48 protein-coding genes (1 of these 48 only partly in view) are annotated in these 56319 nt (G+C 73.3%); 27 read left to right on the top strand and 21 right to left on the bottom strand.

Annotated elements, in window-relative coordinates; genetic code table 11:
- Nucleotides 1–94 precede the first annotated feature (94 nt).
- From ACTHMF_RS09890 to ACTHMF_RS09905, 4 genes are all read right to left on the bottom strand, one after another.
- Entirely contained in the window at nucleotides 95–6469 is a 6375-nt protein-coding gene (locus ACTHMF_RS09890) for a DUF5979 domain-containing protein (protein WP_440317284.1), read from the bottom strand.
- A gap of 266 nt (nucleotides 6470–6735) precedes the next feature.
- Nucleotides 6736–7038 carry a DUF427 domain-containing protein gene (locus ACTHMF_RS09895; protein ID WP_314148854.1) on the bottom strand — a complete coding sequence of 101 codons (303 nt, stop codon included), beginning with the start codon at nucleotides 7036–7038 and terminating at the stop codon, nucleotides 6736–6738.
- Between the two features lie 43 nt (nucleotides 7039–7081).
- The gene (locus ACTHMF_RS09900) at nucleotides 7082–7675 is read right to left on the bottom strand and encodes a 2-phosphosulfolactate phosphatase (protein WP_440317285.1); all 594 of its coding nucleotides are present in this window, start codon (nucleotides 7673–7675) and stop codon (nucleotides 7082–7084) included.
- Entirely contained in the window at nucleotides 7672–8169 is a 498-nt protein-coding gene (locus tag ACTHMF_RS09905) for an EVE domain-containing protein (RefSeq protein WP_440317286.1), read from the bottom strand. The genes ACTHMF_RS09900 and ACTHMF_RS09905 overlap by 4 nt, the downstream gene beginning before the upstream one ends.
- 120 nt (nucleotides 8170–8289) lie before the next feature.
- Between ACTHMF_RS09905 and ACTHMF_RS09910 the strand changes: the two genes are divergently transcribed.
- Complete coding sequence (locus ACTHMF_RS09910) at nucleotides 8290–9561, top strand: RNA polymerase sigma factor (protein WP_440317287.1); 1272 nt, start codon at nucleotides 8290–8292, stop codon at nucleotides 9559–9561.
- Between the two features lie 3 nt (nucleotides 9562–9564).
- Here the strand turns inward: ACTHMF_RS09910 and ACTHMF_RS09915 are convergent, their stop codons facing one another.
- Both ACTHMF_RS09915 and ACTHMF_RS09920 read right to left on the bottom strand, forming a co-directional pair.
- A complete protein-coding gene (locus ACTHMF_RS09915) occupies nucleotides 9565–9939 on the bottom strand; it encodes a type II toxin-antitoxin system death-on-curing family toxin (RefSeq protein ID WP_440317288.1) in 375 nt (124 codons plus the stop codon).
- Between the two features lie 11 nt (nucleotides 9940–9950).
- Entirely contained in the window at nucleotides 9951–10178 is a 228-nt protein-coding gene (locus ACTHMF_RS09920; RefSeq protein ID WP_314148859.1) for a hypothetical protein, read from the bottom strand.
- Nucleotides 10179–10273: 95 nt separating this feature from the next.
- Between ACTHMF_RS09920 and ACTHMF_RS09925 the strand changes: the two genes are divergently transcribed.
- Entirely contained in the window at nucleotides 10274–10873 is a 600-nt protein-coding gene (locus ACTHMF_RS09925) for a hypothetical protein (RefSeq protein ID WP_314148860.1), read from the top strand.
- Nucleotides 10870–11529, top strand: coding sequence for a DUF1684 domain-containing protein (locus tag ACTHMF_RS09930; RefSeq protein WP_440317289.1), 660 nt, complete (start codon nucleotides 10870–10872; stop codon nucleotides 11527–11529). Before ACTHMF_RS09925 ends, ACTHMF_RS09930 begins: the two co-directional genes overlap by 4 nt.
- 85 nt (nucleotides 11530–11614) lie before the next feature.
- On the opposite strand, the gene ACTHMF_RS09935 is transcribed toward ACTHMF_RS09930, so the two are convergent.
- Nucleotides 11615–13831 (bottom strand): HelD family protein, encoded by a 2217-nt coding sequence (locus ACTHMF_RS09935; RefSeq protein ID WP_440317290.1) that lies wholly within the window; start codon nucleotides 13829–13831, stop codon nucleotides 11615–11617.
- 205 nt (nucleotides 13832–14036) lie between these two features.
- Between ACTHMF_RS09935 and ACTHMF_RS09940 the strand changes: the two genes are divergently transcribed.
- Nucleotides 14037–15737: a DEAD/DEAH box helicase gene (locus ACTHMF_RS09940; protein ID WP_440317291.1), complete on the top strand. Its 1701-nt coding sequence runs from the start codon at nucleotides 14037–14039 to the stop codon at nucleotides 15735–15737.
- A gap of 87 nt (nucleotides 15738–15824) precedes the next feature.
- Here the strand turns inward: ACTHMF_RS09940 and ACTHMF_RS09945 are convergent, their stop codons facing one another.
- The 3 genes from ACTHMF_RS09945 to ACTHMF_RS09955 form a co-directional block, all read right to left on the bottom strand.
- Nucleotides 15825–16391: a TetR-like C-terminal domain-containing protein gene (locus ACTHMF_RS09945; RefSeq protein ID WP_440317292.1), complete on the bottom strand. Its 567-nt coding sequence runs from the start codon at nucleotides 16389–16391 to the stop codon at nucleotides 15825–15827.
- A 22-nt stretch (nucleotides 16392–16413) separates the two neighbouring features.
- A complete protein-coding gene (locus tag ACTHMF_RS09950; RefSeq protein ID WP_440317293.1) occupies nucleotides 16414–17268 on the bottom strand; it encodes an alpha/beta fold hydrolase in 855 nt (284 codons plus the stop codon).
- 142 nt (nucleotides 17269–17410) lie between these two features.
- Nucleotides 17411–17989 carry an NUDIX hydrolase family protein gene (locus ACTHMF_RS09955; protein ID WP_440317294.1) on the bottom strand — a complete coding sequence of 193 codons (579 nt, stop codon included), beginning with the start codon at nucleotides 17987–17989 and terminating at the stop codon, nucleotides 17411–17413.
- Between the two features lie 112 nt (nucleotides 17990–18101).
- Between ACTHMF_RS09955 and ACTHMF_RS09960 the strand changes: the two genes are divergently transcribed.
- The 3 genes from ACTHMF_RS09960 (at nucleotide 18102) to ACTHMF_RS09970 (ending at nucleotide 24485) form a co-directional block, all read left to right on the top strand.
- On the top strand, nucleotides 18102–18752 hold the full coding sequence (locus ACTHMF_RS09960; protein ID WP_314149302.1) for an alpha/beta hydrolase: 651 nt from the start codon (nucleotides 18102–18104) through the stop codon (nucleotides 18750–18752).
- Nucleotides 18753–18933: 181 nt separating this feature from the next.
- Nucleotides 18934–23661 (top strand): DNA glycosylase AlkZ-like family protein, encoded by a 4728-nt coding sequence (locus ACTHMF_RS09965; protein ID WP_440317295.1) that lies wholly within the window; start codon nucleotides 18934–18936, stop codon nucleotides 23659–23661.
- A gap of 47 nt (nucleotides 23662–23708) precedes the next feature.
- Nucleotides 23709–24485: a DNA-formamidopyrimidine glycosylase family protein gene (locus tag ACTHMF_RS09970; RefSeq protein WP_314149300.1), complete on the top strand. Its 777-nt coding sequence runs from the start codon at nucleotides 23709–23711 to the stop codon at nucleotides 24483–24485.
- A 50-nt stretch (nucleotides 24486–24535) separates the two neighbouring features.
- Here the strand turns inward: ACTHMF_RS09970 and ACTHMF_RS09975 are convergent, their stop codons facing one another.
- A complete protein-coding gene (locus ACTHMF_RS09975) occupies nucleotides 24536–25117 on the bottom strand; it encodes an NADPH-dependent FMN reductase (protein ID WP_314149299.1) in 582 nt (193 codons plus the stop codon).
- 246 nt (nucleotides 25118–25363) lie between these two features.
- On the opposite strand from ACTHMF_RS09975, the gene ACTHMF_RS09980 reads away from it, so the two are divergent.
- The 3 genes from ACTHMF_RS09980 to ACTHMF_RS09990 all read left to right on the top strand — a co-directional run bounded on the left by ACTHMF_RS09980 (nucleotide 25364) and on the right by ACTHMF_RS09990 (nucleotide 28366).
- Complete coding sequence (locus ACTHMF_RS09980; protein ID WP_314149298.1) at nucleotides 25364–25888, top strand: hypothetical protein; 525 nt, start codon at nucleotides 25364–25366, stop codon at nucleotides 25886–25888.
- A gap of 26 nt (nucleotides 25889–25914) precedes the next feature.
- Complete coding sequence (locus tag ACTHMF_RS09985) at nucleotides 25915–26421, top strand: MarR family winged helix-turn-helix transcriptional regulator (protein WP_440317296.1); 507 nt, start codon at nucleotides 25915–25917, stop codon at nucleotides 26419–26421.
- 130 nt (nucleotides 26422–26551) lie between these two features.
- Complete coding sequence (locus ACTHMF_RS09990) at nucleotides 26552–28366, top strand: LCP family glycopolymer transferase (protein ID WP_440317297.1); 1815 nt, start codon at nucleotides 26552–26554, stop codon at nucleotides 28364–28366.
- Between the two features lie 87 nt (nucleotides 28367–28453).
- Here the strand turns inward: ACTHMF_RS09990 and poxB are convergent, their stop codons facing one another.
- Entirely contained in the window at nucleotides 28454–30187 is a 1734-nt protein-coding gene (gene poxB / locus ACTHMF_RS09995; protein ID WP_440317298.1) for a ubiquinone-dependent pyruvate dehydrogenase, read from the bottom strand.
- A 103-nt stretch (nucleotides 30188–30290) separates the two neighbouring features.
- On the opposite strand from poxB, the gene ACTHMF_RS10000 reads away from it, so the two are divergent.
- Together ACTHMF_RS10000 and ACTHMF_RS10005 are read left to right on the top strand one after the other, a co-directional pair.
- The gene (locus tag ACTHMF_RS10000) at nucleotides 30291–30923 is read left to right on the top strand and encodes a ScbR family autoregulator-binding transcription factor (RefSeq protein ID WP_440317299.1); all 633 of its coding nucleotides are present in this window, start codon (nucleotides 30291–30293) and stop codon (nucleotides 30921–30923) included.
- Between the two features lie 242 nt (nucleotides 30924–31165).
- Nucleotides 31166–31543 carry a DUF3566 domain-containing protein gene (locus ACTHMF_RS10005; RefSeq protein ID WP_314149607.1) on the top strand — a complete coding sequence of 126 codons (378 nt, stop codon included), beginning with the start codon at nucleotides 31166–31168 and terminating at the stop codon, nucleotides 31541–31543.
- Here the strand turns inward: ACTHMF_RS10005 and ACTHMF_RS10010 are convergent.
- Nucleotides 31524–32141, bottom strand: a complete 618-nt coding sequence (locus ACTHMF_RS10010; RefSeq protein ID WP_440317300.1) for a TetR/AcrR family transcriptional regulator C-terminal domain-containing protein — start codon at nucleotides 32139–32141, stop codon at nucleotides 31524–31526. The genes ACTHMF_RS10005 and ACTHMF_RS10010 overlap by 20 nt on opposite strands.
- 68 nt (nucleotides 32142–32209) lie before the next feature.
- Between ACTHMF_RS10010 and ACTHMF_RS10015 the strand changes: the two genes are divergently transcribed.
- The 6 genes from ACTHMF_RS10015 to ACTHMF_RS10040 are packed head-to-tail and all read left to right on the top strand — an operon-like array spanning nucleotide 32210 to nucleotide 36733.
- A complete protein-coding gene (locus ACTHMF_RS10015) occupies nucleotides 32210–32851 on the top strand; it encodes a biotin transporter BioY (RefSeq protein ID WP_440317301.1) in 642 nt (213 codons plus the stop codon).
- Complete coding sequence (locus ACTHMF_RS10020) at nucleotides 32848–33960, top strand: AMP-binding protein (RefSeq protein WP_440317302.1); 1113 nt, start codon at nucleotides 32848–32850, stop codon at nucleotides 33958–33960. Before ACTHMF_RS10015 ends, ACTHMF_RS10020 begins: the two co-directional genes overlap by 4 nt.
- Entirely contained in the window at nucleotides 33947–35095 is a 1149-nt protein-coding gene (locus ACTHMF_RS10025; RefSeq protein ID WP_440317303.1) for a thiolase family protein, read from the top strand. The genes ACTHMF_RS10020 and ACTHMF_RS10025 overlap by 14 nt, the downstream gene beginning before the upstream one ends.
- Nucleotides 35092–35793 (top strand): energy-coupling factor ABC transporter ATP-binding protein, encoded by a 702-nt coding sequence (locus tag ACTHMF_RS10030; RefSeq protein WP_440317304.1) that lies wholly within the window; start codon nucleotides 35092–35094, stop codon nucleotides 35791–35793. The genes ACTHMF_RS10025 and ACTHMF_RS10030 overlap by 4 nt, the downstream gene beginning before the upstream one ends.
- Complete coding sequence (locus ACTHMF_RS10035; RefSeq protein WP_440317305.1) at nucleotides 35787–36398, top strand: energy-coupling factor transporter transmembrane component T family protein; 612 nt, start codon at nucleotides 35787–35789, stop codon at nucleotides 36396–36398. The genes ACTHMF_RS10030 and ACTHMF_RS10035 overlap by 7 nt, the downstream gene beginning before the upstream one ends.
- 5 nt (nucleotides 36399–36403) lie before the next feature.
- Nucleotides 36404–36733 (top strand): CHY zinc finger protein, encoded by a 330-nt coding sequence (locus tag ACTHMF_RS10040; RefSeq protein WP_314149265.1) that lies wholly within the window; start codon nucleotides 36404–36406, stop codon nucleotides 36731–36733.
- Between the two features lie 24 nt (nucleotides 36734–36757).
- On the opposite strand, the gene ACTHMF_RS10045 is transcribed toward ACTHMF_RS10040, so the two are convergent.
- The 3 genes from ACTHMF_RS10045 to ACTHMF_RS10055 all read right to left on the bottom strand — a co-directional run bounded on the left by ACTHMF_RS10045 (nucleotide 36758) and on the right by ACTHMF_RS10055 (nucleotide 44049).
- Nucleotides 36758–37219, bottom strand: a complete 462-nt coding sequence (locus ACTHMF_RS10045; RefSeq protein ID WP_314149266.1) for a DUF2087 domain-containing protein — start codon at nucleotides 37217–37219, stop codon at nucleotides 36758–36760.
- Nucleotides 37220–37346: 127 nt separating this feature from the next.
- A complete protein-coding gene (locus ACTHMF_RS10050; protein WP_440317306.1) occupies nucleotides 37347–42137 on the bottom strand; it encodes an ExeM/NucH family extracellular endonuclease in 4791 nt (1596 codons plus the stop codon).
- Between the two features lie 139 nt (nucleotides 42138–42276).
- Nucleotides 42277–44049: a hypothetical protein gene (locus tag ACTHMF_RS10055; RefSeq protein WP_440317307.1), complete on the bottom strand. Its 1773-nt coding sequence runs from the start codon at nucleotides 44047–44049 to the stop codon at nucleotides 42277–42279.
- A gap of 175 nt (nucleotides 44050–44224) precedes the next feature.
- Here ACTHMF_RS10055 and ACTHMF_RS10060 point away from each other — a divergent pair, with 175 nt between their 5' ends.
- A complete protein-coding gene (locus ACTHMF_RS10060; RefSeq protein ID WP_440317308.1) occupies nucleotides 44225–45097 on the top strand; it encodes a LysR family transcriptional regulator in 873 nt (290 codons plus the stop codon).
- A 324-nt stretch (nucleotides 45098–45421) separates the two neighbouring features.
- Nucleotides 45422–45637 (top strand): hypothetical protein, encoded by a 216-nt coding sequence (locus ACTHMF_RS10065; protein ID WP_314149270.1) that lies wholly within the window; start codon nucleotides 45422–45424, stop codon nucleotides 45635–45637.
- 52 nt (nucleotides 45638–45689) lie between these two features.
- Here ACTHMF_RS10065 and ACTHMF_RS10070 read toward each other — a convergent pair whose 3' ends face one another.
- Nucleotides 45690–46277, bottom strand: a complete 588-nt coding sequence (locus tag ACTHMF_RS10070; RefSeq protein ID WP_440317309.1) for a ScbR family autoregulator-binding transcription factor — start codon at nucleotides 46275–46277, stop codon at nucleotides 45690–45692.
- Nucleotides 46278–46470: 193 nt separating this feature from the next.
- On the bottom strand, nucleotides 46471–46944 hold the full coding sequence (locus tag ACTHMF_RS10075; protein WP_440317310.1) for a hypothetical protein: 474 nt from the start codon (nucleotides 46942–46944) through the stop codon (nucleotides 46471–46473).
- Between the two features lie 122 nt (nucleotides 46945–47066).
- Here ACTHMF_RS10075 and ACTHMF_RS10080 point away from each other — a divergent pair, with 122 nt between their 5' ends.
- Complete coding sequence (locus ACTHMF_RS10080) at nucleotides 47067–47429, top strand: hypothetical protein (RefSeq protein ID WP_440317311.1); 363 nt, start codon at nucleotides 47067–47069, stop codon at nucleotides 47427–47429.
- Between the two features lie 125 nt (nucleotides 47430–47554).
- On the opposite strand, the gene ACTHMF_RS10085 is transcribed toward ACTHMF_RS10080, so the two are convergent.
- Nucleotides 47555–47773: a hypothetical protein gene (locus tag ACTHMF_RS10085; RefSeq protein ID WP_440317312.1), complete on the bottom strand. Its 219-nt coding sequence runs from the start codon at nucleotides 47771–47773 to the stop codon at nucleotides 47555–47557.
- Between the two features lie 103 nt (nucleotides 47774–47876).
- On the opposite strand from ACTHMF_RS10085, the gene ACTHMF_RS10090 reads away from it, so the two are divergent.
- From ACTHMF_RS10090 to ACTHMF_RS10110, 5 genes are all read left to right on the top strand, one after another.
- On the top strand, nucleotides 47877–49088 hold the full coding sequence (locus tag ACTHMF_RS10090) for a toxic anion resistance protein (protein WP_314149569.1): 1212 nt from the start codon (nucleotides 47877–47879) through the stop codon (nucleotides 49086–49088).
- A 63-nt stretch (nucleotides 49089–49151) separates the two neighbouring features.
- The gene (locus tag ACTHMF_RS10095; protein ID WP_440317313.1) at nucleotides 49152–49286 is read left to right on the top strand and encodes a hypothetical protein; all 135 of its coding nucleotides are present in this window, start codon (nucleotides 49152–49154) and stop codon (nucleotides 49284–49286) included.
- 66 nt (nucleotides 49287–49352) lie between these two features.
- Nucleotides 49353–50150, top strand: coding sequence for a glucose 1-dehydrogenase (locus ACTHMF_RS10100; RefSeq protein WP_440317314.1), 798 nt, complete (start codon nucleotides 49353–49355; stop codon nucleotides 50148–50150).
- Nucleotides 50151–50176: 26 nt separating this feature from the next.
- A complete protein-coding gene (locus tag ACTHMF_RS10105) occupies nucleotides 50177–51973 on the top strand; it encodes a glycoside hydrolase family 15 protein (protein WP_440317324.1) in 1797 nt (598 codons plus the stop codon).
- 3 nt (nucleotides 51974–51976) lie between these two features.
- The gene (locus ACTHMF_RS10110; protein ID WP_440317315.1) at nucleotides 51977–53311 is read left to right on the top strand and encodes an NAD(P)/FAD-dependent oxidoreductase; all 1335 of its coding nucleotides are present in this window, start codon (nucleotides 51977–51979) and stop codon (nucleotides 53309–53311) included.
- 72 nt (nucleotides 53312–53383) lie between these two features.
- On the opposite strand, the gene ACTHMF_RS10115 is transcribed toward ACTHMF_RS10110, so the two are convergent.
- Complete coding sequence (locus tag ACTHMF_RS10115) at nucleotides 53384–54454, bottom strand: hypothetical protein (protein WP_440317316.1); 1071 nt, start codon at nucleotides 54452–54454, stop codon at nucleotides 53384–53386.
- A 91-nt stretch (nucleotides 54455–54545) separates the two neighbouring features.
- Nucleotides 54546–55106 carry a hypothetical protein gene (locus ACTHMF_RS10120; protein ID WP_440317317.1) on the bottom strand — a complete coding sequence of 187 codons (561 nt, stop codon included), beginning with the start codon at nucleotides 55104–55106 and terminating at the stop codon, nucleotides 54546–54548.
- 190 nt (nucleotides 55107–55296) lie between these two features.
- Here ACTHMF_RS10120 and ACTHMF_RS10125 point away from each other — a divergent pair, with 190 nt between their 5' ends.
- On the top strand, nucleotides 55297–56319 hold the 5' portion of the coding sequence (locus ACTHMF_RS10125) for an NAD-dependent succinate-semialdehyde dehydrogenase (protein WP_440317318.1). It continues 363 nt past the right edge of the window; the window shows 1023 of its 1386 coding nt (coding positions 1–1023); the start codon lies at nucleotides 55297–55299; its stop codon lies off the right edge, out of view.

The raw sequence follows: 56319 nt of genomic DNA on the forward strand, positions 1-56319 counted from the left end.
CACCCCCCCCCCGACCGCCGGCGGGGGGGGGGCTCAGCCGCCCCCCCGCCCCCGCCGTGCGGCTGGGCGCGTGCGCCGGCTCGCGTGCGCCGGGTCAGGCCCGGCGGCGGCGGGCGACGAGCGCGGCGCCGGCGAGGGCGAGCAGGCCAGCCCAGAAGCCGACCAGCAGGATGTCCGCCGTGCTTCCCGTCGAGGCGAGCGCACCGCCTCCGGCGTGCGGGTCGGACCCGTCGCCGTGACCGCCGTGGCCGGAGCCGCCGGTGTTCGGGTCGACGGGCGGGTCGACCACGACCGGGGCGCAGGACGCCGTCGGGTCGTCGGTGCACGCACCGTCGACCTCCGGCGGCTGCCACGGGCCGACGGGCGGCGTCGTGACGGTCGCGCGGTTCACCGGCTGACCCGGCGTGCTGTAGCTGACCACCACGTGCAGCTCGACCGTGGCGTTCTTCGCGAGGCTCGCGATCGGCCAGGTGACGACGCCGTCCTTCTCGGTGCCGCCCTGGTCGGCGGAGACGAACGTCGCCCCGGCGGGGAGCGTGTCGGTCACCTCGAAGCCCGTCGCGTCCAGCGCGCCGATGTTGGACACCGCGATCGTGTACTCCACCGCCTCGTCCATGCCGACGATGGCCTTCGCCGCCGTCTTCGCGATCGCCAGGCGACCGTACTCGTAGCTGTTCGTGATCGTGGCGACCTGCGCGGAGGGCACGACGCCGTCCACGGCACCGCCCGCGATGTGCAGCTCCGGGTTGTCGATGCTGCGCGCGGCCTCGCCGTAGCTTCCGGCGGCGCCCGCCTCGGCGACGGTGCAGTCCGCCCCGACCGGGATGCCGTCGATGCGGGCCGTGAACCCGGCGTTGCGGGAGAGCACGCTGTGCGCGGCAGCGCCCAGGTCGATCGGTGCCCCGGCGACCGTGCACACCACGTCGGCGGTGAACTCGTCCGGCGCCGCGGAGGCCGCGGCTCCGGTCAGCACCTTGTCGATCCGCAGCGGGCCGGTGGCGATCGTCACGCCCGCCTTCACCGGGGCCCGGCGGATGCTGCCGCCTCCGGTGAGGTCGGCGATCGCTCCGAACTGGTTCCACGCGTACGCCTTCGGCGCCGAGGTGGAGACCGGCGCGCCGTCCGTCCTGGTGGCCGTCGCCGGGAGGTCGAGCGTGCGGTACGTGATGGTCGCGCCCTGACCGCCGACGAGCGAGCCGCCGGCGACGCCGCGGAAGTCGAGCGTGACGCGGATGCCGGTCACGGCCGTCCAGTCGCCGGTGAACGCGGTCGATGCGGTCCAGTCGCCCGGGTGCGTGTCGCAGGTCGGGTCGTTCGGCCACTCCGACGCGCTGCCGGTGCCGACGCAGACGTCCGGCGACGTGGTGACCTCCCAGCTCATCTCCGTGCCGTCGGGCGCTCCGGCGACCTTCACGCCGTAGGCCGGGTCGAAGGCCGGGCGGAAGGTGGAGCCGCGCGGGCCGCCGGTGGCGAGCATCCGGTCGCCCGGGGTCGGCAGCGGCTCGACGAAGGTCAGCGCGTCGTAGTTCACCGTCCCGCTGTTCACCGCGTTCAGGCGCCACTCGTCGGTACCGCCGACCACGGTGTTCGCCGCGCACGGCTGCACGTAGTAGCCGTCGGCGTCCGGGCGGCAGACCGCCGTCGGGTCGGACGGGTTGATCGCGCCGGAGACGGTGCGGTCGACCACGTCGCCCTTCACGCCCTTCGTCGTGTAGAGCGAGGGGCCGGAGACCGGCTGCACGTAGTTCGTCGTCCCGCACTGCGTCGCGTCGAGGCCGGGGAGCGTGCCCTGGCCGTTGCCGGAGGCGTTGGTGCAGGCCGTGAGGGTCTGCGCCGTCTCGACGATCATCGTGTTCGTCGCGCGGTCGCTCGCCTTCAGGCCGGGCTTCAGGATGAGCCCGAGCACGATGGAGAAGCGCTCGCCGGGCGACATGCGTGCGCCGCCCTTCGGCCAGTCGAACGCGATGGTGCCTGCGGTCGAGTCGAACGAGACGGCCGGGGACGCGCTCAGCGTTCCGCCCGCCGAGGTCGAGGCGACCGGCGCCTCACCGTCCCAGGCGAGCGAGGCCGGGAGGGTGTCCGTGAGGCCTTCGAGGTCGAGGTAGCCGGTGCCGGTGTTGGCGAACGTCAGAGTCCACGGCACGGTGTCGCCCACGGTCACGGTGTGCATGTTGCCCTGCGGCGACTTGGACACGTCCAGGCTGTGCGTTCCCGGGTTCAGCGCGATCCCCGCGCCGGCGTCGTCGGTCGCGTCGGCGTAGACGACGGGGTCGTCGGTGCGGTGCGAGCCGGTCTGCACGGTGTCCTCGATCGTCGACGGGAACGCGATGGCGGAGCCGTCGCGGGCCGCGTCGAGCAGCTGGACGTGCAGGACCGCCTTCGCGGTGAAGTCCGCCGGGACCGCGGAGCGGCTCAGCAAGCCGCCGTCTGCACGGAGGAACGTGAAGCGGATGCCGGTGATCCGGTCCAGCGCGGTCGTCGGCAGGGCCGCGGTCGCCGCGGCGGTGCCGAGCATCCAGGTGGACGAGCCGTCGGTCTGCACGTCGACGCGGACCCGGTCGGCGCCGTTCGGGAGCGTGACGTCCCCGGCGGAGAGGCCGGTCAGCCGGAAGCTGTTCCAGAATCCGGCGTCGTCGTCGGTGATCGTGACCTGGTGCGTCGCCGCCGTCGCCGCGCCCTGGGTCGCGGTCAGGGTGACGGCGACCGGTGCGGTGCGGTCGCGCTCCAGGAGCGTCCCCGGCGCGATGGACTTGGCGGCGGTGACCCCCAGGACGCCGGTGGTCAGCGTCACGGACGCGGTCTTCGCCGCGAACGGACGCGACTGGTCGCCGGTCGGGAACAGCACGGGGTCGTAGCCCTGCGCGAACGCGCCGTTGTCGATGCGGAACGCGGTCACCGGGTCGCCCGCGCTGCGGGTGGTCGCCCGCACCCGGGTGTCCAGGGTCAGCGTGAGCTTCTGGCCGGAGGCGATCGTGCCACCGGTGGTCTGCGGCGATGTGCCCTGGTAGACCACGCTCACCCCGACGACGTCCGCCAGCGCGGCCTCGCCGAGACCGGCTGCGGCGCTCAGCGAGACGACCGAGGTGGACAGGGTGCCGTCGGCGGCCCGCTGCCACAGGGTGACCCGCGACGCGGCGGCGTCCACCTGGCCGGCGGGCACGGTGTAGCCGATCTTCGTCAGCTGCAGGCGCTCGAACGGGCTGGCCGCGGTGTACTCGGCACCCGCGAACGGGTCGGCCGCCCACCCGTCGGCGGCCGACAGGCACGCGGTGGCGCCTGCCGCGCCGCACGGCGCCGGGTCGGTGACGCGGATGTAGGAGGCGCGCGACGTCGCGGTGTTCTGCGCCGTCAGCGTGAAGCGGTTGGTCGGGTAGCCGGCCGGGTCGACGTCGCCGAGGTGCGGGACGACGATGGTCGACTTCTCGCTGGTCTTGGTCAGGTCCACCGCGGGCGGCTGATCGATCAGGCTCACGGTGTCGCTGTCGGTCACCGGGCCGCGCGGGACGCCGTTCTGGGTGCCGGTGGCGGAGACGGTGTTCGTGATCGAGCCGATCGTGTCCGCGGTCACCCACGGCTGCGCCGGGTCGGCAGGAACGCGCTGCACGTTGCGCAGCGTCCAGACCAGGCCGATCGGGCGGGATGTGCCGTAGGCGACGGTGGCGACGCCCGAGCCGACCGGCGGCGCGGTCGCGACCGTCGCGTTCTGGCGGGCGGCGTCATTCGGCTCGATGACCAGGCGCACGCCGGTCGCGGCCGCTGCCTCCTGCGGGCTGAGCGTGTAACCGGCGAAGCCGGTCGCGTTCATCCAGCCGCCGGCGGGCGCCGTCGCGGAGACCCACGCGCCGCCGATGCGGAGCTGGACGCCCGTCACGGTGTCCCACTTCAGCAGCGGGTCGGCCGTGAAGGAGATCGGGGAGACCTTCGTGAGGTCGAACGACTGGAAGACGCTCGACGCCGGGTCGTCCGGGTCGGTGGCGGGGTCGGTGACGACCACCTGGCTGTAGCCGGTGTCGGTCACGCCCCAGCTGAGAAGCGTCCCCGCCTGCTGGCCGGACTGCGACGGCAGGCTCGAGACGTCGCCGGTGAGGTCCGGGTTGGTCCACTTCTTGGCGATGCCGAGGCTGCCGGAGCCGGTCGTCGACTGGATCTTCGCCGTCGCGTCCGCGGTCACCTGGTCTCCGGTGACGGTCCGGCCCGCCACGCTGCCCGTGGTGCTCGCGACGCCGTGGTTGGTGTAGGTCTTCGCGCCGCCGCCGGGGGTCGAGGTCTGGCCGCTGCCGTCGCGCAGCTCGGCGCGGGCCTTGGCGGTGATGCCCGGCGTCACCGGGGTCCCCTGCGGGAAGCCGGCGGCGTTCTCGAACACGAAGCGCAGACCGTCGGTGCCGGCCGGGAGCGTCGGGGCCCGGTAGATCGTGGCGGCGCTGGTCGCGTCGGAGACGCCGAGGGTCTGCCAGCTGGAGCCGCCGTCCGTCGTGTACTGGACGGTCAGCACCGAGCCCTTCAGCACCTGGGTCGGCGCCACGGCGATCGGGTCGAACGCGTTGAAGAAGTCGTCCGCCTTCGCATCCCGCCAGACGTCCTCGACCACGATCCGGTTCGGGGTGACGAACGCGGAGTCGCTCGACGTCGTCGCGGGCAGCGTCACCGTGACGGTGGAGCCGGGCGAGACGGGAGCGGTCGGCTGGATGGTCTTGCGGAGGCTGAGCGAGATGTCCGGGTAGAAGACCAGCAGCGGGGCGCTGGCCGTCTTCGACGCCGTGCCCGCGGAGTTGGTGCCGCTCACGGTGAGCGTGTTCTTCGCGTCCAGCGGGGTGCCGTCCACGGCGGCGTCGACGGTCGGGGCGATCAGGAACTGCGCGGTGGCGACCGTGCCGGCGGCGATCGCGCCGCCGAAGCCGAGCTCGAAGCCGGTCAGGTGCGCGCCGGCCACGGCAGGCGAGGTGGGCGTCGCACCGTCGGCGAACGGCGTGCTCTGCGTCGATCCGTCCGAGAAGTGCCAGGTGACAGAGCCGGACGTCGCACCCGCCGGGTAGGAGATCCCGGCCGCGAACCCGCCGAAGGCCAGGGTGTCGGTGAAGTAGTCGAGGTCGCTCAGGGTGAGCGTGTCGAGCGTGCCGTTGGAGGAGTTCTTGCCCGAGATCGTGGCGGTGGCCGTCGTTCCGGCCGGGATCCGCGCCGGGGCGATCGTCTTGCCGGCGGTGACGGCGACGGTGAGGCCGCCGATCGCGAACGGCGCGCTCGCGGTCTTCGTCACCGGCTTCTGGTCCGGAGCGGTGACCGTGCCCGCGACCTGGTTGGTGACCTTCGCGCCCGTGACGAGCCCGGCGCCGGTCCCCCGGTCGGTGCTGCGCTGCGCGACGAGGACGCCGACCGATCCGCCGGCCCCGCCCGCGGCGAGCGCCGCGCCGTCCGCGCCGGCGAAGGTGAAGCGGAGGCCGGCGACGTCGGCGGCGGCGACGCCGGAGGGGAGGGCGATGGCGGCGGGGGCGGTCGGCGGGCCGGTGTGCCAGCCCCACACGCCGGTCGAGTCCTTCACGTACGCGTCCACCTGCACGGTGGTCGCGCCCTGCGGGAGGACGACGCCGCCGAAGCCGGCGAAGTCGACGATCGCGAACGGGTTGGCGGCGTCCAGCGTCGTGCTGCCGTCGGCCGCGGCGGCCGGGTCCTGGAGGGTGAGCGAGGTCGCGGGGACGTTGGAGGTGTTCTGCGCGCTCAGCGAGACGGTCGAGGTGTCGCCCGGCCGGAACTGCTGGCTCGCGGGCGCCCACGTCTTGCCGACGGCGACGTCCACCGAGGCCGGGATGTCGACGGTCACGTCCGCGCTGCTGGACACCGGTCCGCCGATGGTGCTGGAGGTGCCGACGGCGGTGTTCGTGACCGCCGTGCCCGCGTACTGCCACGACGGGGTCAGGTTCTGCGGCGCGCGCAGCGTGACGCTGATCGTGTACGCCCGGCCCGCGGCGAGTCCCTTCCCGCCGCCGGCGAGCGCGTCCGTGAACGCGACCCGCAGCTCGCAGTCGGCGCCGACGCCCGCGTCGCACCCGGTGAGGGTCTTCTCGAAGGAGCCGGAGTTCGGGGTGACCGACGTCTCCACGATCGGGAAGCCGGCGAACTCGGCGGGCAGCGTGTCGGTGACCGCGGCATCCACGCAGTCGTTGTCGTCGCAGCCCACGGCGATCGTGTAGGTGAACTCCGACCCGTTGGTGACGGTGACGGCCTTCTTGCCGTCACCGACCGTCTTCGAGATCGAGAGCGAGGCGAGACCGCCGGCGGCGAGGTCCCCCGCCGCGAGCGCCGGCGCCGCGACCAGGCCGCCGCCAACCAGGGCGAGGACCGTGGCGGCGGCGACCGGCCCGAGCCGCCTCAGCCGTGGTGCGACGGCTGGTGCGGCCCGGTGCCGGCCGCTGCCGGCCTGGCGCTGTGTGCTGCGGAACGTGTTGCGGGCATGCTGAAAGACGCGACGAAGCAAGGTCTCGGGTTTCGGGTATGCGGCGGCTCGGGTACGCGCGGGACACCGGCGAATTCGGGTAAGCCGGCGCGCGCGCCTCCCGGTTCGGGTTCCGGGAGCACCAGCGCACTACCTGTATACCGATTCCGACCGTTCGGTCGGAAGTTCATCTGTACCCCGTTTTCGGGGGCCAGTCCTCCAAAGTGAGGACAACTCGCCCCTTTGGGGTACGACGAAGGGCGCCCTCGTCCGGGGACGCCCTTCACGCGGAACGGGGACGGGAGGCGTCAGTCGACGACGCGGACGTCCTTCCAGAACGCGACGTAGTCGCTGTAGTCCTTGCCGACGCGGTCGAAGGAGCTGGGGTACGGCGTCGGGTAGCTCCAGGCCCGGTCCTGCAGCAGGGTGTCGCCGTCCTTCACGGAGAAGTACTGGCACTCGCCCTTCCAGGGACAGGTGTACGGGGTGTCGCTCTCGACGAGGTACTCGGACTTCACGCTCTTCGGCGGGAAGTACCAGTTGCCCTCGATCCTGATCAGCTCCTCCTCGGGAGCCTCGGCGATGACGGTGTCGTTCAGCACAGCTTTCATGGATGCAACCTCCTGTGAGCGGCCAACGCGGCGGCCGGGTCGATCATTCCGGTGTGGAGGGACCTCGCAGGACGGCCACATCCTGGGAGCTGTCGAGCCGTCCCAGCTGCGCGATCCCGTCGGGCGCGGCGCCGGAGGCGACGAGCTCCTGGGCGGAGGCGGAGGCGGTGAGCAGGTGCGCCACGGCGCGGCGGAGGCCGGTGAAGGCCGCGCACGCGGCGGCCGCCTCCGGGGAGCTGTAGTCGATGCCGTGCGCGGCCAGCGCGTCGACGACGGCGCCGGCGGCGAGCAGATCCTCCACGGCGAAGCGGGTGGTCCCGGTCGCCGTGCTGCCGCCCGCGGCGACCACGGCGACCATCGCGCGGCGGCCGAGGCGGACCTGCTCGTCGAGGATCCAGCGGGCCACCGCGGAGGGGTTGGTGAGGCCGGCGCGCAGGACGGCGCCGGTGCCGGGGATGCCGGGGAGGGCTGCGGCCGCCGCTGCGGCGTCGTGCACGCCCGGCTCGTCCAGCGCGTCCACCCAGACCACCACGTCCGCGTCGGCGGCGACGGCCGCCGCTCCCTCGGCTGCCCAGTCGAAGCGGACCTGGTACTTGGTCTGGCGGTGGGCGTCGGGGATGGTCGCGGTCGGGCTCACCGGGCCATCGTAATCCGGCCCGCACGGCCGGATCGCTGTGTTTCGCCGGGTGACGGCCGCATCTGCCTGCGGATGAGCTCGAAGTCGTGGCGGCTGATCTCGATCAGGCCGCGGCGCAGCTGGTAGCCCCAGTCGCGGTTGTCCCTGCTGAAGTCGAGCGCCTGCAGCAGCGGCCGGATCGGCGTCTCGACCGCGTCGTGATCCCAGTCCACCCGACGCCGCCACGGCAGGAAGTCGCCGGCGGGACCGCGCATCTGCGGGCCCTGAGTCGCCTGGAACACGTCGTCGTCGGCGATCCTGCCGACGGCGGTGAACGCCTTCAGCGGCTCCCCGTCGGGGGAGGAGGCGCGCGGCGAGTAGTAGACGAAGCCGTCGGCGACCCCCATCCCGGCCAGCGGCGAGCGCGCGCCGTGGTTCACCTGCGCGTACCCGCCCGCGACACCGCGCAGCACGTGGTCGCGCTGCACGACGCCCAGCCAGTATCGGATCGCCATGGTCCCGTTGTAGCGCATACCCCCGTCACCCGCGGCCGCGACGGTCCCCGTCCGGGACATTCGGCCCGTGCTCGAGCGGGCACGGTCGTCCCGGGAGGGGACGGTCGCCATACTGGAGCGATGGGGCAGGCAGGGGACGACGACGCCCGGCGCACGGTGGAGGCCGTCTGGCGGATCGAATCGGGGCGGCTGGTGGCCGGGCTCGCGCGGTGGACAGGCGACGTCGGCCTCGCCGAGGAGCTCGCGCAGGACGCCCTGGTCGCCGCGCTGGAGCAGTGGCCGGCGGACGGCGTGCCGCGCAACGCCGGTGCGTGGCTGACGGCCGTCGCCAAGCGGCGCGCCATCGACGGCTGGCGGCGCAGGGAGCGGCTGGACGAGCGCTACGCCGCTCTCGCGCGCGACCTCGCAGAGGAGCAGGGCTCCGACGACCCCGCCATCGCCGTCGAGGAGGAGATCGACGACGACCTGCTGCGCCTCGTCTTCGTGGCGTGCCATCCCGTGCTCACCACGTCCGGCCGGGTCGCGCTGACGCTCAAGCTGCTCGGCGGCCTCACCACCGAGGAGATCGCCAGGGCCTTCCTGGTGCCGACGCCGACGATCGCGCAGCGCATCGTGCGCGCCAAGCGCACGCTCAGCGCCGCGCAGGTGCCGTTCGCGGTTCCGGCGCGCTCCGAGTTCCCGGAGCGGCTGTCCTCGGTGCTCGAGGTCGTCTACCTGATCTTCAACGAGGGCTACTCCGCGACCGCCGGCGACGACTGGATGCGGCCCGACCTGTGCCGCGAGGCGCTCCGGCTCGGCCGCGTGCTCGCCGAGCTGACGCCGCGCGAGCCGGAGGTGCACGGGCTGGTCGCGCTGATGGAGTTCCAGGCCTCGCGGATCGGCGCGCGCACGACAGCGGACGGCGAGCCCATCCTGCTGCAGGACCAGGACAGGACCCGCTGGGACCGGCTGCTGATCACCCGCGGCGTCGCGGCCCTGCGGCGCGCGGACCGGCTGGCGGGCGAGGCGGCCCGCGGCCCCTACGCCCTGCAGGCGGCGATCGCCGCGTGCCACGCGACCGCCCCGACCGCCGACGCGACCGACTGGGAGCAGATCGTCGCGCTCTACGGCGCCCTCGCCGAACTGCGCCCGTCCGCCGTCGTCGAGCTGAACCGGGCCGTCGCGCTCTCGATGGCGCGCGGGCCGGAGGCGGCGCTGCCGGTGGTCGACCGCCTGGTCGCCGACGGCGCGCTGTCGTCGTACCACCTTCTGCCCTCGGTGCGTGCCGACCTGCTCTACCGCCTGGACCGGCTGCCGGAGGCGCGCGCCGAGTTCGAGAGGGCGGCCGCGATGACGGGGAACGCGCGCGAGCGCGAGCTGCTGCTGGCGAGGGCGGCGGAGTGCGTGAGGTGAGGGCTAGCTGCGCGTGAACCAGACGGAGAGCTGTTGCGCGAGCAGTCCGATGTCCTCGACTCCGCCTTCGGCGACCTCCAGCACGAAATCGAACATCGCGTCCTCGTCGTAGCGCTCCTCGTACCCGTTGATCTGGAAGAACAGGACGCACAGGATCCAGCCCGTCCGCTTGTTCCCGTCGAGCAGCGCATGGTTCCGCAGGAACGAGTGCAGAAGCGCTGCGGCCTTCGCGTGGACGTCCGGGTATGCGTCGCGCCCGAACAGTGTCGCCGCCGGCCGGTCGATGGCCGATTGCAGAAGCACGGAATCTCGGATGTAGCCGAGCGGATCGCCGCCGTGCACGGCCCTCACGACGAGGAGCGCCTCGTCGACGGTCACATACCGTACCTTCACGCGTCGCGCAGGCGCTCGAGCAGACCGGCGTTCTGCCTGACGATGCGGTCGACCATCTGCTTCGTCGTGTGGTCGTGCGCGGCGATGTACGCGTCGACGGCGTCCAGCACCGTCGCGGTGAAGTTCGAGTGGGTGTCGTCTGCGATCGCCGCCAGTGCCTCCACCTGATCCTCCCGGAAGGCGATGAGCTTCTTCCGTCGCGCGATCGCCCTCGTGTCGGTCATCGCTCCTCCAACCTATATAGGGATACGGAACACCTATATAGGTAGGATCGCACGAACCACACCCCGCATCCACCCGGATGCGCGACACTGGACCGGTGAAGGTCCTGCTGAAGCTGATCCTGGACTGCGACCCGGACGCGGCCTGGCGCGCTCTGCAGAGCCCGACGGCGTTCCGGGAGGTGGCGCTGCCGTGGCTGGACTTCGCGTCGGATGAGCCCGGCGGCTTCCCGACCACGTGGGGCGGGGGCGAGCACCGGGTGGCCGTCCGGGCGCTCGGCGCGTTCACGGTCGGGACGCAGGCGATCCGGCTGGACACGCTGCGCTCCACCGACCCGCGGGAGAGCGCGACGCGCATCCTGCGCGACAGCGGGGGAGGGACCGGCGGCCTGCTCGGCGCGCTCCCCCGGCTCGATCACCGGATGGCGATCGCGCCCGACCCGGCCGGCCCGGACGAGAACGGCCGGCTGCGCACGCTCTACCGGGACCGGCTGATCGTGCGCGCCGGTGTGCTGACGCCCGTCGCCTGGTACGCGCTCTGGGCGTTCTGGCAGTGGCGCGGTGTGCGCCTGCGTGCCCTCGCGCCCACCTGGGCCTACGATCCCGAACGGGACCCGGAGCGCCATCCGGAGGACGAGCAGGAGGGCCGGCCGGAGGGCCGAGCCGCCGCCCCGGCGGCCGAGGAGGAGGAACGATGACCGACGCCACGACCGCGGCGACCGCCGCCGTCACCGCCGTGCAGACCGCGGACTGGCGGCGCCGCGTGTTCGCGATGTACGCCACCGTGCGCCGGATGGCCGCGACCGACCCCGCCGAGGCGCACGCGCACTGGGTCTCCTGCCGCAACGAACTGTTCTCCTCGCATCCCGCCTCTCCCCTGCTGGACGAAGACCGCGCGCAGTTCACCGGGCTTCCTGTGGTCGCCTACGACCCGGACTGGCGGTTCGAGCTGCCGATCGTGCCGGCGGCCGAGGCGAAGCGGATGGACGTGGAGACCGGGACGGACGGCGTCGTGCCGTTCGAGCTGCTCGGCACGGTCCGCGTCCCCCTGGCCGGCAGCCTCGACGTCTGGCGGCTCGCCTCGTACGGAGGCGGCCTGTTCGTCCCGGTGAAGGACGCGCTGGCCGGGCGGCAGGGCGGCACCTACGGCGGCGGGCGCTACCTGATCGACACGATCAAGGGAGCGGACCTGGGAGCGGGCGCCGACGACGGCGAGGCGACCCTCGTCCTCGACTTCAACTTCGCCTACAACCCGTCCTGCGCCTACGACCCGGCCTGGGCGTGCCCGCTCGCGCAGGCGGGCAACACCCTGCCCGTCGAGGTCCCCGTCGGCGAGCGCTACGCGGGCGCCTGAGCGTCATGGATGCGGGCCTACATTTGCGCCAAATCGTGACGTCGAAGCATCCAGAGCCAGCATTTGGGGCAAATGTGTTGCCAGGCTACGCGATCTCGACCAGCGTAAGGCGCTGGGTGGGGCGGGTCATCGCGACGTAGAGCGATGCTGCGCCGCGGCTGCTCTCGGCGGCGAGCGCCGCCGGGTCCGCCAGCACGACGGCGTCGAACTCGAGACCCTTCGCCTCGTAGCCGGTGAGCACCGCGATCGGCCGGGTCAGCCCGGCAGCACCGCGCCCGGCGTCGGCGCCGAAGCGCTCGCGCACCGCCGCCTCCACCACCGCCACGGAGGCCTCCGGGGCGATCACGGCGAGCGTGCCCTCCGCATCCACCGACCGGTCGTGCTCGACGGCGCCCGTCACGGCCGCCGCCAGGTCGCCGTCCGCTGCGACGCGCCGGATCGGCCAGTCGCCCTCGCGCACCGCGCGCGTCGGGGTGATCGGAAGCCCCGCCTCCACGGCGATCCGCTCCGCCTCGCGCGTGATCTGCGCCGGCGTGCGGTAGTTGACGGTCAGCTCCTCCAGCCGCCAGGCGTCCTTGAACGCGGGACGCAGGGCCGCCTCCCAGCTGGTCGCTCCGGCCGCGGAGGCCACCTGGGCGATGTCGCCGACGATGGTGAACGACTTCATCGGGCAGCGGCGCACCAGCACCCGCCACTGCATCGGCGAGAGCTCCTGGGCCTCGTCGACGACGACGTGCCCATACGTCCAGGACCGGTCGGCGGCGGCGCGCTCGGCCGTCGTGCCGCGGTCCACGCGCTCGGCGAAGCCGTCGGCCAGCTGCTCGGCGCTCACCAGCCCCTGCACGCCCATGTTCGCGATCGCGGCGCGGGCGTTCTCCAGGTCGCGCTTGCGCTGCCGCTCGCGCTCCCGGTCCGCCGGGTCCGGCCGGCCGGGGAAGTCGCCGAGCAGTTCCGCCGCCTCGTCGAGCAGCGGCACGTCGGAGACGGTGAACGGCGCGCTGCGGTCCCGCAGCAGGGCCGCGCGCTGCTCCTCCGACCAGCGCGGCGTCAGCTCGGCCAGCCAGGCGGGGCGGGCGTAGAGGTCCTGCAGCAGCTTCTGCGGGGTGAGCGGCAGCCAGGCGGTGTTCAGCAGCACGCGGACGTCGTAGGAGGTGCGCAGGTCCTCGCGCAGCACCTTCAGGTCCGCGTCGTCGATGGTCGAGCCGCCCGCGCGCAGCTGCGCCGCGAGCTGGTCGGTCAGCTCGGCCAGGGCGTGCTTGACGAAGGTGACGCGGGCGACGTTGTGCGGCTTCCCGGAGCGTTGCGCCTTCGCAATCGCGCGCTGCACGAGCTCGGGCTGGACGACCAGCCGCTCGTTGTCGACCACGATCGCCTGCGGCTCCTCCGGCGCCTTCTGGCGGGACTTGACCGCGCGCGAGAGCAGCCGGGCCATCGACACGTCGCCCTTGAGGCGGGCGGCCTCCGCCCCGTCCACCGCCGTCGCCTCGACGCCGGGGAACAGCTCGCCGAGGCTCTGCATCACCACGCCCGTCTCGCCGAGCGACGGCAGCACCGCCTCGATGTAGCGCAGGAACGCGTTGGACGGGCCGACGACCAGGACGCCGGACGAGCTGAGCCGCTGCCGGTTCGCGTACAGCAGGTAGGCGGCGCGGTGCAGCGCGACCGCGGTCTTGCCGGTGCCGGGGCCGCCCTGCACGACGAGCGCGCCGCGGATGTCGGAGCGGATGATCCTGTCCTGCTCGGCCTGGATGGTCGCGACGATGTCGTGCATCCGGCCGGTGCGCTGCGCGGTCAGGGCGGCGAGCAGCGCGCCCTCGCCCTGGACGTGCTCGCCCGCGTCCTCGCCGTCCAGCAGCGCCTCGTCGAACACCTCGTCGTCGATCCGGAGCACCTGGCGGCCGTTCATGGTGAGGTGCCGCCTGGCGCGCACGCCCATCCGCTCGCTGGCCGTCGCCTGGTAGAAGGCGCTGGCCTGCTGCGCACGCCAGTCGATGAGCAGCGAGCGCTGGTCGTCGTCGCGCAGGCCGATCCTGCCGATGTAGCGGTGATCGGTGCCGTCGACGACCTCGTCCAGGAGCAGGCGGCCGAACACCAGCCGCGCATCCACCTCCCGCAGCTGCACCAGCTGGTCCTCGTAGAGCTGGGCGAAGGCGTCCCGCTCGCTGCGGGCCTGGTGGTTTCCGCCGACGCTCTCCCGGCGCACGCGCGTCAGCCGTTCCGCGGTCTCGGCCCGCAGCGCGTCCAGGCGCTCATACAGGCCGGCGACGACGGCGCGCTCCCGATCGAGTTCCGATTCCTGCACGCGCGGACCACCTTCCGATTCCGGGCCGACAGTCTACGACCTCCGGCCGCAAAGAAGCTCCCAGCCAAACCCGATAGGATGGTGTCTTCAGCACTGCTGACCAGCGCGAGCGCCGGGCGGGGCCCCGCCGCGCACCTCATCTCTCCGGCGAACGGCTGCGCGTCACGCGCGGCCGCGCCCCTCTTCGATGCCCGAAAGGCACCCTGTGACTCTCCCTACCTTCGCCGACCTCGGCGTGCCAGCACCTCTCGTCGCCGCGCTAGCGGCCGACGGCAAGACCGAACCGTTCCCCATCCAGGCCGACACCCTCCCCGACACCCTCGCGGGACGCGACGTGCTCGGACGCGGGAAGACCGGCTCCGGCAAGACCATCGCGTTCGCACTGCCGCTCGCGGCCCGCCTCGGCGCCCGGCGCGCCGACGGCTCCCGTCCCCGCCGCGTCGCCCGGCGTCCGCGCGGCCTCGTCCTCGCGCCGACGCGCGAGCTGGCGACCCAGATCGACGCGACCCTGAAGCCGCTCGCCGAGGCCCTCGGCCTGCGCACGACGACCATCTTCGGCGGCGTCTCGCAGAGCCGCCAGGTGACCGCTCTGCAGGGCGGCGTGGACATCGTCGTCGCCTGCCCCGGCCGCCTGGACGACCTCATGAAGCAGGGCTTCGTCTCCCTCGACCAGATCGAGATGACCGTGCTGGACGAGGCCGACCACATGGCCGACCTCGGCTTCCTGCCGACCGTGACCCGCATCCTGGACAAGACCCCCGCCGACGGCCAGCGCCTGCTGTTCTCGGCGACCCTCGACAACGGCGTGGACAAGCTCGTCAAGCGCTTCCTCACGAACGAGGTGCTACACTCCGTCGACGAGGCGACCAGCCACGTCGAGGCGATGACGCACCACGTGTTCGAGGTGGCGGACCAGGACGAGAAGAAGCACCTGGTGCACGCGCTCGCCTCCGGCCGCGGCCGCCGCATCCTGTTCACCCGCACCAAGCACCAGGCCAAGCGCCTCGCGAAGCAGCTGACCTCGGCCGGCATCCCGGCCGTCGACCTGCACGGCAACCTCAGCCAGGGCGCCCGCGACCGCAACCTGGCGGCGTTCGGCGACGGCTCGGTGCGCGTGCTCGTGGCGACCGACGTCGCGGCGCGCGGCGTGCACGTGGACGACGTGGAGCTCGTGGTGCACGTCGACCCGCCCGCGGAGCACAAGGCGTACCTGCACCGCTCCGGCCGCACCGCCCGCGCGGGCAGCGCGGGAGACGTCGCAACCGTCATGCTTCCCGAGCAGCACAGCGACGTGAAGGCGCTGCTGCGCGCAGCCGCGATCGCGGCCGCGCCGCAGAAGGTGACCGCGGCGTCCAGCGCGGTGGTCGATCTCGTCGGCGAGCCGGCGCCGCGGGTCGCTCCGGCGGCCGGGCCGGCCGGTGGGGGCGGCGATGGCGGACGCAACGGCGGCGGCGGCGGCGGTGGCCGACGCAGCGGCGGCGGTGCCGGCGGCGCGCGCAACGGTGGCGGTGCCGGCGGCGCACGCAACGGCGGCGGGCGCGGCGGGGCCGCCTCCACGTCGGGCACGCGCGACGGCCGAACTGAGACGCTCGGCGAGACCGGCTCGAACGGCGGCGGGCGTCGCCGTCGCGGCCGCGGCGGCCAGGGCCAGAACGGCGCCGGCCGCTCCGGCGAGGCGCAGTCCTCGGCTCCCCGCGACGGCCAGCGCCGTTCGGCCCAGGCGTCCCGCGGTGCGGACACCGTGTCCGGCTCCGGCCGGCGCGGGCAGGGCGGCCACAGCGGTCACAGCGGCCAGGGCGGTCAGCACCCGTCCGAGGCGCCGCGCCGCTCCGGCGGCATGCGCGTCGGCGACCTGGTCAACGCCGGAACGAGCCGCGGCCGCGGCACGCGTCGCGCGCGCGGCTGACCGCGCAAGGCTGACCGCGCAAGGCTGACCGCGCACGGCTGCCCGCGCACGGCTGACCGCCCTCGGCCGGGCCGCCGCGCCGCAGCCTCAGGCCGCATCCACCTCCTCGAGCCCAGCGATCCCCACGATGATGCCGTCGATCAGCAGCCGGTAGCTGCGGTCGAGGTCGTCCGGCAGGCCGAAGCCGCCGGTCAGCTCCAGGACGACGAAGCCGTGGACGGCGCTGCGGAGCATCCTGATCGCGTCCACCATCGAATCCTCCGGCAGCCCGAAGCCGCGGAGCGTCGCGGCGAGCACCGCGATCGTCGCGGCGCCGGCTTCGGCGAGTTCCTCGTCCGCGTCGTTCGAGAGATCGGGGGCGATCTGGATGGACGCGTACCTGCCGGGATGCCGTCCGGCGTAGGCGCGGATCGCGTCGGCGGCCGAGCGCAGGGCGTCCGGACCGGAGCGGCCGATGGTCGCCGCGGCGAGGACGCGGGTGAGCTCGTTCACCGACTCCGTCGCGACCAGGCGGCGCAGGTCGTCGAGCGAGGAGACGTGCTTGTAGAGGCTCGGGACGGCGACGCCCGCCCGGGCGGCGACGGCGGCGAGGGTGAGCCTGTCGAACCCGCCGGCACCGCCCTCGTCGATCAGGTCGAGGGCGACGGCGGTCACGGCGGCCCTGGTCAGCCCGGCCCTAGGCACGCGCGGCCCAGCCGTCCTCGCGCCAGCGGCGGAGGAAGTCGAGCGTCGCGGGCACGACGATGTCCGGCCGCTGGGCGTGCGGGTAGTGGCCGGACTCCGGGACGCGGACGACCTCCGCGCCGAGTGACGCGATCCACTCCGCCTCGGCCGCGGGGTCCGTGAAGTCCGGGTCGAGGTCGCCGACGAAGGCGAGGATCGGGGCGGACACCTCGGGCAGCCGCGGCTCGACGACGGAGTGGGTGAGCTGCAGGGTGAGGTGGCGGAACGAGCGCAGCCGTCCCGGCTCGGAGAGGTTGGCGCGCAGGGCGGCGACGTGCTCGCCCAGCCACGGCGCGGTCCGGCCGCGGTTGAGGGCGGAACGGTAGTAGCCCGCCCACGCGGCGGCGCCCCACGGTCCCGCGAACAGCACGCGGTACATCCCGTGCATCGCGGCGACCGTGAGCCGGCTCTGGGCTGGGTCGCGCAGCAGCGGGCCGGTCAGGACGAGGCCGGCGACGGCGTCGGGACGCTCGGCGGCCGCCCAGGCGGCGGACGCCGCGCCCATCGAGTTGCCGAGGACGACGGCGGGGCCGCCGAGCTCGTCGATCAGCGCGATCAGGTCCTGGCCGGTGGCGATGTCGCCGAACACGCGGAAGGTGGTGTCGGACTGGCCGTGCGCCCGCAGGTCGGTGACCGCGACGCGGAAGCCGGCCTCCAGCAGGGGACCGACGAGTTCGCGGTAGCTGGAGCGGAGATCGCCCATCCCGGGGACGGCGACCACGAGAGGGCCGGCGCCCTCGACGGTGTAGCTGATGCGTCCCTCGGGGCGCTGCAGGTACCGGACCTGCTCGGCGATGGAAGTGTTCATAGCCCTAAAGCTAACCTCATTAGCTTCCGCTCGCAACCCCTTCTTTCGTGAGGGGCAGGTTGTTGTCGCTTGTGGCGCGCGAAAACGACAACAACCTGCCCCTCGCGAAAGGAGGGGGCGGGAGGGGGCGGGAGGGGGCGGGCTAGGCGATGCGGCCGACGGAGGCCATGGCGGCCTTGACGAGGGCGCCGCGGCCGCCCTCGAGCTCCTCGCAGACGGTGGGCGAGACGGCCTCGTCGGGGGTCATCCAGGTGATCTCCAGGGCGTCCTGGCGCGGCTCACAGGTGCCGGTGACCGGGACGACGTAGGCGAGCGAGACGGCGTGCTGGCGTTCGTCGGTGAACGGGGAGACGCCGGGCATCGGGAAGTACTCCGCGACCTGGAACGGGACGGGGCTCGCCGGCAGCAGCGGGAAGGCCATCGGGCCGAGGTCCTTCTCGAGGTGCCGGAACAGCGCCTCACGCAGGGTCTCGCCGTACATGACGCGCCCCGAGACCAGCGTGCGGGTGATCTCGCCGACGGCGTTCGCGCGCAGCAGCACGCCGACCTCGGAGACCTGGCCGAGCCCGTCCACCCGCACCGGCACCGCCTCCACGTAGAGGAGGGGCAGTCGCCGTCGCACCTGCTCCAGCTCGATGTCGCTCAGCCACGCGGGGCCGGGTTGGACGCCGTCGCCAGGCAGGTCGGGAGTCGGGTCCGGGTCCGGAGTGCGCACGCTCATGGGTCGATCCTACGGAAGCGTCCGCGCGCGCGACACGGGGGCGGAGATCTGTGCACAAGCGCCACTCGCACGGGGGCTGTGGAGAACAGCCGGGGCGGGCACACAATGGAGGGTGCCGTTCCCCGCCCCCGATCTCCATATCGACCGTGATGCCGTCCTCTGGTCCGCCGGTGAGCGCGACCGCACCGACCGGCCCCGCCTGCTCCTGCTGCACGGCTACGGATCGGACGAGGCCGACCTGTTCGGGATCGCGGCCTACCTTCCTCTCGAGCCGGTGATCGCCTCTCTGCGCGCGCCCATCCCCGAGGGTCCGGGCTTCGCGTGGTTCTCCCGTTTCATCAACGTGCCGGGCGACCCCCTCGCCGGCAACGCCGACGCCGCGGCGCAGGCCGTGCTGGACTGGCTCGACGACCAGCCGCCCGCGCCGACCGGCCTGCTCGGCTTCTCGCAGGGCGGCGCCCTCGCCCTCCAGCTGCTGCGCCTCGCACCCGAGCGCTTCGACTACGCCGTGAACCTGTCCGGCTTCGTCGTGCAGGGCCGCCACGACGGGGATGCGGCCCTCGCCGAGCGGCGCGTCCCGGTGTTCTGGGGCCGAGGCACGGGCGACGACACCATCCCGACGGTCTCGGTCGACCGGACCGCGCAGTGGCTGCCGGAGCACTCCGCGCTGGATGCGCGCATCTACGAGGGCCTCGGCCACGGCATCTCGCCGCTGGAGCTCGGCGACATCTCGTCCTTCATCCGCGCGCACCTGCCCCGCTGACCGCACGGCCGACGCCGCGCCCGTTCCTCCCGCGATTCGTCACGAATGCGTGCCGTTCGTCACGAATCGCGCCGATTCGTGACGAATCGGCGGGGCGCTTCGGGGGTGGGTGGGGAGTGGGCGCGGAGCCGCGCATCGGGGGGCCAACCGCAGGGTCGGCGGGCGGGGGGAGGATAGAGGGATGAGCGACGTGCTCGACCGGTTCTCCCCCGCGACCCGCGACTGGTTCCGCGGGGCGTTCGCCGCGCCCACGCCCGCCCAGGAGGGCGCGTGGGACGCGATCTCGCGGGGCAGGCACGCGCTCGTCATCGCGCCGACCGGCTCCGGCAAGACCCTCGCCTCCTTCCTCTGGGCGATCGATCGGCTCTCGTCGGAGGAGCGAACGACGCCCGGCACGCGCGTCCTCTACATCTCGCCGCTGAAGGCGCTCGGCGTCGACGTCGAGCGCAACCTGCGCGCGCCGCTCGTCGGCGTGACCCAGACCGCGAAGCGGCTCGGCCAGGAGCCCCCGCACGTGAGCGTCGGCGTCCGCTCGGGCGACACTCCGTCCTCGGACCGCCGGGCGCTCGTTGCGAACCCACCCGACATCCTGATCACGACCCCCGAGTCGCTGTTCCTGATGCTCACCTCGCAGGCGCGCGAGACGCTCGCCACGGTCCAGACGGTCATCGTCGACGAGGTGCACGCCGTCGCCTCCACCAAGCGCGGCGCGCACCTCGCGCTGTCGCTGGAGCGCCTGGACGCGCTGCTCGAGAAGCCGGCCCAGCGCATCGGCCTGTCCGCGACCGTCCGCCCGCCCGAAGAGGTGGCGCGCTTCCTCGGCGGCCGCTCGCCCGTCGAGGTCGTCGCACCTCCGGCCGGCAAGCGCTTCGACCTGCGCGTCGTCGTCCCCGTCGAGGACATGAGCGAGCTCGGCACCTCCACGTTCGCCAGCGGGAACGACGACGGCTCCGCCCCGCAGGCCGGCTCGATCTGGCCGCACGTGGAGGAGGCGATCGTCGACCGTGTGCTCGAGCACCGGTCCTCCATCGTGTTCGCCAACTCGCGGCGGCTCGCGGAACGGATGACCGCCCGGCTCAACGAGATCTACGAGGAGCGCGTGCTCGGCGGCGAGGCGGACGCGCCGGACGCCGCAGCCGCCCGCCGCGCTCCCGCCGAGCTGATGGGCGGCTCCGGCCAGACCCGCGGCTCGCAAGCGGTCGCCGACGACGCGGAGTCGCTCGTGCTCGCCCGTGCCCACCACGGCTCGGTCAGCAAGGAGCAGCGCGCCCTGATCGAGGACGACCTCAAGTCGGGACGACTGCGCTGCGTCGTCGCCACCTCCAGCCTGGAACTCGGCATCGACATGGGCGCCGTGGACCTGGTGGTGCAGGTGGAGGCGCCGCCGTCGGTGGCGAGCGGGCTGCAGCGCGTCGGCCGGGCCGGCCACCAGGTCGGCGAGGTGTCCCGCGGCGTCGTCTTCCCCAAGCACCGCGCCGACCTCATCCACTCGGCGGTCGCCACCGAGCGGATGGTCGGCGGGCTGATCGAGACGCTGCGGGTCCCGGCGAACCCGCTGGACATCCTCGCCCAGCAGACCGTCGCCGCCACCGCCCTGGAGCCGATCGACGCGGACGAGTGGTTCGACACCGTGCGCCGCAGCGCGCCCTTCGCGACCCTGCCGCGCAGCGCGTACGACGCCACCCTCGACCTGCTCGCCGGGCGCTATCCGTCCGACGAGTTCGCCGAGCTGCGGCCGCGCATCGTCTGGGACAGGGACGCGGGGACGCTCACCGGGAGACCGGGCGCGCAGCGCCTCGCCGTCACGAGCGGCGGGACGATCCCCGACCGCGGGCTCTTCGGCGTCTACATGGTCGGAGAGAAGGCCAGCAGGGTCGGCGAGCTCGACGAGGAGATGGTCTACGAGTCGCGCGTCGGCGACGTCTTCGCGCTCGGCTCGACGAGCTGGCGCATCCAGGAGATCACGCACGACCGCGTTCTGGTCACGCCGGCGTTCGGGGAGCCGGGCCGGCTGCCGTTCTGGAAGGGCGACGGCATCGGCCGGCCGGCCGAGCTGGGCCGCGCGGTCGGCGCGTTCGTGCGCGAGCTGAGCACCGCATCCCCCGCCGATGCGGAGCTGCGCTGCGTGGAGGCGGGACTCGACGTGAACGCGACCACGAACCTGCTCGCGTTCCTCACCGAGCAGAAGGAGGCGACGGGACACGTCCCGACCGACCGCACGCTCGTGGTGGAGCGGTTCCGCGACGAGCTGGGCGACTGGCGCGTCGTGCTGCATTCCCCGTACGGCATGCAGGTGCACTCGCCGTGGGCGCTGGCCGTGCAGGCGCGTGTGCGCGAGCGCTACGGGATCGACGCGGGCGCGATGGCGGCGGACGACGGCATCATCGTTCGCATTCCCGACACGGAATCCACCCCGCCTGGCGGAGAGCTGTTCGTGTTCGAGCCGGCGGAGCTGGACGAGCTGGTGACGCTCGAGGTCGGCGGGTCCGCGCTGTTCGCGTCCCGGTTCCGCGAGTGCGCGGCGCGGGCGCTGCTGCTCCCGAAGTACAACCCTGGCAAGCGGTCGCCGCTCTGGCAGCAGCGGCAGAAGGCGTCGCAGCTGCTGGACGTCGCCCGCAAGTACCCGAGCTTCCCGATCATCCTGGAGACGGTCCGCGAGTGCCTGCAGGACGTCTACGACCTGCCGGCGCTGGACGCCGTGACGCAGGAGATCGCGCAGCGCCGGATCCGGCTGGTGGAGACGAGCACCGAGTCGGCGTCGCCGTTCGCGCGGTCGCTGCTGTTCGGCTACGTCGCCGCGTTCATGTACGAGGGCGACAGCCCGCTCGCCGAACGCCGTGCCGCCGCGCTGTCGCTCGACGCCGGGCTGCTCGCGGAGCTGCTCGGCCGGGCGGAGCTGCGGGAGCTGCTCGACCCCGCAGTGATCGAGCGGGTGGAGAGGCAGCTGCAGCGCCTCGACCCGGAGCGCCGGGTGCGCGGGCTGGAGGGGGTCGCCGACCTGCTCCGGCTGCTCGGGCCGCTGAGCGCGGAGGAGGTCGCGGAGCGGCTGCAGGGCGAGGGGGATGCGGGCGCGGCCGTTCGGAGCGCGGCGAGTGCTGCCGAGGGTGCGGGGCAGGGCGCCGGCGCCGACGCCGATCCCGACACACCCGCCCCCAGCACCCCCGCCGCCGACGTCGCGACCGCCCGGGCGCATCTCGCCGCGCTGGTCGACAGCAAGCGGGCGCTGCAGGTGACCATCGCGGGCAGCGAGCGCTACGCCGCCATCGAGGACGCCTCCCGGCTGCGCGACGCGCTCGGCGTGCCCCTGCCGATCGGCGTGCCCGTCGCGTTCATCGAGCCCGTCGACGACCCGCTCGGCGACCTCGTCAGCCGCTACGCGCGCACGCACGGTCCCTTCGAGACCGCCGACATCGCCGCCCGCTACGGGCTCGGCCCCGCGATCGTCCACGATGCCCTGCGCAGGCTCGGGCACGACGGCCGCGTGGTCGAGGGCGAGTTCCGCCCGCACGCGCACGGCAGCGAGTGGAGCGACGCCGAGGTGCTGCGGCGGCTGCGGCGGATGTCGCTCGCCGCGCTGCGCCACGAGGTCGAGCCGGTCGACACGCCGACCCTCGCGCGCTTCCTGCCGGACTGGCAGCACGTCGGGTCCACCCTGCGCGGCGTCGACGCGGTCGCGTCCGTGATCGAGCAGCTCGCCGGGGCGCGCATCCCGGCCTCCGCGTGGGAGTCGCTCGTCCTGCCGAGCCGGGTCGCCGACTACAGCCCCGCGATGCTCGACGAGCTGACCGCGACCGGCGAGGTGATCTGGGCGGGCGACGGCACCCTCCCGGGCAACGACGGCTGGATCAGCCTGCACCTTGCGGACGCCGCGCCGCTCACCCTCGCTCCCCCGGCCGAGCACGAGCCGGACGAGCTGCAGCGCGGCATCCTGTCCGCACTCTCCCGCGGGGGCGGCTACTTCTTCCGGCAGCTGTCGGACGCGCTCGGCGCCGAGGCCGGCCAGGCCATCGACGACGACGTGCTGGTCACCGCGCTGTGGGACCTGGTCTGGGCGGGGCTCGTGACCAACGACACGCTCGCCCCGCTGCGCACGCTCACCGGCAGCGGGTCCGCCGCGCATAAGCGCCCGCGCCAGCCGACGCGGTCGCGCATGTACCGCGGACGCGTCGCGACGCGGTCGGCGATGGTGACCAGGATGGGCCCGCCGACGGTCGCAGGACGCTGGTCGCTGCTCCCGGAACGCGACCTCGACTCCACGGTCCGCGCGCACGGCCAGGCCGAGACGCTGCTCGACCGGTACGGCGTCGTCACCCGCGGCTCGGTCATGAACGAGGGAACGCCCGGCGGCTTCGCACTCGCCTACAAGGTGCTCAGCGGGTTCGAGGAGACCGGGCGCGCGCGGCGCGGCTACTTCGTGGAGACGCTCGGGGGGGCGCAGTTCGCGAGCGGCCCAACGGTGGACCGGCTGCGCGGCTTCGCGCGCGACCACACCCAGCCGCGGCCGTACGAGGCCGTCGCGCTGGCGGCGACCGACCCGGCGAACGCGTACGGCGCCGCGCTGCCGTGGCCGGCGGTGCCGCAGGCCGAGGGCGGGACCGAGGGCGGGACGGGACACCGCCCCGGGCGCAAGGCGGGCGCGCTCGTCGTGCTCGTGGACGGCGAACTCGTCCTCTACGTCGAGCGGGGAGGCAAGAGCCTGCTCTGCTTCGCCGACCAGCAGGTCGAGGAGACCCGGCCCGCTCTGGACGCCGCATCCCGCGCGCTCGCCGGCCTGGTGACGGCCCGGCGCGTGGACAAGCTGGCCGTGGAGACCGTCAACGGCGCGTTCGTGCTCGGCACCCCCCTCGGCGATGCGCTCGGCCAGGCAGGCTTCCTGCCGACGCCACGCGGGCTGCGGCTGCGGGGGTGACGGCGTGCGGCGGAGGGACCGTGGCGGCGTCGTGAGCGGAGCATCCCGTGCCTGAGGGCGACACCGTCTACCAGGCGGCCAAGCGGCTGCGCGCCGTGCTGGAGGGGCGCACGCTGATCGCCACCGACTTCCGGGTCCCGGCGTTCGCCACGGTCGACCTGTCCGGCCGGACCGTGGACGAGGTGCTCAGCCGCGGCAAGCACCTGCTCATGCGCGTGGGCGACATGACGATCCACAGCCACCTCAAGATGGAGGGATCGTGGGAGGTGTACCCGCGCGGCGGGCGCTGGCGGCATCCCGGCCACCAGGCGCGGGCGGTGCTGCGGACCGAGGAGAACGACGTCGTCGGCTTCCTGCTCGGCGTTCTGGAGGTTCTGCCTCGCGACCGCGAGGACGAGGCGGTCGGCCACCTCGGACCGGACCTGCTCGGGCCGGACTGGGACGCCGCCGAGGCCGTCGCCCGGCTGTCGGCGCACCCGGAGACACCGGTCGCCGTCGCCCTGCTCGACCAGCACAACCTGGCCGGCGTCGGCAACGTCTACGCCAACGAGCTGTGCTTCGTGCGCGGGATGCTGCCGACGCGCCCGGTGGGCGAGGCCGACGTCCCTGCGACCGTCGACCTCGCCCGCCGGATGCTGGTGGCGAACCGGGACCGGAGCATCCGGGTCACCACCGGCGACACCCGCCGCGGCCGCAACACCTGGGTGTACGGCCGCGCGGGGCAGCCCTGCCGACGCTGCGGGACGCTGATCCGCTCCTCCAGCCTCGGCAGGACCGAGCTGGAGGAGCGGGTCAGCTACTTCTGCCCGGTCTGCCAGACCTGAGCCCGGGGTCCCCGAGCTCGGCTGCGCAGCGCCGGCCGCGCGGACCCGCCTCAGGCGGCGGCGTCCTCCTCCTGCTCGCCCTGGCGAACGGTGGCGAGGGCGGCCGACCAGGACTCGAGCTGGTCGAACAGCGGCGTGAGGCCGGCGGCCTTGTCGGCGCCCGGCTTCAGCGTCCAGTTCTCGAAGTCGTGCGCGAGGCTCAGGCCGACGAAGGCGCTCACGGTCGCGACCTGCAGCTGCGAGAGCACCAGGCGCAGGTGCTCGACGGCGCGGGCGCCGCCGAAGACGCCGTAGCTGACGAAGCCGGCGGCCTTGTTGTACCACTCGGCCCCGACGAAGTCGATCGCGTTCTTGAGCGCGCCGGACGTGCTGTGGTTGTACTCGGGGGTGACGAACAGGTAGCCGTCGAACTCGGCGATCTTCGCCGCCCACGCCTTGGTGTGGTCGTTCGCGTACTGGCCGGCCGCGGCGGGCATCGGCTCGTCGAGGTGCGGCAGGTTCCAGTCGGCGAGGTCGACGAGCTCGTACTCGACGCCGTCGCGCTGCTGCGCGTGCTCGAGCACCCAGCGGGCGACGGCCTCGCCGTTGCGGCCCGGGCGGGTGCTGCCGATGATGATCGCGATCCTGGTCATAGGGGAAACCTCCTGAATAGTTGATGCGTCACCTTCCGCGAACCCCGCCGTCCATCCGGCTATTCCCGCCGCGCGAGCGCGACGTTTGCGCCAAATCTCGGCTGACTGCTCGGGCGAAGCTACATTTGCGCCAAATGTCGGCTGGCCGCGGGTCGGAAACGACATTTGCGCCAAATGTCGGCTGGCCGCGGGCGGGGAAGCGACATTTGCGCCACATGTCGGCGCCCGCGCCGCTAGGCTCGCGGCATGTCTGACGACCGGCGACTGCCAGCGGACGCGACCGAGGAGGAGCGCAGGGAGGCGGGCGACCGGCTCCGCGAGCGCATCTACGTCACCTTCACCGCCCTGGCGGTGCTGATGGCGATGAACGCGCACGGCGAGCACCTGGACCCGGGCACGGTGCTGTGGACGCTGCTCATCTCGGTGATCGGCGTGCTGCTCGCCGGCCTCGCCTCCGACTTCGTCGCGCACATGATCGCCCACAACACGCTGCCGTCCGCGCGCGAGTTCCGGCACATGCTGGCCGTCGCCTCCCGCGCGCTCGGCGTCCTCGTCGTCCCGGTGATCATGCTGCTGCTGGCGCTCGGCGGGATCGTGCAGGTGCGCACGGCGATGATCGTGGCGATCGTCGCGCTCATCGTGTCCCTCGCCGTGGTGGCCAGGATCGCCGTGTCCAGGGCCGGGATCGCCGGCTGGAAGCAGCTCGTCGTACTCGCTGCGCTCGTCGCCCTCGGCGTGCTCGTGGTGTTCCTGGAGCAGCTCGCCCACTGACCGCGCGCACCGTGCGAGGATGGCGTATGCCCACCGCGCGCACACGGCCGGACCCGCGCAAGCTGACGGCCGAGGAGGAGGAGCTCTTTCACGCCTTCTACCTGATGCGGCGCGGCTTCGACCGGACGCTGGACGCGCAGCTGCAGCGCGACGACGGCATCTCGATCTCCGAGCTGGAGGTGCTGATGGCGCTCGTCCGCTCCCCCGGCCGCCGGCTGCGGGTGCGCGACCTGGTCGAGCTGACCGGCTGGGAGAAGAGCCGGATCTCGCACCAGGTGACGCGGATGGAGGCGCGCGGGCTGGTCGAGCGCCAGGACTGCGCCGAGGACAGGCGGGCCACCTGGATCGCGCTGACCGGCGACGGCCGACGAGTCGTGGTGCGCGCGCTCCCCGGGCACACCAAGACCATCCGGCGCATCCTCTACGACGCGATCACACCGGAGCAGCAGGACGAGCTGCTCGCGATCGCGCAGCGGATGACCGAGGCGATGCAGCGCGAGGCCGTGCCCGGCGCGTCGGCGGCCGACGCGTGAGCGTTCTCGCAGGCTGCGCGCGCCGGTTATCCCGGTGACGCTGGGAGCACGGCGCGGAAAAGCTGGTGATTCCTCGGGAACACCGCGGGAAACCAGGGGCTTCGCAGGCTCCGCCCTCTAGCGTTCTGCTGTGCGACGTCCGACTTTCCCCGCCGCCGGCGACTCCGGGGCCGACGGCTCCCGCGACCGCGAGGAGCCCCCCACCCGCGTGCTCGGCAGCGTGCCCTCCGGCGACCCGCGCCGCCCGGTGCGGGCGACGCGGCCGGCATCCGGCGTGCCCTCCGGGCGGCCGGGGGCGGCAGGCGCGGCTGGGGCCGCGGGCGGACGAGTGGCCGGGCCGGATGGCTTCGACCCGTTCGGGCTCGGCTCCGGCGGCGGGCGCGGCGGCTCCGGCGGCGGGCGCGGGTCCGATGGCGACGGATACGGCGGTTACGGCGGTGGCGACGATGATGGCTACGGCGGAGGCGGCGACGACGGCTCCGGCGGCGACGACGGCCGCGGCGGTCGCGGCCGCCGCGGCAGGCCCCCGCGCAAGCGCAAGCGCGCCAAGCGCATCATCGCGTGGACGGCCGGCGCGCTGGCCGTGCTCCTCGTCGTCCTCGGCGGGTACGCCGCGTACAGCTACTTCCGCTTCGTCGGCGGCGTGACGCACGTCAACGTCATCGACGACGCGAACAAGCCCAAGAACGACGTCGACGGCCAGGACCAGAACATCCTGCTCGTCGGCGACGACCACCGCCCGGACGGCGCGACCCAGGCGCAGCTCGACCAGCTGAGCACGACCGAGGACGGCGGCGGCACGAACACCGACACGATGATGGTGCTGCACATCCCGGCGAACGGGAAGTCCGCGACGCTCATCTCGCTGCCGCGCGACTCCTGGGTGGAGGTGCCGGGTCACGGGATGAACAAGCTCAACGCCGCGTTCTCGCTCGGCGGGGGCGGCACCGACCCGACGAGCGGCGCGAAGCTGCTCATCCAGACCGTCCAGAACCTGACCGGGCTGACGATCGACCACTACGTGCGCGTCTCGCTGCTCGGCTTCTACACGATCGCGCAGGCGCTCGGGCCGGTGCAGGTCTGCCTGAAGAACGCGGTGGACGACCCGTTCTCCGGCGCCAAGTTCCCGGCGGGCGTGTCGACGCTGGACGCCAAGCAGGCGCTCTCCTTCGTCCGGCAGCGGCACGATCTGCCGCGCGGCGACCTCGACCGCGTGGTGCGGCAGCAGTACTTCCTCTCGGTGGAGGCGCACAAGTTCCTATCCGCGGGGACGCTGCTCAACCCCGGCAAGCTCACCGCCGTCCTGGATGCGGTCAGCGGGTCGCTGGAGACCGACCCCGGCCTCAACTTCCTGCAGCTGGCGGCGCAGATGCAGGGGCTCACGGGCGGGAAGATCCAGTCGGCGACCATCCCGATCAGCGGCACCCCGACCATCACGGTGGACGGCGAGGACCTCTCGATCGTCGAGGTGGACACGGCGGCGATGCCCGCGTTCATCCAGAGCCTGATGGGCACGCCGAGCGCGTACGACGACGCGAAGGCGGCGAAGCCGGCCGACACGACCGTGACGGTGCTGAACGGCGGCAGCCAGAACGGCGCGGCGACCGCGGCGACCCAGACGCTCGCGGCGGCCGGGTTCAAGACCGGCACCCCGGGCGATGCGGACACCCAGACCACGACGATCATCAAGTACCCGAAGGGCCAGGAGGCGCAGGCCAAGGCGGTCGCCGCCTACGTGGCGGGGGCCGGCGTGCAGGAGACCTCGTCGGTCAGCGGCGTGACCCTCGTGCTCGGCGACGACGGCCGCATGCCCGCCGCTCCCGCCGCAGGCGGGTCCACCTCGGGCGGTTCCTCCGGCTCCGGCGGCGGCTCCACCGCCCCCAAGCCGGCCCCGATCCCCTCCGGCCCCGCCACCAACTACTCCGACACCGTCTGCATCAACTAGCCGAGTACGCAGATACTCTGCGTACTCGGCCGTTTCGGGCCCACTTTCTGCGTACTCGGGCGGGTGCCTGTGGAGAGAGCCGGCGGGTCAGTCGAAGAGGCGGCGGAAGACGTTGGTGTCGGCGAGGTCGATGAGCTCGTCGCCGCGGCCGGACATGATCGTGCGCAACGCGTAGAGCGTGAAGCCGCTGACCTGCTTGGCGGTGATCGCCGGCGGGATGCTGAGCTCCTGGCGCGCGGTCACCACGTCGACCAGGGCCGGCCCGTCGTGCGCGAACGCCGTGCGCAGCGCGCTCTCCAGCTCGTCCGGCTTCTCGACCCGCTGGCCGTGGATGCCGACGGCCTGCGCGACCCGCGCGAAGTCCGGGTTCTCGAGCCCCGTGCCGTAGGTGACGAAGCCCGCCGCCTTCATCTCGACCTCGACGAAGTTCAGCGACGAGTTGTTGAACACCACGATCTTCACCGGCAGCTTGTTCTGCACCAGGGTCAGCAGCTCGCCCATCAGCATCGCGAGGCCGCCGTCGCCGGCGAGCGCGACCACCTGCCGCTGCGGGAACGCCGTCTGCGCCCCGATCGCCTGCGGCAGCGCGTTCGCCATCGTGCCGTGGTTGAACGAGCCGATCAGCCGGCGCGAGCCGTTCATCCGCAGGTAGCGCGCGGCCCAGACCACCGGCGAGCCGACGTCCGGGATGAACACCGCGTCCTCCGAGGACAGCTCGCTGATCAGCCGCGCGACGTACTGCGGGTGGATGGGCGTGCGGTTGCGGTCGTTGACGGCCAGGTCGTCCAGGCTCTTGCGGGCCTTGGCGTAGTGCGAGCGCGACGAGTCCAGGTGCTTGCTGTCCGACCGCTGCGTCAGCCGCGGGAGCAGCGCCTCGACCGTGTCCTTCACGCTGCCGACCAGGCCCAGGTCGACGGGCGTCCTGCGTCCCAGGTTCTCGCCGCGGATGTCGACCTGGATGATCTTCGCCTTCGACGGGTAGAACTGCTGGTACGGGAAGTCGGTGCCGAGCATCAGCAGCGCGTCGCAGCTCTCCATCGCCCGGTAGCCGGACGAGAAGCCGAGCAGGCCGGTCATGCCCACGTCGTACGGGTTGTCGTACTCGACGAACTCCTTGCCGCGCAGCGCGTGCACGACCGGCGCCTTGAGCGCGCCGGCGATGTCGATGAGCTGCCCGTGCGCGCCCTCCGCGCCTGCACCGGCCAGGATCGTCACCTTCTTCGCGCCGTTCAGGATCTGCGCCGCCGCGTCGAGCTCGGCGTCGCTCGGCCGGGTCACCCGGGGCGCGTAGGCGATGGGCGCGGACTTGCGGCGTCCTGCTGCGTCGGCGAGGAAGATCTCGCCGGGGATGACGACGACCGCGACACCGCGCCGCTCCACCGCGGTCCGCATGGCGATCTCGAGGATGCGCGGCAGCTGCTCCGGCATGCTCACGATCTCGCTGTACACGGACGCCTCCCGGAACAGGTCCTGGGGGTGCGTCTCCTGGAAGTAGGTGCTGCCGATCTCGGCGCCCGGAATCTGCGCGGCGATCGCGAGCACGGGGACGCGGCTGCGGTTCGCGTCGAACAGCCCGTTGATCAGGTGCAGGTTACCCGGCCCGCAGCTGCCGGCGCACACCGCGAGCTCACCGGTGAGGGCGGCCTCCGCGGCCGCAGCGAACGCCGCGGCCTCCTCGTGCCGCACGTGCTCCCAGGTCACGTCGCCCGCGCGCCGCAACGCATCCGTGAAGCCGTTGAGCGAGTCGCCCGGGATGCCGTAGACGCGTTTCACCCCCGCATCCCTGATGATCTCCACGATGGTGTCGGCCACGGTCGGCATACGGGTGCTCCCCTCGCTCGGATGCTGGATACCGCAAACCTACGCCGCCCGGGTGAAGTCGCGCATCCCGCGCAGAGCAACGGCGGGTTAACGTGTAGGCGTCATGGTCACTCAGCCGCGCGCTCTCGTCACCCGTGACGCCATCGTCCGTGGCGCCGCGGCGGTCTTCCGCGAGCGCGGCTACGGCCTCGCATCGATCGCCGACATCGCCTCGGCCGCGGGGATGACGAAGGGCGCGCTGTACTTCCACTTCGACTCCAAGGACGCGCTCGCGCGTGCCGTGATCGAGGAGCAGCACCGGCGCACGATGGCCGCGTCCGCGGAGATCGTCGCGGAGGGCAGGCCGGCGCTGGAGACGATGGTACTGCTCAACCGCAGCCTCGCGCACCAGCTGCTGGAGGATCCCATCGTGCAGGCGGGCATCCGGCTGACCACCGACGTCTCGACCTCGGCGGAGCCGGTCTCGCAGCCGTACGAGGACTGGTTCCGCACGGGCGAGGAGCTCTTCCGGCGCGGGATCGACGAGGGCGATGTCGCCACGACGGTCGACCCTGGGATGCTCGCGCACTTCCTCTCCCCCGCCTTCACCGGCGTGCAACTCGTGTCGGAGACGCTGACCGGCCGCGCCGACCTGCTGCAGCGCGTGCGCGAGCTCTGGATCGTGCTGCTGCCGGGGATCGTGCGGCCGGAGCGGCTGGAGGCGCTGCGCGGCCTGGCGGACCTGATCGCCGAGTAGGGCCGGAGCCCCGCGGAGAAGTACGCCCGACCGCCGTCCCCCCATCGACCGCGCCGGCAGTGCCGGCTCGCGTCACGACGTCGGTCGGGCGTCCCCCGCCCGTACAGCATACACGGATAACCGGTCGATTGGTTTGTTTCGCCGCCATCGCCGTGCGCGGGAGCCGTCCCTCGGGGCCGCTACACTTGCGCGAGGGGATACGGACACGACGGACGTACACGAGCACCATCCGGGGAGGCCGCATGTCGGCGAAGAAGAAGCAGACCAAGCGGGCGACGATGCGCCTGGTCTACATCGACTTCTGGTCGGCGCTGAAGATGTCGTTCCTGGTCAGCCTGGTGCTCGCCGTGATCACGGTCGTGCTCGCGCTGCTGTTCTGGGAGGCCCTCGACCGCATCGGCATCGTGAAGACCGCGAGCGACCTGCTGGAGAGCGTCGCCGGCGACCAGGGTGCCTCGCTCGTCGCCGGGCTGACCTTCCCGAACGTGATGACGTTCACCCTCGTCGTCGCGCTGCTCGAGGTCTTCGTGGTGTCGGCGCTCGGAGCGATCTTCGCGGCCCTCTTCAACCTGGCCACCACCGCCGTCGGCGGCTGGAAGGTCACCTTCGGGAGCGACTGAGCTCCAGTCCGCCGACGAACAGGTCGACGCCGAAGCCGAACTCGGCCGCCGGGTCGCCGTCGTCCTCGGGCGTCGGTGCGGGGTCGGCCAGGACGCCGATCGAGTCGTACTGCATCCTCTGCTGCTCGTGCGAGACGTGGCCGAGCACGAAGTGCAGCAGGACGGTCGCGGCGCGGTGCGCCGTAGCGTCATCGAAGCCGCCGGACACGACGGCCGCGGCGAGCCTGTCGTGCGCGAGCGTCGAGCCGAGGCCGAGCGCGAGGGTGCTGGCGACGACCTCGGCGCCGTCGCGGTAGGCGAGCAGGGCGTCGCGCAGGGCGGCGGCCTCGGACCGGACGGCCGCGGTCCAGTCGCCGGCGCCAGGCGCGGGATCCGGCGCCGGCCGCGCGGGCGCGGCGGCGACGATGCGGTCGGCCAGGTCGGCCAGCAGCGTCTGCTTGTTCGGGAAGTGCCAGTACAGCGCGCTCGGCTGCACGTCGAGCGCCGCGGCCAGCCTGCGCATCGTGAGGTCGGGCAGTCCGTAGTCGTCGAGGATGCGCAGCGCGGTCAGCGCGACATCGTCGCGGGTGTGCCTGCGGCCGCTTTCGATTCCCGTCACGTCACCACTATAGTGAACACCGTTCAGGTGAACAGTGTTCAGGTGCAACAGCGACGAAGGACCTCCCGATGACCCCCTCCCCCGCTCCGGCCTCTTCCGGCCGCCTCCGGCGTCTGGACGCCACCGACCTCGCCAGGGTCGCGGTGTTCGCGGCCGTCGTCGCCGTGCTCGGCCTCCCCGGCGGCTTCACCGTCTTCGGGTCGGTGCCGATCACCGCGCAGACGCTCGGCGTGATGCTCGCCGGGGCGATCCTCGGCCCCTGGCTCGGCGCGCTCTCGATGACCGTGCTGCTCGCGCTCGTCGCGGTCGGGCTGCCGCTGCTCGCGGGCGGCCGCGGCGGGATCGGCGTCTTCGTCGGCCCGTCGGCGGGCTACGCGCTCGGCTGGATCGTCGGCGCGCTGGTCATCGGCCTCATCGTGCACGCGGGCGGCCGGAAGCCCGTGCTCTGGCGCACCGCCGTGGGGATCGTCGTGGGCGGCATCCTCGTGATCTACGCCGTCGGCATCCCGGTGCAGAGCCTGGTCACCCGCCTCCCGCTCGGGCCGACGGCGCTCAGCAGCCTCGTCTTCGTGCCCGGCGACGTCGTGAAGGCGGTCATCGCGACCGCGATCGTGACCACGCTCGTGCGCGCCTACCCGCGCGCGTTCCGCCGGGTGTGGACGACCACCCCTGCCGCCGTCCCGGCCCGCGACGCCGCGCCCGTTCCGTGATCGTCGTCGTCGATCCGGCGCAGGAGGATCCGGCGCAGGGCGACCTGCTCGAACGGCTGCGGGAGGTGCGCGCCGCTGGCGATGTCCCCCTGGTCGGCGACGCGCACTGGCCCGCCGCGCAGTGGGCGGCGGTGCGGGCCGCGGCCCGGGCGGCGCGTCCGGGCGCCGACATCGCCTGGGCGACCCTGACCTCCGGCAGCAGCGGCTCGCCGCGGATCGTGCTGCGCACGGAGGAGTCGTGGGCGGCGTCCTATCCCGCGATCGCCGGCTTCCTGGGCGGTGGCCCGGGCGACGCGGTGGCGCTGCCCGCCCCTCCGGCGTCCTCGCTGACGCTGTTCTCGCTCGCGCACGCGCTGGCCGGCGGTCCGCGCGCGGTGCTGGGCGCGGCCGGCGAAGCCGACGGCGCGTCCGCCCTGCACGGGACGCCGCAGGCGCTGGGCGCGGCCCTCGAGAAGGGAGTGCCCTGGCTGCGCGCCGCGCTCGTCGGCGGCTCCCACCTCGACCAGGACCTCCGCGCCCGCGCGCAGGCGGCCGGGATCCGGGTCACCGCCTACTACGGCGCCGCAGAGCTGTCCTTCGTCGCCGTCGACCAGGGCGACGGGCTCCGCGCCTTCCCCGGCGTCGAGCTGCGGGTGCGCGACGGTGTGCTGTGGGTGCGCTCGCCGTTCGTCGCCTCGGGATACGCCGGGGACGCCCCGGGTCCGCTTCGCCGCGACGCCGAGTGGGCGACCGTCGGCGACCGCGCCGAGCTGCGCGACGGCCCGCTGCGCCTGCTCGGACGCGCCGACGACGCCGTCCTGAGCGCGTCGGCGACCATCGTGCCGGAAGAGGTGGAGGCGGTGCTGCGCTCCGTCCCCGGCGTGCGCGACGCCGTCGTGTTCGGCGTGCCGCGGGAGCCGGTGGGCGCACTCGTCGCCGCGCTGGTCGAGAGCGACGGGCCGGTCCCGCTGGCCGGGCTGCGCGCCGCCGCGGCGACCCGGCTCGCACCCGCGCACCGGCCGCGGCGCTGGTTCGCCGGGGTGCTGCCGCGCACCGCCTCCGGCAAGCCGGCGCGGGCCGAGGCCGCGCGCCGGGCGATCGCCGGGGAGGTGGACCGTGTCTCCGCGTGATGCGGGCCGCGCGCCCGTGATCGTCGCCGCGCGCCGCACACCGATCGGCACGCGCGGGCGGGCGCTCGCCTCCCTCGACGTCACCGCGCTCGCGGCGCCCGTGGTGCGCGCCGCCGTCGCCGACGCCGAGCGCGCCCTGGGCGGCCCCGTCCGGGTGGCCGACGTCGTGCTCGGCAACTGCATGGGACCGGGCGGCAACCCGGCCCGGCTCGCCGCGCTGGCCGCGGGGCTCGGGACGGGCGTCCCGGGCGCGACGGTCGACCGGCAGTGCGGGAGCGGGCTGGCCGCCGTGCTGGACGCCGCCGCCGCGATCCGCGCCGGGGACGAGCGGCCGCGGGTCGCCGGCGGCGTGGAGAGCGCGTCCACCGCCCCCGTCCGTTCGCTGGACGGCGTCCCGTACTCCCGCGCGCCGTTCGCGCCCGACGGCTTCGCCGATCCCGACATGGTGCGCGCGGCCGAGGACCTCGCCGCCGCGGACGGCATCCCGCGCTCCCGCCAGGACGCGCACGCGGCGCGCAGCCACGCCAGGGCGGTGGCCGCGGCCGCCGGGGGGCGGTTCGACGCCGAGCTGGTGCCGGTCGGCGGGCTGGCGGGCGACGACGCGATCGGCGGCGCCGCCGCGCTGCTCCCCCGCCTGCCCGCGCTGTTCCCCGGCGGAACGCTGACCGCGGGGACCGCGACCAGGATCGGCGACGGGGCGGCGGCGGTCGTCGTCGTGCCGGGTGGAGCGACGCCGGCAGGCACAGCGCCCGGTCTGGCCGTCCGCGCGTCCGCCGTCGTCGGCTGCGACCCCGCGCTGCCCGGCATCGGCGCGGCGCCCGCCGTGCTGGCCGCCCTGGAGCGCGCGGGCGCGGGCATCGAGGACGTCGCCGCGTTCGAGATCGTGGAGGCGTTCGCCGCCCAGAGCCTGGCCGTGCTCGACCGGCTCGGCGTCGCCGACGACGACCAGCGCGTCTGCGCGGACGGCGGGGCGCTCGCGCTCGGGCACCCATGGGGCGCCAGCGGAGCCGTCGCGGTCGTCCGGCTGTTCGGCCGGCTGGTGCGCGCGGGAGCCCCCGCGGGGACGCTCGGCGTCGCGGCGGCGTCGGTCGGCGGCGGCCTCGGCGTCGCGGCGGTGCTGGAGGTGGTGCGATGAGCGCGCCGGCCGTCCCGGCGCTGCACCTGCGCGACGTGGACGTGCGCCTGGGCGACGCCGACGTCCTGAGCGGGGTGTCGATCGACCTGGACGCCAGGACGATCGCGGTGGTCGGCGAGAACGGGTCCGGCAAGTCCACCTTCGCCCGGCTGCTCGGCGCCCTGGTCGCGCGCACCGCCGGCGAGCTGCGCGTGCTCGGCCTCGATCCCGCGCGGCAGGCAGCCGAACTGCGGCGGCGGACGGCGCTCGTGTTCAGCAACCCGGACGCCCAGATCGTGATGCCGACGGTCGCGGAGGACGTCGCCTTCTCGCTGCGCTCCGAGCGGCTGCCCGCCGCCGCGGTCGGCGCCCGGGTGGCGGCCGCGCTCGACCGATTCGGGCTGTCCGCGCTCGCGGACCGTCCGTCCCACGACCTCTCCGGCGGCCAGAAGCAGCTGCTCGCGCTGTGCGGGGCGTTCGTCCGGGATCCCGAGCTGGTGGTCGCCGACGAGCCGACCGCCTACCTGGACGCGCGGAACGCCCGCCGCGTCGCCGGTCACCTGTTCGAGGACGCAGGTCACCGCCTGGTGCTCGTCACGCACGACCTCGCGCTGGCCGGGCGCTGCGATGCGGCCGTGCTGTTCGCGGGCGGGACGATCGCCGCCGTCGGCACGCCCTCCGACGTGATCGCCGAGTCCGAGGCGATCCTGCGATGCTGAGCCTCTACCGGCCGGGCGACGGCCCGCTGCACCGCATGCCGGCCGGGCCGAAGACGCTGCTGATCCTCGCGCTCGTGCTCACGGTTTCCCTGCTGCCGCCGGTGTGGTGGGCGGCCGGCGTCGCCTGCGGGGTGTGCGTCGCCGCGTACGCCGCCGCGACGCTCCGGGACGGGATGCTCGGGATGCGCGAGCTCGGCCGGCAGGTCTACGCGGTGCGCTGGGTGGTGCTGATCACGGTGGCGGGGCAGCTGATCTTCCTCGGGCCGGAGCCCGCCGTCGCCAACACGGCGCGGGTGACCGCCGCGATCGTGCTGGCCGGGCTGCTCGTGCTCACGACCCGGGTGACGGACCTGCTCGACGCGGTCGAGCGCGGGCTGTCGCCGCGGCGGGCGCTGCGGCTCGACCCGCAGCGCGCGGCGCTGCTGCTCACCGTGACGCTCAGCACGGTCCCGGTGCTCGCCCGGCTCGCCAGGGACGTGCGCGAGGCGCAGCGGGCGCGCGGTGCGCGCGGCGGCCTGCGCACCTTCGCCGTCCCGTTCCTGGTGGTCGCGCTCAAGCACGCCGACGAGCTCGGCGACGCCCTCACCGCGCGGGGCGTACGGTGAACGGGATGCGCGACACCGCCCGCCCCGCGGTCCTCGGCCCCACGGTCGACGACGAGACCCGCTGCGTCCACTACCGGACGCCGCTCGACGTCGTCGCGATCCGGTTCGCGTGCTGCGGCGCGTTCTACCCGTGCCACCTGTGCCACGCCGAGGCGGCGGACCACCCCGCGGAGCAGTGGCCGCTGTCCGCCCGCGGCGAGCGCGCCATCCTGTGCGGCGTCTGCGACCACGTGCTGACGATCGCCGAGTATCTGGAGGTGTCCGGCTGTCCCGCGTGCGCCGCGCCGTTCAACCCCGGCTGCGCGCTGCACGCCCACCTCTACTTCGAGGTCTGATCGCGATACCTGTGCGCAACCCGCTCATGGGAGCGCGTACTCGGAGCCGGACGGCGTGCGCGCGACGAGGCCGGCATCGACCAGGTAGCGGCGCAGCGCGACGGGGTCGCCGGTGAACCGGGCGAGCCGGTCGGTCAGGTCGCGCTCGGCGAGCACCTCGCCCGGGCGAAGCGCGCGCTCGGCGACCCAGCGCAGCAGCGCCTCGCGGTCCGCCGCGCCGGACGGGTAGCGGTCGATCCGGCCGTCCGCGTCCAGGAAGCGCTCGACGCCGGTCGGCCGGGAGTGGCCGCCGGCGAGCGCGGCGCGGATGCCGGCCTCGGAGACCGCGCCGTCGGAGACCAGGCCGGCGGCCACCAGCGTGTCGAGCGCCCGCCGCTCGCGGGTGGTCTCCCCGAGCGGCAGCCCGAGGGTCACGCGCGCGAACGCGGTGCGCGCCTCCTGGTTCGCGAGAGCGGCGAGCATCCGCCGCCAGTCGTTATCGGCCATCCGGTCACCTTAGCGCGCGTCAGGAAGGGAGGACGGGCTGGCCGACACGCCGCCCTGGCGCGACAAAGGGAGGATCCCCGGGGCGCGAGCGTCCCGGGGATCCTCCCTTCTGCGTGGTGTCAGCCTGCTACTTCAGCAGCCACTGGCCGATCCAGCCGAACAGCCAGTTCCAGACGAGCTCCCACACCCAGTGGCCGTTGGCGTTGCCGTTGGCGACCTTCATGGTGTCCCAGCCGATCACGGTGTTCGTGCGGTCCTGGACGGAGAGCTTGTGGTCGCCCTTGCTCAGCGGCTTCGGCAGCGTCAGGTGGAGGACGCCGTCCGCCGGCACCTGCACCCAGCCGTTGCCGACGCTCTGCGGGGTGGAGTACACCCACACGGAGACCCACTGGCCCGCGCGCTCCTTGCCGACCGTGATGTCGATCGGGTCACTGGCGTGGTAGGCCTTGTCCTTGAAGCCGACCTTGCCCTGCAGGGCCTTTGTCAGCTTCGCCTCGGCCTGCGCGACCGGGTCGGAGGTGGGCTTGCCGTCGGTCGGAGCGTCGGCGACCGTGAGCGGGATGCGCACCGTCGTTCCGGACTCCTTCGCCGTCAGGACCAGCGTGCTGGCGCCCGCGGCGTTCGCCGGGACCGTGAAGGTCACGGTCGCAGAGCCCGTCGCGTCCACCGGGACCGTGCCGATGACGGCGGAGCCGCCCCAGCTCAGTTCGAGGGACGTGTTCGCCGGGCTGCCGAGGCTGGTCAGGTTGAGCTTCTGCACACCGAAGCTGACCTGCTCACCCTGCTTGAGCGTCGTGGTGGGCACCCCGGTGACGGAGACGCCGCGGCGCTCGAAGCTCGGCGACAGCGGGCTGTGCGCGGAGATGTAGCCGATCCACGCGTCCCGGTCGATGAGGCCGGAGTCGCGGGTGTCCGCGCCCGAAGCGAAGGCGCGGAAGTTGTCCCCGCCCTGCAGCAGGAAGCTGAACGAGCCGATCCGGTACGACTTGGCCGGGTCGATGGCGACGCCGTTCACGAGGATGCTCGTGATGCGGTCGCCCTCGGGCCGGGTGACGTCGTACGTGTAGCTGACGTTCTTGGACAGGCCGAGGTTGAGGAAGGGCCGGCTCGGCACGGTGCCGTCGGCGTTGCGCTGCCACTGCTGCTCCAGCGCCTGCTTGAACTGCGCACCGGTCAGGGTGGTCGTCCACAGGTTGTTCACGAACGGCAGGACGGCGTTCGCCTGCGCGTAGGTGATGGTGCCGTCGGTGCCGTAGAGCAGTTCGGCTCGCAGACCGCCCGGGTTCACCACGCCGATCTCCGCGCCGCCCTTGTCGGCGGGCGAGAGGGTCGACAGCAGCGAGTCGGCGACGAGGTTGCCCAGGGTGGACTCGCTCATCCGGTCGTCGCGGGCGCCGTTCAGGTACGCGGTCGTGATGTCCGCGGTGACGGAGCCGACCTTCTGGCCGCCGATCACCGCCGCGTCGGCGAGCGCCTTGTCCACGATCGTCTTCACCTGCGCGACGCGCGGGTAGGCGGCGACGAGCGCGGCGTCGCTGTCGGTGCTGCGGGCGACGTTGCGGTCGGTGTGGCCGATGACCTTCTTGGTGTCGCCGTCGACCGTCAGCGTGATCTGGCCGATGTTCTCGCCGTAGCTGCCGGTCTGGACGATCGGGCGGGTCGCGCCGTCGACGCCGGGCACGGGGCCCTCCCACGCGTACTGCTTGTGCGTGTGACCGGTGAAGATCGCGGAGACCTTCGCGCTGGTCTTGGTGACGATGTCGGCGAACGCGCCGCCGGCCGCGACCTCCTGCTCGAGCGTCGCACCCTCGGGCTGGCCGAAGCCGGCGCCCTCGTGGTACTCGGCGACGATCACGTCGGCCTCGCCGTTGGCGGGGTCGCCGTCGGTGAGCTCGCCGGCGACGCGGTTGACCGCCTCCACCGGGTCGCCGAAGTCGAGCGTCGAGACGCCGCCGGGCGAGACCAGGGTCGGGGTCTCCTGCGTGACGGCGCCGATGACGCCGACCTTCACGCCGTTCACGGTGAACACGGCGTACTCCGGCAGCGCCGGCGTCTTCGTGCCCTTCTCGTACACGTTGGCGCCGAGGTAGCCGAAGTCGGCGGCGTCCTTCACCCGGCCGGTGAGGTCGCTGAAGCCCTTGTCGAACTCGTGGTTGCCCACGGCGCTCGCCTTCAGGCCCAGCGTGTTCAGCACGTCCAGGGTGGGGATGTCGCCGGCCGACGCCGACGCGAACAGGGAGGCGCCGATGTTGTCGCCCGCGGAGAGGAAGAGGGTGTTGCCCTCGCCGCCCTCGGCCTTGAGCTTCTCGATCGTGCCGGCGAACTTGACGGTGTTGCTGTCGATCCGACCGTGGAAGTCGTTGATGTTCAGCAGGTTGAGCGTCACCGGCGCGGCCTTCAGCCCGAGCCCGATCACGATCGGGTCGTGGTCGCTGGAGCGGTACGGCCCCGGCTCGTAGAAGTTGGTGACGTTGTAGTTGTAGCGGCTGTACTCCAGCGCCACCGACTCGACGGAGTTGATGTTCCACACGTCGGCGCCCGTGATGGCCTTGTCGGCGGCGGGCGACGCGAGCACGTGGTCGAGCGAGCCGACCGTGCCGCCGAACGAGTACGTGGCCTTGGCGGTGCGTGTGCTGACCTGGTCGACGTAGCCGGCATCGGTGAGGACCTTGATCGGGTCCTCGTTGAGGTAGGCGTTGAAGTCGCCGATCAGCAGGACCTTGTCGAGGCCCAGCGTCGACTTCCGCTCGTCCGCGAACGCGACCAGCGCGTGCGCCTGCTTGACGCGGGAGGCGTTGGACGCGCCCTGGCCGTCGCCCTGGTCGGCGTCCTCACCGGTGCCGGACCCCTTCGACTTGAAGTGGTTGACGATCGCGATGAACGCCGACGAGTCGGCACTGCCGACCTTCTTGAAGGCCTGCGCGAGCGGCTGGCGGGCGTTGGAGAACGCGGCGTCCTGCAGGATGCGGGACTCGCCGACCGGGACGGCGACGGCCTTCTTGTAGATGAAGGCGGTCCGGATGACGTCCTCCGTCGACGGCACGGACGCGGGCGAGGGCACGTACGCCCACACCTCGCTGCCTGCCGCGGCGTTGAGCGCGGCGACGAGCGTCTTCAGCGCGTCGTCGCGGTCGAGGCCGAAGCGCGCCGAGTTCTCGATCTCCTCCAGGGAGACGACGTCGGCGGTGAGGGCGTTGATCGCGGCGACGATCTTGTCCTGCTGGCGCTTCAGGTTGACGGCGTCGGCGGCGCCGCGGGCGTCGCAGCCGCTGTTGACGGTGATCTTGTTGCCGTCGCGGTCGGTGTAGAACGTGCAGCCGGAGAGCTGGTCGCCGGTGGTGGTGAAGTAGTTCAGCACGTTGAACGTGGCAAGGCGCAGGTCGCCTCCCACGTTCTCCGGCGCGGCGGTGCGGGTGTTCCCGAACGTGGCCGGCTGGACGGTCGCGGCGGTGGCCGGCGTCAGCTCGGCGGTCGGCTGGAACTTCCAGGCGTCGTTGCGGTAGTCGAGCACGACCGGCTTGGTGAACGTGACGGGGGCGCCGACACGGACCGGGTTGCTGAGCGACAGGTACGGCAGCGGCTTGGACTTGTTGGCCGCGCTCAGGAAGTTGGTGGAGGCTCCGTCGTCGAGCCTGACCGCGCGGGCCGCGTTGGCCGCGACCGCCGCGGTGTACTCGGCGGTGCCGGGACGCGCGGTCTCGGTCGGCTGCACGAGCGGCGTGTCGCCGGCCGCGAGGCCGATCTCGCCGTACTGGTTGGCGGAGTAGACGTCGGTGACGGTGAACGCGCCCTGCGGTGCGATCAGCATCCCCTCGAGGCTCTCGCGCTGGGCGGCGGTGGCCGGGAGCGCGACGGTCGCGGGGGCGGGTGCGGTGACGGTGCTCGCGTCGAGCGGGGTGACCTTCGTCGCCGTGACCTCGGTGAGCCCGTTGTACTCGCTCACCGCGCCGGTCACCTGCACGTAGTCGCCGGCCTTCACCTGCGCCGCGTACGAGGAGCCGTAGACGAAGACGGCGTCGGAGGCGGTGTGCGTCGCGAGGTCGATCGCGCCGCCGGTGCCGGGGGTCTGGATGTAGAAGCCGTTGAAGCCGCCGGTCGCGTAGTCCGCGGTGACGACGCCGACGGTGGTCACCGTCTGGCCCGCCTTCGGGCTGGTGTCACCGGTTCCCTGGATGTCCGCGATCGCGACCGTTCCCGGCGGTCCAGGGTCGGTTCCGGTGCCGGGGTCGGTGCCGCCGTCGCCCGGGTCGCCGGGGTCGGTCGCTGCGCCCGCGTTCTTCGGCGTGATGGTGGCGCTGAGGGAGAGGTCGGCGCTGTTGTCGTCCGTGTCCTTGAACGCGGTGCGGTTCAGCGACTTCACGTCGGTGTTGCCGGTCGGCGCCGTCGCCGCCTTGGTGCCCTCGAACGTGTTGGACGTGCCGTAGCCGACCAGGTCGGCGACGCTCGCGTTGCCGGTCACCGAGCCGGTGGGCAGCGTGAGCGCGGTCGCGCTCTTCGCGAGGATCAGCGTCCCGGTCGTCCCGCTCGGGTTGAGCGCGTTGCTGGCGACATCGGGCGTCGGCAGCGCGGCGCCGTTGGTGCCGTTGGACGCGCCGGCGACGAGGTAGTAGCCCTTGGCCGCGATGCTGCCGGTGAGCGGGACGACGCCGCCTGCGGCCCCCGTCCCGGTCGCCGACCGGTACTGGACGCTCCAGCCGCTGAGCGACACGGCGGCGTCGCCTCCGTTGTAGAGCTCGACGAACTTGTTGGTGTAGGCCGCGCCGGCGCTGCCGCCGGAGAGGTAGGCCTCGTTGATGACGACGCCCGCGCCGTCGGTGCTGGCGAACGCCGGTGTCGCGGCGATGGAGCCGGCGGCGAGCCCGGCCCCGACGGCCAGGGCCGTGACAGCACGCCACAGCGTGCCTGTTCTGGTTGACATCTCTCTCCTCGGTCGGAAGGGGAACTCGTGCGAGCCCGCGGTCACCTTAGGGATCGCAGAAAACCGCCCGCTGTCTCTTGTGTGAACGTACAGAAAACTCGTTAGGGGGTAGACCGCTCATTTGAGCAGACCCGCCTGGCTAGCCCCGTACGCGTGACAGCCGGAGAGTGAGTCCTGCCGCAAGCAGGAGCAGGCCGGCGAGTGCCGGCCAGATCAGGCCACCGAGGTCGGAGCCGCTGTCCGCGAGCTCCTGTGGACCGCCGCCCGCGCCCGCGGGGCCGGTCGGCGGGGTGACGGGCGGGGTCACGGGCGGGGTGACCGGCGGCGTCGCGATCGCCCGGTTGTAGACGACGCAGCTGACCGCCTCGTCGGAGCCGACCGGGACGCGGAAGCCCAGATCTCCGTCGTTGACGACGGGGACGGGCGATTCGTCGGCCAGCGACGTGCACACCGCGTTCCGACCGCCCTGGGTGACCAGCTGGTACCCGGGATGCTGGACCTCGGCGACTCCGACCTGAGCGCTCGACGTCCCGGCCGGGAAGCCGAGGTCGAACGAGACGCCGCCTGTGCCGTCGGCCTCCGTCGTCGCGCTGCCCGGATCGATGGAGGTCCCCGGGGTCACGGCCGACGCGCCGAACGTCCAGCCCGCCCCGGCCGGCTCCGCCCCCGAGACATCCTCGCCGGTGGTGTCCGTCGGCGCGATCTCCTTGATCACGGTGAGGGCGCCGGAGCAGTTGGCGAGCGCGAGCTGCCGCAGCTGGTCGCCCGCTCCCGCGAAGTCCGGGATCTGGTAGTAGTCGGCGGTCTCGACGTTCCCGGCGTTCGGGTCGAACGCCTCCTGACCGGAGATGGCGGACAGGTTGAGAGCGGTCAACCCTGAGACGCCGTTGCCGATGCCGAACGAGATGATCCGGGTGCCGCCGGCTTTGATGGTGTTGGCCGAGAAGATCGCGGCCTCGACGTCGGTGAAGTGCGTGTTCGACCCGTCGCCGTGCAGGGTCGTGCCGCCCCAGCGGGTCGGGTTGCCGTCGGTGAGGACGACGACGGCGTCGTAGTGGACGCCCGCCTCGGCGACGCGCTGCAGCGCGGCGTCCCAGTTGGTGCCGGCGCCGAGGCCCCAGCCGGCGTACTCGGCCTTGAAGGCGTCGGCGCCGGCCTGGGTGGAGACGGAGACCGGCTGCGGACGGTTCTCGTCCACCGTGCCCGTCGCGGCCTGCACGCTCGGCGACTGCGCGGAGAAGCTGAAGGCCGCGAGCCGGGAGGGCGTGCCGACGAACGCGTCAGCGAACGAGTCGGCTGCCGCTTTGAGCGTGGGCAGGGAGGAGCCGACCGAGGCGGACAGGTCGAAGACCAAGGCGACGTCCATCCCGCAGTGCGCCGGGAACGGAGGATTGACCCGGGACTGCTGCCACACGCCGTTGGATCGCGTGGGGTCCGTGTTCGAGGAGCTGAACATGAAGTCCTTGGTGGACCGGTAGGTCTGGCCCGCCACGAGAACCGGGGTCTGGAAGCGGTACGCGCTCGCGGCCGACGGGCTGCCGCTTCCGGGGCCGGTTCGCAGGGTGTCGTTCGCGTACCAGCCGCTCCGCGCGGCGATCTCCTTGACCCACGGCCTGGTGCCCAGCACCCCTCCGGTGACGACGAAGGAGCAGTCGCCGTCGGGGTCGGAGATGCAGGTCTGCAGCGGCGTCGTGTCGTCGGGCGCGGCGAAGAGGCCGAGCTGGACGCCGTCGAGCGGAGCCACGGCGGTGTCCGAGACGCGGTCGCCGCCGACCCGGACCGTCACGACGGCCGAGGTCGGCCCCGGTGCCGGCACCGCAGCGGTCGCGGGCGCAGAGGAGACGACGCCGATCGCCGCCGCCAGGGCGACGGCGGCCGCGACGGTGGTCAGAGCACGCAGCCGGATTGCCATGAGCCCACCCTCCGGCATCGGGGATGGGCTCCGCAAGCCCCTGCGCGCGCGGTGCGCGATCACGCCAGGCATGCGGATCGGGCCCGATGACGCCGCATCGCCCCGGCCCCGGACGCCCACTCGCGCCCCGCACGCCCCGTACTCCCCGTACTCCCCGTACGCCATGATGGGAGGCATGCGGATCGACGAGATCGCCCAGTTCCGGGCGCTGGCCGCCGAGGGCCACATCGCCCTGGCCGCCGAGGCGCTCGGCGTCTCGCAGTCGACGCTGTCCCGGTCGCTCGCACGGCTGGAGGCGGAGGCCGGGGTGGAGCTGTTCGACCGGCGCCGCGGGCACCTGGAGCTCAACCAGTACGGAGAGATCCTGCTGGCCCACGCGACCCGGGCGGAGGCGGAGCTGGAGAACGCGCGGGCGCGGATCGACGCGCTGCGCGACCCGCAGGCCGGCACCGTGTCGCTCGCGTACGTCTCCTCGTTCGGCGGCTGGCTGATCCCGCGCGTGGTGAGCGAGTACCGCGGCCTGTTCCCCGACATCCGGTTCGTGCTGCGCGGCGGAACGGCGGACACCGTGCTGGACGCGCTGCGCGAGGGTTCCGCGGACCTGGCCTTCCTGAGTCCCGACCCGCGCGACCCCGAGATCGACTGGCAGCCGCTGACCGCGGAGCGGCTGGTGCTCGGCGTGCCGGTGGGGCATCCCCTCGCCGGGCGGGATCGGGTCACCGTCGCCGACCTCGCGGACGCCGACCTGGTCGCGCTGCGTCCGGGATCGGGCCTGCGGCACATCGCCGACGCCTACTTCTCCGCGCACGGCGTCGTGATGGCGCCGGTCATCGAGGTCACCGAGCTCGCGACGCTGCGCGCGCTGGTGCGAGACGGCGTCGGCGTCGCCCTCATCCCCGACACCCCCGCCGAGCCGGGGATCGTGGCGGTCCCGCTGGCCGACGAGGCGACGCGCGTCATCGGCATCGCCCGCAACCGCAGCCGGTCGGAGTCGGCGGCCGCCCGCCAGTTCGCGCGCTTCGTCCGCGAGGAGCTCACCGCCCTCTGAGCGACGACCGTCCCCCTCCGGGATGTTCGCCCCCTACTCGAACGGGGGCGGTCGTACCGAGCGGGGTCATTCATCGATCGCGGCGATGGGACCGAGAAAGCGCCGCGATTGGAATAGCACAATCCGCGGGCGTAGCATTTCAGGGTCCCGGACAGCGGCGTCCCCTCCGCACCTCACCCCCGGGAGCATCCCATCGCCACCGAACACCGCGTCGAACTCGTCATCCGCGACCGCCTCGGCTCGATCACCACGCTGATCACCCGGCACGGCGCCGTCGACGCGCACACCGCGGCGGACGAGATCGAGCGCGGCGCCGCGGCCTACGTGACCGGGCCGGACAGCTGGGTGCGCGCGCACATCAAGACGATGCACGGGCTCGGCGGCCGCTACCTCTACGCCAACTGGGACGGCACCGGCCGCAACAACCTGCACGACCTGTCGTCGCTCGAGGCGACCAGGTGGGTGGCGGTGTGCGCGCCGGAGCCGCGCGGGCTGTGGTCCCGGATGCGGCGGCTGGTGCGCCGCGGCCAGGACGCCTGACCCGGGCCGTCCGCGCCCCGGCCAACCGCGCGGCCGGCTAGCCTGCGTCCGGCTAGCCCCGTGCCCGCTCCTGCCCGAGGATGACGCTCCACAGCCGATCGATGTCGCCCGCGAGCCCGTTCAGCCCGCCGCCCTCGTCGGCGATCATGTACGCGCCGAAGAACGCCTGGACGGCCACCGCCGCGATGTCCGCAGGGTCGGCGGCCGACCGCAGCTCGCCGTCCTCGACGGCCTGCCGCAGGTAGCCGGCCGCGATCTCCGTCCACTGCGCGTACGGGTCCGCCCCCGGCTCCGGCGGCAGCACCGTCTGCGTCAGCTTGAGCGCGGCGCGCACCCTTACCTCGCCGACGAACACCGCGCCCACCCTCCTGGTGAGCTCGGTCACCGCCGCGATGCCGCGCAGCCCGCTCGCGTCGACGGCGTCCACGATCCCCGTCCAGTCGACGTTGTCCTCGGCCACCAGGGCGCCGGCCAGATCCAGCTTCGACCGGAAGTGGAAGTACACCGCGCCCTTGGTCATGCCGGTGCGCTCGACGATGCGCTCCAGCCGGGCGCCCGAGTACCCGTGCGCGTCGAACTCGTCCGCGGCGGCGTCGAGGATGAGCGCGCGGCTGCGCTCGGCTCGCTCCTGGCGTGGCATGGGGGTCCCTCGATCCGTGGTCGGCGGTTCGTTCGGTCCCCCGCGCAGAACACTAGCGGGCCGGGACGGGCCGGGCGGCACTCGACAGGGGGACACGCCGAGGTGGTGGGGTTCGGGCACGGACGGTGAGGAGCAGCCACCGCAACCGGAGCGACGTGGTCAGGGCCGCCCCCGCGGCCTCTCTCGCCGCCTCCTAGCAGGAGTCCGCGAACAGCCGGCGCGGGCGCTCCGGGTCGGCGTCGTCGAACAGCACCGAGGCCACCTCGCGCGGGGCGCCGAGCGGGTCCTTGCGGCCGGTGGACACGAACGACCAGTCCGCATCGCGCTCCGGGTCGTGCTCGATCCAGAGCGAGAAGTTCCAGAAGCCGCGGAAGTCGTCGGCCAGCAGGCCGTCGCCGTCCACAACGAGCACGCCCTCCCCCGCGCGGAACGGGGCGACGACGCTCTCGCGGAAGCCGTCCGGGGTCGTGCCGGGCGCGACGCTCACGCGCTCGACGGTCTGCCCGGCGGCGCGCAGCGCGTCCGCGAGCGCGTCGGCGGCGGCTCCGCGGTCGGCGGCGGCCACCCCGGTCACCGCGACGAAGCGCGGGCCCCGGCGGTAGTGCTGCAGGAACTCGGCGGCGACGCCCTCGAAGAACGCCGCCCTGTCAGTGGTCACGCTGCCCATGCGGCGAGTATCCCACCCGAGCCGCAGAACCGAGCAGATCTGGAGAAGCGCGCGCTGCGCGTGGTTCCCTAGGTTGGGATGCAGCCGGCGGGGTGCCGGCGAAACCGGAAGGGGATCACAGCATGGCCAAGACGGAGACCAGGACCGACGCCTCGGAGCGCTTCACGGACGAAGAGCGCGACGCGATGAAGCAGCGCAACCGGGAGCTGAAGTCGTCGAAGAAGCTGACCCCGGAGGACCAGCTCGCGGAGCTCCTGGCGAAGATCGAGAGCTTCGACGAGACGGACAGGCCGCTCGCCGAGCGCATCCACCGGCTCATCACGGAGGCGGCACCCGACCTCGCCCCGCGGCTCTGGTACGGCATGCCCGCGTACTACAAGGGCACCAAGAACATCGTGTTCTTCCAGCCCGCCGCGAAGTTCAAGGCGCGCTACTCCACGCTCGGATTCAACGACGCCGCCGCCCTCGACGACGGGACGATGTGACCGGTCGCGTACGCGATCACGACCCTGACCCCGGAGGACGAGGAGCGGATCACGGAGCTGGTGCGCCGCGCGGCCGGGACGGCCTGACGCCCAGCGCCCGGGCCCCCGGCCCCGGCCCGGTCCCCTCACCGCCTCCCGCCGCGCAGCCTGCGCAGCGCGAGGCGCCACCGGGAGACGCGCCGGACCGGCCGCGCGGGGACGCTCTCCGTGGGCACATAGACCACCGTCCCGCAGCGGTCGCACACGTCGACGTACTCGTGGACCGCGAGGCCGGCACCCATGTACGGATTGTGCATCCTCCGGAGCGGGCGCCCGCAGCCGGGGCAGTCGTTCGTGCGTTCCATGACTGCCAGCACTGTACCCGTTCGTCTGCCCTCTTCCGGCGCGCCGCCGCCCGGCCTACCCTGATGGCACCGACTCCGAGCCGGGTGGAGAAGGAGCAGCAGAATGACCAGCACACCAGACGACGGCCTGCGGCCGCCCGACGCGGTCCCCGAGGTGCCGGACGACCAGGCGGTCGGGATGGTCAGCATCCCGCCCGAGCGCGTCGCGGAGCTGGAGGCGCGGGCCAGGGAGTTCGTGGCCGAGCTCGCGGCCGCCGACCCGGACAGCGACGCCTTCCGCCGCAAGATCGCGGGGTTCTCGCTGCTCGGCGACGCCGAGATGCGGGCGTCGAGCAACGCCTCCCGGCAGCTGCTCGACCGGCCGGCCGCCTCCCTCGCCGCCGCGCGCGGCAAGCAGGTGCCCTCCGACCCGCAATACGGCGTGATCCGCACGCTGCAGCAGCTGCGCGCGACCGTGAGCGACTTCGACCCGCAGCACCTGACCGGGCGCAACCGGATGCTCGCCAGGCTGCCGGGCGGCCGGCGGCTCCGTCAGTACGTGCAGCGGTTCGAGTCGGCGCAGAAGCAGCTGGACGGGATCGTCGAGTCGCTCGACCACGGCCAGGAGTGGCTGCGCAGGGACAACGGCGAGATCGAGAAGGAGCGCGCGGCGCTCTGGTCGACGACCGAGCGGCTGAACGAGTACGTGACCCTGGCCGCCGCGCTCGACGCCGCGACTGTCGCGCGGGCGGCCGAGCTGCGCGTCACCGACCCGGAGCGGGCGAACCGGCTGGAGAAGGAGGCGCTGTTCCCGATCCGGCAGCGCAGGCAGGACCTGACCACGCAGATCGCCGTCTCGGTTCAGGCCTACCTCGCGCTCGACGTGATCCGGCAGAACAACGTCGAGCTCATCAAGGGCGTCGAGCGCGCGAAGACGACCACCGTCTCCGCGCTCCGCACGGCCGTCGTCGTCGCGCAGGCGCTGGAGAACCAGCGCCTGGTGATCGACCAGCTGGGCGCGCTGCACCAGAGCACCAACGCCCTGATCGGCCGCACCGGCGAGGTGCTGCGCGAGCAGACCGAGCAGGTGCAGAAGGAGCAGACCACCTCCGCGGTCGACGTGGAGGTGCTGCAGCGCGCCTTCGACAACGTGTTCGCGACGATGGACAGCATCGACACGTACCGCACGAGGGCGATCGACAGCATGGCGACGACCGTCGACGCGCTGGAACGCCAGGTGGCGCGCTCGCGCGGCTACCTGCGACGCTCGCGCAACGCCGCGGCGGGATCGGGCGCGGCCGGGACGGGCGGACCGGGGGCGGGGCCGGTCATCTGACCCCTCCGTGAGCCGTTCGTCCACGGCTGGAAAGCGCCGGCGCTCCGGTGTACTCCGGGGAGCATGGACCATTCGATCGCGCCCGTCCTCGACGCCCTCGCCGACTACCGCCGCCTGGACAGATACGGCTTCACCCGGCCCGGCCACACCGCCCTGGACACGATCCGCGTCGTCCGCGACGTCCCGCACGGCGGGTGAGGCCTTCGTGATCTCACACAGGCCTCCCAGTGGGCAACTATTGCTCGCGCGCAAAGGAAGCGTTCAATGGGCGGCAACCACGAGGTGAGGGAGAACATGGACCTGAACGGGAAGACCATCGTCGTCACCGGCGGCAACAGCGGCATCGGCGCCGCCATCGTGCGGGCGGTCGCCGCGGCGGGCGCCGCCGTCGTCATCGACTACGTGTCGCGTCCGGAGGACGCGGCGGACCTGGTGAAGGACATCACGGCGGACGGCGGCCGCGCCATCGGCGTGGACGCCGACGTGTCGACGGTCGCCGGCATCGGCAAGCTGATCTCGACGGCGGTCGACGAGTTCGGGCACCTCGACGGCTTCGTCAACAACGCCGGGATCGAGGACAGGCACAGCCTCCTGGAGGTGGACGAGGAGTCGTTCGAGAAGATCATCTCGGTCGACGTGAAGAGCGCGGTGTTCGGCACCCAGCTCGCGGCCAAGCAGTTCATCCAGCAGGGAACGGGCGGCGTCGTCGTCAACGTCTCCTCCGTTCACGAGGACTGGCCGATGCCGGGCAACCTCATGTACTGCGTCGCAAAGGGCGGGATGCGCATGCTCACCCGCACCGCGGGCGTCGAACTCGGCCCGCAGAACGTGCGCGTCGTCAACGTCGCGCCCGGCGCGGTCGACACACCCATCAACGAAGAGACGATGAAGGACGACTCGATGCGGCAGAAGCTGGAGAACTCCATCCCGCTGCGGAAGGTCGCCGACCCGGCCGAGATCGGCGACGTGGTCGCGTTCGTGCTCTCCGACGATGCGCGGTACATCACGGCGACGACCGTGTTCGTCGACGGCGGGATCATGCAGGGCAGCGTCGGTCTGTGACGGTTCGCCGCATCGAGGACTACGCCATGATCGGGGACCTGCACACGGCGGCGATGGTGTCCGCCGACGGGTCCGTCGACTGGCTGTGCCTGCCCCGGTTCGACTCGTCCGCGTGCTTCGCCGCCCTGCTCGACGACGAGGGCGCCGGCCACTGGCGCATCGCCCCGGTCGGCGCGGGGCGCTGCACGCGCAGGCGCTATCGCGGCGACACGCTCATCCTCGAGACCGAGTGGGAGACGCCGGACGGGGCGGTGCGGGTCACCGATCTGATGCCGGTGCGCGACCGGGCCGCCGACGTCGTCCGGATCGTGGAGGGGCTCTCGGGCTCGGTCCCGATGCGCGTCGACCTCGTCCTGCGCTTCGACTACGGGCACGTGGTCCCCTGGGTCACGCGCACCGACGATGGAATCCGCGCGGTGGCCGGGCCGGACGCGGTGCTCGTGGCCTCCCCCGTCGCCCTGGAGGGCCGCGACATGCGGACGGTCGCCGAGTTCACGGTGGCGGCGGGCGAGCGCGTGCCGTTCGTGCTCACCTGGTTCCCCAGCCACCAGCTGCAGCCGGAACCCCCCGACGCCGACGCGGCGCTGGCCGCCACCGAGCTGTACTGGAACAGGTGGAGCGGCAGGAGCACGGTGTACGGACCGCACCGGGACGCGGTGCAACGCTCGCTGGTCACGCTCAAGGCCCTCACCTATCAGCCGACCGGCGGCATCGTCGCGGCGCCGACCACCTCGCTCCCCGAGCAGCTGGGCGGCCCGCGCAACTGGGACTACCGGTTCTGCTGGCTGCGGGATGCGACGCTCGCGCTGCAGTCCCTGCTGACCGCCGGGTACACCGACGAGGCACAGGCGTGGCGCGACTGGCTTGTGCGCGCCGTCGCCGGCGACCCGGCCGACCTGCGCATCATGTACGGGCTGGACGGGCGCAGGCGCCTGCCGGAGGAGACACTCGACTGGCTGAGCGGGTACGCGGACTCGGCGCCCGTGCGGGTGGGCAACGCCGCGGCGGAGCAGCTGCAGCTGGACGTCTGGGGCGAGGTGCTGGACGGGCTCGCGCTCACCCGGTCCACCATCGGCTCCGGCGACGACGACGCCTGGGCCGTCCAGCGCGCGCTGCTCGACCGCCTCGCCGGCAACTGGACGGAGCCGGACAACGGGCTGTGGGAGATGCGCGGGCCGCGCCGGCACTTCACCCACTCGAAGGTGATGGCCTGGGTGGCGGTCGACAGGATGATCGACGGCGCGCGCTCCTTCGGGCTGCCGGGGCCGGTGCGGTCGTGGGAGCGGCTGCGCGCCGGGATCCGCAGGGACATCCTGGCGAACGGCTACGACGAGAAGCGCAACACCTTCGTCCAGTCGTACGGGTCGACGGAGCTGGACGCGTCGCTGCTGCTCATCCCGCGCGTCGGCTTCCTGCCGCCGGACGACAGGAGGGTGATCGGCACCATCGAGGCGATCCAGCGGGACCTCACCGAGGACGGCCTGGTGCTGCGCTACCGGCCGGGCGCGAGCGACGACGGGCTGCCGGGCGGCGAGGGCGTCTTCCTGGCCTGCTCGTTCTGGATGGTGGACGCGCTCATCGGCGCCGGCCGCCGGGATGAGGCGGAGACGCTGTTCGAGCGGCTGCTCGGGCTGCGCAACGACGTCGGCCTGCTGAGCGAGGAGTGGGACCCGCACGCGTCCCGCCAGCTCGGCAACATGCCGCAGGCGTACAGCCACTTCGCGCTCGTGCGCTCGGCCTTCCACCTGCTCGCCGGCGGAGCGAGCACGACACAGGACCGCATCCCCATCGCCGCGGAGGCTGCGGCATCCGAGAAGGAGTGAGACATGACCAGACCGCACATCCTGCTGCTCGGCTCCGGGATCGCCGGCTTCACGCTCGCGCGCGAGCTGCGCCGTGACGTCGCCGCGCGGCGCATCGACCTGACCGTCGTCGAACCCGAGCCGTACCTGACGTACAAACCGCTGCTGCCGGAGGTGGCGGGCGGCGAGACGCAGGCGAGGGACACGGTGGTGCCGCTCCGGCGGCCGCTGAAGGGGGTCGAACTGGTCGCGGGGTCGCTGGAGTCGGTGGACACGTCGGCCAAGGTCGCTGTGGTGACGGCGCTCGACGGCACCCAGCGGCCCGTCCACTACGACCACGTGGTGTTCGCGCTGGGCGCTGTGAGCAACGTGCTTCCGATCCCCGGCCTCGCGGAGAACGCGATCGGCTTCTCGAGCGTCGAGGAGGCGGCGTCGCTGCGGGACCACGTGCTCGAGCGAGTGCGCTTCGCGGCGTCGACGGCGGACGCGGCCGAGCGGGCGCGGGCGCTGACGTTCGTGTTCGTCGGCGGCGGCTACACCGGCGTCGAGGCGATCGCCGAGCTGCAGCGGCTCGCCGCGGCCGAGCTCGACCGCTGGCCGGAGCTGGACGGCGAGCGGATGACGTGGCTGCTCGTCGAGGTGGCGGGGCGGATCGCCGCGGAGCTTCCCGAGCAGCTGTCCGCGTGGACGCTGCGCCTGCTCCGCCGCCGCGGCATCCGGGTGCTGCTGAAGACGGAGACGACGAGCTTCGAGGACGGGGTCGTCGCGCTCAGCAACGGCGAGTCGCATCCCGCGGACACGATCGTGTGGGTCGCGGGCGTGAGACCGAACCCGGTGCTGGATCGGGCGGACGTGCCGCGCGGGCCGAAGGGGCACGTGCAGTGCAACGCGTGCCTGCAGGCGGTCGGCGACGACGGGACTCCCGTGGACGGGGTCTGGGCGCTCGGCGACGACGCCCAGGTGCCGGACCTCACGGCGCCGAAGCAGCCGGCGTACTACCCGCCGAACGCGCAGAACGCGGTGCGGCAGGCCCGCGTGCTGGCGCGGAATCTCCGGCTCGCGGTCGCCGGGTCGCCGCCGGAGGAGTACCGGCACCGCTCGCTGGGGACGCTGGCGAGCTACGGCGGGATGCAGGGAGCGGCGGTCGTGCGGGGGGTGCCGCTGCGCGGCGTCCCGGCCTGGGCGGTGGACAAGGTCTACCACGCGCTGGCGCTGCCGAACGCCAGCAGGCGGTTCCGGCTGGTGCTCGGCTGGCTGGGCAACGCCCTGACGACGCGCGAGGTCGCCCCGACCGCGACCGTCCGCGACCCGCGCGAGCGCTTCCGCCGCGCCGCCGCCGCCCAGTCCGACCACGACTGACCCCGTTCGGTACGTCTGCTCCCTGCTCGCGCAGGGGCAGCCGTACCGGGCGGGGTCAGTCGCGCGCGGCGGTCAGCGGTAGAGCGGCGAGCCGTCGGGAGCGGCGGGGACGGGGACGCCGTCGATGAAGGTGGGCCACGCGAGGCGCTCGGTCGGGGCCAGAGACGCGAAGTCCGGCAGACCGTCGGCGCCGGCCGGGACCGGACGGCCGTCGAGGAGCCGCGGCCACGCGAGCGGGCGCGGGGGCTGGGCGGCGGTGAGGGCTGGTGCGCCGGCCGGGGCGGGGGGCGTGGGAGCGGGAGCGGCGGGCGCGGCAGCAGCGTCGACCGGAGCGGGCGCGGCGGGGGTCGCCGGTGCGGGAGGCTGAGCGGGTGCGGGAGCCCCAGGCGCCGGTTCCGGCACGGGCGCCGACGCAGCGGCAGGCGGCGCGTACGGCGCGGTCTGCGGAGCACCATACGGCGCGCCCTGCGGAGCACCGTACGGTGCGGTCGGCGCCGCGGGCGGGTAGTGTCCCGCCGCGACAGCCGCGTCGCGCTGACCGCGTGCGCTCACCAGCGCCCAGAGCGGCACGAGCACGAAGCAGACGCCGGCGACGATGCTCAGGGCGCCGATCACGCGGCCGTAGTAGTCGGCATCCCAGAAGTCGTGGAAGGGCTGCGGGGCGGGGAGCGTGACGAGCACTGCCACCAGGGCGATCGCGATCAGGCCGATGATCGCGATGATGTCCGTCGCCTGCGACCGCCAGCGCGACCAGAGCAGGCGCAGCAGGTCGGCCAGCCCGATCATCGCGCGCACCCAGAGCAGCGTCCCGAGCCCGAGGAAGAACGCCGCCACCATGTCGCCCGGCCCGTAGGACCCGAACCAGATCACGCCGATCCAGAGCAGGAGCAGGTACGCGTCGAGGGCGAGCGACGACAGCTCGAACCAGTCGGGGCGGTAGCGGCCGATCACCGAGTCCACCCACACCAGCAGCGCGAAGACCACCAGGGCGATGTTGGTGCTGATCACCCGGCCGAGCGTCTCCCCGCTCACACCGAAGAGCACGAACCCGATCGAGAGCACGGCGGCGAGCACCACCACCCCGATCAGGACGCGCAGCGCCCACGAACCGATTGCACTCGCACCTCTGCTGGCAGCAGCCACGTGCCGACTCCATTCCCCTCGATGACCCTGGTGAACGGGAGCGTGCGCCCCCTCGGGCAACGCTACCGGAACCGTGTCCTGCGCGGTCGGTTCACCGGGAGTCTGTGGAGGACGGCGCCCGGAGGATCCCGGCCCGCACGACGCGCCGGGCCAGCACCGCGCTCAGCGCCCAGGCGGCCAGCTGGCCGCCGAGCCGTCCGGCCAGGGTCGCCGCCAGTACGGCCGGCAGCAGGTGCTCCGGCGACATCACGGGGAGCGAGACCAGGAAGAGCGCGAGCGCGCTCGCGCCCGCGGCGATCGCGGCCGCCGCCTCCCCGGTCCGGCCCCGCCGCGCGAGCAGGAGCAGTGTGCCGTCGAACGCGGCCCCGGAGACGACGAGCGGCACCAGGATCAGCACGCCGAGCGGGGTGGACGCGACGGACAGGATGCCGACGAACGCCCCGACGCCGGTCGCGGCCCAGCGGACGCCGAGCAGCCGGCGCGCCAGGAACGGCAGCACGCTGTGGACGCCGGCGACCAGCGCGTAGAGGGGAGGCGCGACCACGGCGAGCGCCGACGTCAGCGGTGCGACGACCGTCAGCAGCACCGCCCCGATCGCGCCGAACGCCGCGAGAAGCAGGAGGGTGCGGGTCGTAGCGCGCTGGCTGGTCACGATGGCACATCCTGCCACAGCCCGGGGCCGCGCCTCTCGCGGCTGCGGCGACGGGACGCAGCCGACCGCATCCGACACCGTGTCGACGCACGGCCGGCAAATCGGACGCGTTGTCCGGTGTCCACGCCGCGCGGATTCTCGTAGTGTGAGGAGATTGGTGACCTACCGTCCGACGAGAAAGAGGACCCCGATGCAGTACGCCGTTACCAACCCCGCCACCGGTCAGACGGTGCGGACCTACGATTCCATCAGCGACGCCGACCTCGACGCCGCCATCGCCGGTGCCGACGACGCCTACCGGAACTGGGCGCGCACGACCACGGTCGAGGAGCGCGCCGCGCTCGTCCGCCGGGTCGGCGAGCTCCACGTCGAGCGCAAGGACGAGCTCGCGAACATCATCGTCGAGGAGATGGGCAAGCCCATCGAGCAGGCGGTCGGCGAGGTCGAGTTCGCCGGAGCGATCTACGAGTACTACGCCGACCACGCGGCCGAGTTCCTCGCCGACGAGAAGATCACGCTGCTCGACGGCGACGGCTCCGCGATCGTCCGCCGCTCCCCGCTCGGCGTCCTCCTCGGCATCATGCCGTGGAACTTCCCGTACTACCAGGTGGCCCGGTTCGCCGGCCCGAACCTGATCATCGGGAACACCATCCTGCTCAAGCACGCCGAGCAGTGCCCGGAGTCGGCCGCCGCGATCCACCAGATCTTCCTCGACGCCGGGTTCCCGGCAGGCGCGTACACCAACATCTACGCGTCGCACGAGCAGATCGAGCGCGTCATCGCCGACCCGCGCGTGCAGGGCGTGTCGCTCACCGGCTCCGAGCGGGCCGGCGCGAAGGTCGCCGAGATCGCCGGGCGCAACCTCAAGAAGGTCGTGCTGGAGCTCGGCGGTTCCGACCCGTTCATCCTGCTGTCGACCGACGACCTGGACGCCGCGGTGCAGAACGCGGTCGACGCGCGCCTCGACAACAGCGGCCAGTCCTGCAACGCCGCCAAGCGGTTCGTCGTCATCGACGACCTGTACGAGTCGTTCCTCGACAAGTTCACCGCGAAGCTGGCCGAGGTGGAGGCGTCCGACCCGACGTCCGCCGACTCGGCGCTCGGCCCGCTCTCGTCGCTGAAGGCGGCGGAGAACCTGGACGAGCAGGTCAAGCGCGCGGTCGAGAACGGCGCCAGCCTGGTGCGCGGCGGCTCGCGCGACGGCGCCTTCTTC

This window comes from Leifsonia sp., assembly GCF_051955155.1.
Classification (GTDB): domain Bacteria; phylum Actinomycetota; class Actinomycetes; order Actinomycetales; family Microbacteriaceae; genus Leifsonia.

Bases quoted from the DNA above. Each gene is read 5' to 3' on its own strand.
- ACTHMF_RS09950 (WP_440317293.1), bottom strand. From the start codon at position 17,268: ATGAACACTTCCATCGCCGAGCAGGTCCGGTACCTGCAGCGCCCCGAG.
- ACTHMF_RS10075 (WP_440317310.1), bottom strand. From the start codon at position 46,944: ATGGGCAGCGTGACCACTGACAGGGCGGCGTTCTTCGAGGGCGTCGCC.
- ACTHMF_RS10105 (WP_440317324.1), top strand. From the start codon at position 50,177: ATGATCGGGGACCTGCACACGGCGGCGATGGTGTCCGCCGACGGGTCC.
- ACTHMF_RS10090 (WP_314149569.1), top strand. From the start codon at position 47,877: ATGACCAGCACACCAGACGACGGCCTGCGGCCGCCCGACGCGGTCCCC.
- ACTHMF_RS10035 (WP_440317305.1), top strand. From the start codon at position 35,787: ATGCTGAGCCTCTACCGGCCGGGCGACGGCCCGCTGCACCGCATGCCG.
- ACTHMF_RS10055 (WP_440317307.1), bottom strand. From the start codon at position 44,049: ATGGCAATCCGGCTGCGTGCTCTGACCACCGTCGCGGCCGCCGTCGCC.
- ACTHMF_RS10050 (WP_440317306.1), bottom strand. From the start codon at position 42,137: ATGTCAACCAGAACAGGCACGCTGTGGCGTGCTGTCACGGCCCTGGCC.
- ACTHMF_RS09920 (WP_314148859.1), bottom strand. From the start codon at position 10,178: ATGACCGACACGAGGGCGATCGCGCGACGGAAGAAGCTCATCGCCTTC.
- ACTHMF_RS09910 (WP_440317287.1), top strand. From the start codon at position 8,290: ATGGGGCAGGCAGGGGACGACGACGCCCGGCGCACGGTGGAGGCCGTC.
- ACTHMF_RS10000 (WP_440317299.1), top strand. From the start codon at position 30,291: ATGGTCACTCAGCCGCGCGCTCTCGTCACCCGTGACGCCATCGTCCGT.
- ACTHMF_RS10080 (WP_440317311.1), top strand. From the start codon at position 47,067: ATGGCCAAGACGGAGACCAGGACCGACGCCTCGGAGCGCTTCACGGAC.
- ACTHMF_RS10095 (WP_440317313.1), top strand. From the start codon at position 49,152: ATGGACCATTCGATCGCGCCCGTCCTCGACGCCCTCGCCGACTACCGC.
- ACTHMF_RS10100 (WP_440317314.1), top strand. From the start codon at position 49,353: ATGGGCGGCAACCACGAGGTGAGGGAGAACATGGACCTGAACGGGAAG.
- ACTHMF_RS10005 (WP_314149607.1), top strand. From the start codon at position 31,166: ATGTCGGCGAAGAAGAAGCAGACCAAGCGGGCGACGATGCGCCTGGTC.
- ACTHMF_RS09905 (WP_440317286.1), bottom strand. From the start codon at position 8,169: ATGGCGATCCGATACTGGCTGGGCGTCGTGCAGCGCGACCACGTGCTG.
- ACTHMF_RS09930 (WP_440317289.1), top strand. From the start codon at position 10,870: ATGACCGACGCCACGACCGCGGCGACCGCCGCCGTCACCGCCGTGCAG.
- ACTHMF_RS10070 (WP_440317309.1), bottom strand. From the start codon at position 46,277: ATGCCACGCCAGGAGCGAGCCGAGCGCAGCCGCGCGCTCATCCTCGAC.
- ACTHMF_RS10060 (WP_440317308.1), top strand. From the start codon at position 44,225: ATGCGGATCGACGAGATCGCCCAGTTCCGGGCGCTGGCCGCCGAGGGC.
- ACTHMF_RS09980 (WP_314149298.1), top strand. From the start codon at position 25,364: ATGTCTGACGACCGGCGACTGCCAGCGGACGCGACCGAGGAGGAGCGC.
- ACTHMF_RS09975 (WP_314149299.1), bottom strand. From the start codon at position 25,117: ATGACCAGGATCGCGATCATCATCGGCAGCACCCGCCCGGGCCGCAAC.
- ACTHMF_RS09955 (WP_440317294.1), bottom strand. From the start codon at position 17,989: ATGAGCGTGCGCACTCCGGACCCGGACCCGACTCCCGACCTGCCTGGC.
- ACTHMF_RS10040 (WP_314149265.1), top strand. From the start codon at position 36,404: ATGCGCGACACCGCCCGCCCCGCGGTCCTCGGCCCCACGGTCGACGAC.
- ACTHMF_RS09895 (WP_314148854.1), bottom strand. From the start codon at position 7,038: ATGAAAGCTGTGCTGAACGACACCGTCATCGCCGAGGCTCCCGAGGAG.
- ACTHMF_RS10085 (WP_440317312.1), bottom strand. From the start codon at position 47,773: ATGGAACGCACGAACGACTGCCCCGGCTGCGGGCGCCCGCTCCGGAGG.
- ACTHMF_RS10030 (WP_440317304.1), top strand. From the start codon at position 35,092: ATGAGCGCGCCGGCCGTCCCGGCGCTGCACCTGCGCGACGTGGACGTG.
- ACTHMF_RS10045 (WP_314149266.1), bottom strand. From the start codon at position 37,219: ATGGCCGATAACGACTGGCGGCGGATGCTCGCCGCTCTCGCGAACCAG.
- ACTHMF_RS10110 (WP_440317315.1), top strand. From the start codon at position 51,977: ATGACCAGACCGCACATCCTGCTGCTCGGCTCCGGGATCGCCGGCTTC.
- ACTHMF_RS09965 (WP_440317295.1), top strand. From the start codon at position 18,934: ATGAGCGACGTGCTCGACCGGTTCTCCCCCGCGACCCGCGACTGGTTC.
- ACTHMF_RS09985 (WP_440317296.1), top strand. From the start codon at position 25,915: ATGCCCACCGCGCGCACACGGCCGGACCCGCGCAAGCTGACGGCCGAG.
- poxB (WP_440317298.1), bottom strand. From the start codon at position 30,187: ATGCCGACCGTGGCCGACACCATCGTGGAGATCATCAGGGATGCGGGG.
- ACTHMF_RS10015 (WP_440317301.1), top strand. From the start codon at position 32,210: ATGACCCCCTCCCCCGCTCCGGCCTCTTCCGGCCGCCTCCGGCGTCTG.